The following is a 57,671-nucleotide window of genomic DNA, read 5'->3' as shown; positions in this document are numbered from 1 at the left end:
CGCCGAACTCGCCGAGTACACCGGGCTGGACCTGGGCTACCGGACCGAGGGGACGCTGACCGTCGCACTCACCTCCGACGATTTGGCCGAGGCGGAGCGGCTCTGGACGTACCAGCGGAATCTGGGACTGCCGGTGACCCCGCTGCGGCCGGCGGAGCTGCGGGACCGCGAACCGTTGCTGACCACCCGGCTGCGCGGCGGCGCGCTCGCCCCCGGCGACCACCAGGTCGACCCGCGCCGGCTGGTCGCCGCGCTGCGGGTCGCCGTCGAACGCGCCGGGGTGACGCTGGTGTCCCGGCCGGTCCGGCAGCTCGCGGAGCTGGACGCGGCGGTGACGGTCGTCGCGGCCGGCTGCGGCACGGCGGCGCTGACCGGCCTGCCGGTCCGGCCGGTGAAGGGGCAGATCCTGCGGCTGCGCGCGCCCCGGGGGGCGACACCCGGGTTCCGGCACGTGATCCGGGGCCACGCCGACGGTCGGCACGTCTACCTGGTGCCCCGGACCGACGGCGAGGTGGTGGTCGGGGCCACCGTCGAGGAGCGCGCCGACCTCGACGTCACCGCCGGGGCGGTACTCGACCTGCTCCGCTCCGCCACCGACGTGATCCCGGACCTCGCCGAGTACGAGCTGGTCGAGGCGCGCTCCGGGCTACGCCCCGGTACGCCGGACAACGTACCGCTGCTCGGCCCGCTGCCGGGCCGGCCCGAGGTGGTGGTCGCGACCGGGCACTTCCGGCATGGCATCGTGCTCACCCCGCTCACCGCCGACCTGGTCGCCGACCTGCTGGCCACCGGCGTACCGGATCCGGCGCTCGCGCCGCTGTCGCCGGCCCGGTTCGGCGCGCCGGTCCCGCTGTCGCCGGCCTGGTTCGGCGCGCCGGTCCCGCCGGGGCGGCCAGGGCGGCCAGGGGCGGTCGGGGGTGCGATGCCGGCGGCGCGGCCGGCGGGCGCGGGATCAGTTGGTGGGTCGGCGCCTGGCGGGGAGCCGGGGCCTGGCGGGGAGTCGGGGCCTGGCGGGGAGTCGGGGTCGGGTGTGGGAGCAGTTGGTGGGTCGGGGCCTGGCGGGGAGTCGGGGTCGGGTGTGGGAGCAGTTGGTGGGCCGGTGCCCGGCGGGGAGTCGGGGCCGGATGACGGGACGAGCAGGGTGGGGAGGACGCGGTGGAGCTGACCGTGAACGGAGTCGAGCAGCGGCTGCCCGGCGAGTTGACCGTGGCGGACCTGGTGCAGCGGATCACCAGCGCGCACCGGGGCGTGGCGGTGGCGGTGAACGGCGAGGTGGTGCCGCGCGGCGGCTGGCCGGCCCGGCTACTCCGGGACGGCGACCGGGTCGAGGTGCTGACCGCGGCGCAGGGCGGGTGACCGGGATGTCGACCGGACTGCCCGACCCCGAACCCGGGTTCGTACTCGCCGGTGAGAAGTTCAGCTCCCGGCTGATCCTCGGCACCGGTGGGGCGACCAGCCCGTACGCCCTGGAACAGGCGATCCGGGCCAGCGGGAGTGAGCTGGTCACCGTATCGCTGCGCCGGATCGACAGCAGCGCCACCATGGGCGGCGGAGTGCTGGAGGTGCTCTCACGGTGCGGCGTACGGCTGCTGCCGAACACCGCTGGATGTCGTACCGCCGCCGAGGCGATCACCACGGCCCGGCTTGCCCGGGAGGCGTTCGAGACACCGTGGATCAAGCTGGAGGTGACCGGTGACGACCGGACCCTGCTGCCGGACGCGGTCGAGCTGGTCACCGCCGCCGAGCGGCTGGTCGCCGAGGGGTTCACGGTGCTGCCGTACGTCACCGACGATCCCGTGCTGGCCCGCCGGATGGAGGATCTCGGCTGTGCCGCAGTGATGCCGGCGGGCGCGCCGATCGGCTCCGGGCTGGGCATCACCAACCCACACCACCTGCGACTGCTGCGGCAGAACGTGGACGTACCCGTGATCCTCGACGCGGGCGTCGGTACCGCCTCGGACGCGGCCCTGGCGATGGAACTCGGCTGCGACGCGGTGATGCTGGCCAGCGCGGTGACCCGGGCGGCCGACCCGGTACGGATGGCCACCGCCATGCGGTACGCGATCGAGGCGGGACGGCTGGCCGCCGGTGCGGGCCGGATTCCCCGGCGCTTCCACGCGCTGGCCTCCACTCCCGACGAGGGGCGGCCCGAGCTGTGACCGCGCCACCCGGGATCGTCCTGGTCACCGACCGGTGGCAGGCGAGCCGGCCGCTCGACGAGGTGGTTCGGGCAGCGGTCGACGGCGGGGTCCGGTGGGTGTTGCTGCGGGAGCGGGACCTGCCCCGGCCGGAGCGGCTCGACCTGGCCCGGCGGCTGCGCGTGATCCTCGCCCCGGTGCACGGCACCCTGCTGGTCGCCGGGCCGGACCCGCTGGACGGCGACGCGGTACACCTGCCGGCCGCCGGTCCCTATCCGCCGCCGACGCTGCCGCTGGTCGGCCGCTCCTGCCACGACCTGGCCGAGTTGGGCCGGATCTCCACGGAGGACTATGTGACGCTCTCGCCGGTCTACCCGAGCCCGTCCAAGCCCGGATACGGTCCGCCGCTCGGTCCCGCCGGCCTGGCCGGGCTGGTCGCCGACAGCCCGGTTCCGGTGGTCGCGCTCGGCGGCGTCGGTACCCCCGAGCAGGTAGACGCCTGCCTGGCGGCCGGTGCGGTCGGGGTGGCGGTGATGGGTGCGGTGATGCGATCGGACGCCCCGTCCGCACTGGTCCGCGACCTCTGCACGGCCGCCGAGGCGCGGCCTGCCGACGTGCGGGCTGTTGACGTGCGGGCCGCCGAGGCGCAGACCGTTGATGTGCGGGCCGCTGTGGTGCGGGCGGTTGAGCGGTGACGCCGCCGGTGGTGTTGACCGTGGCCGGCTCGGACTCCGGGGCGGGCGCGGGCATCCAGGCCGACCTGAAGGTCTTCGCCGCGCTCGGGGTCTACGGCACCTCGGTACTCACCGCGGTCACGGCGCAGAACACCCGCGAGGTACGGGCCGTCTTCGGAGTCCCCGCCGAGATGGTGACGGCACAACTCCGCACGTTGACCGAGGACCTGCCGCCGGTCGCGGTGAAGACCGGAATGCTCGGCGACGCGGAGGTGGCGGACGCGGTGGCCGGGGCGGCCCGGGCGGGTCTGCTGCCCAACCTGGTGGTCGACCCGGTGCTCGTCTCGACCAGCGGAGCCCGGCTCGGCGTGGTCGAGGCGATCGAGCGGCTGCTGCCGTACGCCCTGGTGGCGACGCCGAACCGGGCGGAGGCGGCGGCGATCCTCGGCCGGACGGTCTCCGGTACCGACGAGATGGCGGAGGCGGCCCGGCAGCTCGCCGCCGGCGGCCCCCGATACGTGGTGGTGACCGGCGGCGACGTCGACGGCTCGGGGCTGGCGACCGGTGGCGGCGAGGCGTTCGGCGGCGCGGTCGACGCGCTCTGCACCGGTACCGAGGTGCGGCTGTTGCGCCGGCCGTGGGTGCCGACCCGGAACAGCCACGGCACCGGCTGTTCGTTCTCGGCCGCGATCGCCGCCCGGCTGGCGCTCGGCGACCAGGTGCCGGACGCGGTGGCCTTCGCCAAGGAGTACGTCACCCGCGCGCTGCTCGGCGCCCGGACCTGGTCGTTGGGGAGCGGTCACGGGCCGCTGGACCACTTCCGCTGGTCCGATGCGGCGCCGGGCGGCGGCGGATCCGCTTCATCCAGCGGGTCCGGTTCATCCCGCGGGTCGGGTCCATCCAGCACAGGGAGGTAGGCATGAACGCTCGTCGCAAGGTGTACGTGACGGGGGCGCGTCCGGACGTCCGGGTGCCGTTCGCGGAGGTCGAGCTGACCGGCGACGAACCACCAGTACGGCTCTACGACACGTCCGGTCCCGGCTCCGACCCCGCCGAAGGGCTGCCTCCGCTGCGCGGGACGTGGATCGCGGAGCGCGGCGACGTGGCCCCGGTACGCGGCGCCGGAACCCCGCTGGCCGGTCGGGACGGCGTCCGGCCCACCCAACTGGAGTACGCCCGGGCCGGGATCGTCACCCCGGAGATGGAGTTCGTGGCGGTCCGGGAGGGCATGCCGGCCGAGGTGGTCCGGGAGGAGATCGCCACCGGCCGGGCGGTGTTGCCGCTGAACGTGAACCACCCGGAGTGCGAGCCGGCGATCATCGGCAGGCGCTTCCTGGTGAAGGTCAACGCCAACATCGGCACCTCGGCGGTCACCTCGTCGATCGCCGAGGAGGTGGAGAAACTCACCTGGGCGACCCGGTGGGGCGCGGACACCGTGATGGACCTCTCCACCGGCAAGCGGATCCACGAGACCCGGGAAGCGATCATCCGCAACTCCCCGGTGCCGATCGGTACCGTGCCGATCTACCAGGCGCTGGAGAAGGTCGGCGGCGACCCGGTGAAACTCTCCTGGGAGGTCTTCCGGGAGACGGTGGTCGAACAGGCCGAGCAGGGCGTCGACTACATGACGGTGCACGCCGGGGTACGCCTCGGCTACGTGCCGCTGGCGGTCGACCGGGTCACCGGGATCGTCTCCCGGGGCGGCTCGATCATGGCGGCCTGGTGCCTGGCACACCACCGAGAGAACTTCCTCTACACCAACTTCGCCGAACTCTGCGAGATCCTCGCCCGGTACGACGTCACGTTCTCGCTCGGTGACGGGCTCCGCCCCGGCTCGATCGCGGACGCGAACGACGAGGCGCAGTTCGCCGAGCTGCGTACCCTCGGGGAGTTGACCTCGGTGGCCTGGGAGCACGGCGTACAGGTGATGATCGAGGGGCCGGGGCACGTGCCGATGCACAAGATCAAGGAGAACGTGGACCTCCAGCAGGAGCTGTGCCACGAGGCCCCGTTCTACACCCTCGGGCCGCTGACCACGGACATCGCCCCGGCGTACGACCACATCACCTCGGCGATCGGCGCGGCGATGATCGGCATGTTCGGCACCGCCATGCTCTGCTACGTCACCCCGAAGGAGCACCTGGGGCTGCCGGACCGGGACGACGTCAAGGCGGGGGTCATCGCGTACAAGATCGCGGCACACGCGGCTGACCTGGCCAAGGGGCACCCCGGGGCGCAGGCGTGGGACGACGCGCTGTCGAAGGCGCGGTTCGAGTTCCGCTGGGAGGACCAGTTCAACCTGTCGCTGGATCCGGAGACCGCGCGGGCGTACCACGACGCCACCCTGCCGGCGACACCCGCCAAGACGGCCCACTTCTGTTCCATGTGCGGCCCGAAGTTCTGCTCCATGAAGATCACCCAGGAACTCAAGGAGTACGCGGCGCAGGGCATGCGGGAGAAGTCGACCGAGTTCCTGGCCTCCGGCGGCAAGGTGTACCTACCCCTGGCCTGACCAGCCCCGCCAGCGCCCTGAGTGCCGGAGACGCGTGACCTGGACACCGGAGGCGTTACCCGATCGCGGTAGCGCATCTGGCGTCCAGGTCGAGCGAGGGCCGTGCCCTGTTGACGGGTGCTGGTGCCCTGTTGACGGGTGATAGTGGTCAGTCTGCGGGTGCGGGTGGTCAGTTGACGGGTGCGGGTGGTCAGTCGGCGTGGTGGCGGCCGGTTGAGCGGAGTGAGCGTCGTAGGCTGCGGTCCGGGCCGAGGTCGTCGGCGGCCGGGTCGGGTTCGCTGAGCCCGCTCACCCAGTCGACGTACTCCTCGTCGCGGGCCGGCACCGGTTCCTCCGTACGGGTGCGGCCCTTCGCCTCCCGCTGCTTCGCCTCGCCCTTGTCCTGCTTCGGCTCACCCTTCTCCTGCTTCGACTGGCCGTTCTCCTGCTTCGACTGGCTCTTGCCGGTCTCGATGGTGCCGGTCTGCTCGGGGTCGGTGCTGCCCCGGTTGCGCCGGAACAGGCCGCGACGGATCCGCCCGGTCGGCGGCTCCGGGTCTCCGGTCCCGGACTCGGACCTGACCTCGGCGGTACTTGCCGGGTCGGTTTCAGCCGGGGGCGTGCCGCGGTCCGATGTCGCCTGGACCGGGGAGTCCCCGGAGACCACCGGGACGGGCGGAATCCGCTCGGTCCGGGTCGGGTCCGCTCCGCTCGGCTCCGTACGGCTCCGGCCCCATTCCGCCGAGTTCCCACTCGGGTACGACCGCTTGTCCCCGGCCCGCCCTGCGTCGTCCGACCCGGGGCCGGAACTGCCAGAACTCCCGGAACTGCCAGGACTGCCGGGGCTGCTCGTGCCGGGGCTGCTCGTGCCGGTGCTGGTGGTGCCGGCCCCGCTGCCCCCGGTCGGCCGCTGGGCCGGATCGGTCGACGGTTCACGAGGGTCGAGTCGAGGACGGCTGACCGGCGCGAAGGCGTCCCAGGCATCGTCGGTCCGGGTCGCCGTCGCAGGCGGCGCCGTGGGCATTGCCACTGGCGGCGTCCGAACCGCTGGCGGCGCCGCGACCCCTGGTGGTGCCGGGACCCCTGGCGGCGTCGAAACTGCTGGCGGCGCCGGGACCGCTGGTGGCATCGGAACCGCTGGTGGTGTCGCTGCGGCCGGCTGCTCCGGTGCTGCCGGCGTGGTCGCCGCCGATCCTGCCGGTGTTTCCGTCGGTGTCGTGGTCGGCCAGAAGTCCTCGGTACGCAGCCGACGGGCACCCGCCCAACCGGCCGGCGATCCGGCATCCCCCGAACCGGTGGTCGGCCCGTCGCTGGCCGGGCTGACCGGTTCCGTGCTGCTTCGCTGACCGCTCTCGGGCGTGGTCGGGGTCGGTGAACCGAACCGCTCGGTGGGCGCGGAGTACTCCGTCGAGACGCGCGGCGTCGGGATGCCTCCGGTGAGGTCGAACGACCAGTTCCCGGTATCCGGCGCCGGTGCCCGGGGCGGTTCCGTCGATTCGTTGCCCGGCTGCCCACCGGCCGCCGGACCGGGCGTCCAGGTGCCGGCCGCCGTCGTCCCGGCAACCCGGTCACCACCGGTGCCGGTACCGCCCGCCGGAGGTGCGCCGCCGGGGATGTCCAACCGCCAGGTCGAGTCGGCCGAGGCGCCGCCGGTCGTGGCGCCGCCCAGTGCCGCTCTGCCGGTGGAGATGCTGCCGGTGGAGATGCTGCCCGTGGCGGTGCTGCCAACGGTGGCGTTGCCGATCGTGGTGGCGCCGGTCGTGGCGTTGCCGGTGGAGATGCTGCCGGGCCAGGTCGAGTCGGTCGTGGCGCCGCCGCTCGGCGCGCTCACCGGCGGGATGACCGCGGTCGGCGCGTCGCTGGCATCGCTGCCGGCCGTCGTCGCGGCGGTGCCGCCGCCGACCGGCACCATGCCGGCGGTGCTGCCGGGCACTGCGCCGACGGTCACGCCGGCCGTCGTCGCGGCGGTGCCGCCGGGTGTCGTGCTGACGGACGAGGGGGCGGATTCGGCGGTCGAGTCGGCCGGGGCGGTCTCCGCCGGGGCGGTCAGCGGCCAGCGGGCCCAGGCCGCCAGCACCGAACCCAGTGCACCCGCGCCGACGGCGATCAGCGCTGCCCAGTACGGCGCCGCCTGGTGGGCGTCGGTCGAGTCGCCCCGGCCGGCGACCACGTACGCCAGGGCGAGCATCGCCGGGCCTGCCACGCCACAACTGGCGACCACCGGCGACGGCAGCTCGCGCCGCCGGGCCAGGGCACCGGCGAGTGCGCCCGCGACCAGGGCCAGCGCCGGCATGGTGACGACCGCAAGCCGCTGGCTGGCGCCGGCACCCAGCCAGCTCGGGTCGACACCGCCGAGCCGGACCGCCGGCATCGGGTCGGCGGGGCCGAGCGAGGGCAGCACGGACAGTACGGCGAGGAACCAGACCACGCCGGTCACCGCGCCGATGTTCCAGAGCACCGGACGATGGCTGAGCGCGGCCAGGGCGGCGACGAACCCGACCCCGGCACCGACCGCCGCCGCCACCCCGGTCAGGGCCACCGGGTCGGCCGAGGCGACCTGGGCCGCCCGGGCAGGCTGCATGGAGAGCGGGGCGACCGCGAGTGCGCCGAGGGCGGCCAACGCCGAGATGGCGGCCCGGTTGCCGAGCGTGGTGGGCAGGGTGTACCTGCGAACGAGCCGGTCGGCCACCATCGCGCCGAGTACGGCCGCCAGCATGGCGAACCAGCCGACCCAGACGAGCTGGGCGGGCCACTGGTTCGCCGTGGCGGCGTCGAAGCTGCGGTCGAAGCGGACGAGGCCGAGCCCGTACGCGATCCCCAGCTGGCCGGCGCCGCTGACGATCCCGACGAGGAGTGCGGCGAGCAGCACTCTGCCCCAGGTCCGGTAGGCCATGCCGGGCACGTTACGCACCCCTGACCGTGCCCGCCACCCTGGGCCGGAGGTCCGACACCGGCCAGGGTGGCCGACTGACTACTGAAAATTACTGACCGTCGGGTCAGTGCTGTTGGTCGACCTGACCACTGCCGCTCAGCGCCAGGCCGGGGCCGCCCTCGGGGTGGTCGAGCAGGAGTTCGTGCAGCTCCGCGCTGGCCCGGGCGACGTCCTCGAAGTGCGCGTTGCGGCCCAGGGAGCGGGGACGCGGGATGTCGATGTCGAGGACCTTGCGGATCCGACCGGGTCGAGGGCTGAGTACGACAACCCGGTCGGCGAGCAGCACCGCCTCGTCGATCGAGTGGGTGACGAAGAGGATCGTCGCCGAGTGCTCCATGTGGATCCGTTGGAGTTCGACCGACAACTCCTCCCGGGTCAGCGCGTCCAGCGCGGAGAACGGCTCGTCCATCAGCAGTACCTTCGGCTGCTGGATCAGGGCCCGGCAGAGCGACACCCGCTGCTGCATGCCGCCGGACAGCTCGTGCGGAAGCCGCTTCTCGAACTCGCTGAGCCCGACCATCGACAGCAGGTCGCGGGCCCGGTCGCGGTGCGCGGCCTTGCTCCAGCCGAAGATCTCGGTCGGCAGCAGCACGTTGTCGAGCACCGACCGCCAGGGCAGCAGCGCCGGGCGTTGGAAGACCATGGCGATGTCCCGCCGTGGCCGGGTGACGACCTCGTCCGCCACCCGGACCTCGCCCCCGGTCACCGGCAGCAGGCCGGCCACCAGGCGCAGCAGGGTGGACTTTCCGCAGCCGGAGCGGCCCACCACGGCGAGGAACTCGCCGTCGGCGACGTCGAGGTCGATGCCCCGCAGCGCCTCAACGGAACCGGACCGACCGCCGAAGGTCCGGGATACTCCGGAGAGTCGGATCATCGCTAGGCCACCCCATTCGACAGGTCGACAGTGTCGACAGGCTATCCCGGACGCCTCCCGGCGGCGAGGGCTCGTTCCGCACCGCCGGGCCGCGACGTCGATCGCCGGCTCAGCCGGCCAGCCGCCACCGGCCGCCACGGGCGACCAGCAGGCTCAGTGCCTGGGGCATCAGCCCCGAGTGGTTCTCCGGCGTCATCCGGATCGGGCCGGAGAGGCCGTCGGTCTCCGCGGTCTCCAGCAGGCTGCGGATCCGTGGGCGGTCCGGCGCCTCGCCGTCGCCGCCGGCCCGCACCGCCGCGTCCACGATGAGTTGTACCGCGTCGGCGGCGAACGAGGAGTATCCGTAGTAGCCGCCGAACCGGGCGGTGTAGTCCCGGAACCACTGCTTGCTCGCCGCCTTGGCCGGGGTGGTCGCGATCACGTCGTCGATCACCATGGTCTGGGTGAAGACCATCGTGGTGTCCTCCGCCGCGGTGCCGCTGTTGCCGATGAAGAGGTCGCCGGCGGCCACCGCGTCGAAGAAGACGTGTCCCCGGTAACGCTCCTTGCCCAGGCTCCCGATCGCCAGGTTGGCCTGGTCGGCCGGGGTCCACACGATGATCGCCTCGGGCTCCTCCGCCACCAGCGCGCCCACCGCCTGGCTGACGTCGGTGTCGGTCACCTTCACCGACCGCTTCGCCAGGATCGGGATGTCGGTCGGGTCCTCCTCGACGCCGACGAGTTCGTTCGTCAGCGTCGCCGCGCCCTCCTCGCCGTACTTGTCGGCGGTGTGCAGCACTGCCACCGTCTTGACCTTGCGGGCCCGGAGTTCGGCGGCGATGGCGGCGACATTGTCGCGGGCGTTCGGGCCGAGTTTGAACATGTACTCCCGGTCCGGCCCCGGGGCGGCCACGTCAGTGGCCGGAGCGAGCGCGATCGTCGGAACCTGCTTGCTCTTCACCGTCTTCGCCGCACCGATGGCGCACTCGTTGCAGCTGCCCATGATGATGCCGCTGATCGCCGGATCGGAGGTGAAATCGCCGATATTGGTCGCCGAGATGCTGGCATCGAACTTGTTGTCCCGGACCTCCAGGCGGACTCGGCGACCGCCCAGCGCACCGGACTCGTTCAGTTGCTCGACCTTGAGTTCCAGGGCCCGCTGGTAGGCCTTGCCCACCTGTGGGGCCGCGCCGGACAGTTCCAGGTCGGCGCCGATCACGATCTCTCCGGACGCCTCCTCCGGCGCGCCGAACTGGCAGCCGGTCAGCGAGGTTGCCAGGATGGCCGACGCGAGCAGCGCGGGTATCGCGGAGCGGATGGGCCTCAACTCAGTCCTCCAGGTATCCGGCGCGGGCGGGGGGCTTGCCCGGCCGCCGAGCTTGTCGTCCACAATGGATGGGCAACGATCTGCCGTACGGTTCACGCGAAGCCTTCAAACCCGCAAAACCTTGCCAATGCCGGCCGCCTGGGTCAAGCGCTCGATACCAGGCTGGTTTCGGGATGACGGGTCTCACATAGTGATAAGAGGGGGTACGGGTGCAGGATAACTTTCCAGATACGGACGACCACTCTAGAGATATACGTGCTGATCAGAGACTTGCCGATTCATCGATCCTCCGGCTTCGAGGGTAGTCGACGTCCCATGATGGACCTTTGCTGCCCTCCCGTCGCTTCCCAAAGCGGCCTTCTTCTGATGAAATCGCGGCCGTGCCGCGTGCGGCTCGATCCGCTGCAGCAGGCATCGGTCGACGGGTCACGTAATGAAACGACGGAGGCGATGTCGTGAGCACCGGACCTACGACCCTGCCCGCAAAAGGTATGCGGGGGGGCGCTGCACCGCGCCGCTGGCTTCCCCGGCTACGGGACACCCGAATCCGGTCGAAGCTCGCGCTGCTGCTCGTCGTCCCCGTCGCGGCGGTTCTGGCGCTCGCCACGATCCGACTGGTCGACATCGGGCAGGGCGCCTACCAGGCCGGCGTGCTCCGGTCGCTGACCGAACTCTCCGCCGACGTCTCAGCGCTCACCCAGGACGTGCACAAGGAGCGGATCGCCGCCGCCCGGCTGCTCGCCAAGTCGCCGGAGACGACGACCGAGACGTACGACGCGTACGTGCAGCGCACCGATTCCCGGATCGCCGCGTACAACGACCGGCGCGCGCAGGTGGGTGGCGTCCCCGCCTCGGTAGAGAACCGGCTCCGGGTCATCGACGACCGGCTGGCCGCGCTCAACAGCACCCGGCAGGAGGTACTGGAGCGCCGGGATATGCCGCCCGCCGAGGCCACCCTGCGGTACGAGATGATCATCGTCGAACTCGTGGCGTACGGCGAGGTGCTCGGGCAGATCTCGGGTGAGAGCGCGGTCGGTGACAGCCTGCGTACCCTCTCCGCTCTCGCCCAGGCCAAGGAGGCCGTGGCGAACCAGGAGGCGGTGGTCTACAGCGGCCTCGCCGGCGGTTCGGTGTTCGGCCAGGAGCAGTTCTCGGCCTTCATCGCCACCCAGACCAGCCAGCAGGAGGCGCTGCTGGCCTTCGGGGCCTCCGCCAACGTGCAGCAGCAGGCGGTGCTCGACGGCGCCGTCACCGGCGACGCGGTGATCCTGGCCGACAAGGTAGCCCGGGACCTGGGCCGGTCGGTCGGGCAGCGGGCACCGGTCAGCGCGAGTTCGGCGGCGATCGCGATCGGCTCGATCCACGACCTGATGCGCTGGGCGGAGACCCTGCTCGAATCCGACCTGCTGGACCAGGCCGAGGCGGCCCGGTCCGAGGTCGTCCAGCAGGCGATCGTCGAGTCGGTGATCGTGCTGATCACGCTGATCGTCGCGCTCGCCCTCGCCGTCGTACTGGCCCGGTCGCTGAACCAGTCGCTGCGCCGGCTCCGTGAGGGCGCGCTCTCGGTGGCCAACCACGATCTGCCGGAGGCGGTTCGCCGGCTGCGGGACGTCGGCACCATCGGCGACGGCGGCGTGGACGAGATCGTCCGGCAGGTCCGGGACCCGATCCGGCTCAACAACAAGGACGAGGTGGGCCAGGTCGCCCTGGCGTTCAACGTCGTACACAAGGAGGCGGTCCGGGTCGCGGCCGAGCAGGCCGCCCTGCGTACCAGCGTCTCGGCGATGTTCCTCAGCCTGGCCCGCCGAAGCCAGACCCTGGTCGACCGGATGATCGGTGAACTCGACGCGATCGAGCGGGGTGAGGAGGACCCGAAGCGGCTGGCCCAGCTCTTCGAGCTCGACCACCTGGCCACCCGAATGCGCCGCAACGACGAGAACCTGCTCGTGCTGGCCGGCGCCGACTCGACGGCGCCCCGCCGGGAAGACGCGCTGCTGATCGACGCGCTGCGGGCCGCGCAGTCCGAGGTGGAGCTCTACAACCGGATCGAGTTCGGCACCGTCGACCCGGACATCTCGGTCGCCGCGCACGCGGTCAACGACGTCGTCCGGCTGGTCGCCGAGCTGCTCGACAACGCGACCCGCTTCTCGCCGCCGCACACCACGGTTGTCGCCGACGCCCGCCGGATCCGCGACTACGTGTTGATCCAGGTGGAGGACCGGGGCCTCGGGCTCAGCGAAGAGCAGATGGACGCCCTGAACCGCCGGCTGGCCGCTCCGCCGGCCGTCGACGTGGCGGCCTTCCGGCTGATGGGTCTCGCGGTCGTCGGTCGGCTGGCGCACCGGCACGAGATCCGGGTCGACCTGCGCCGCAACGTGGAGGGCGGCACGGTCGCCCAGGTCACCCTGCCGGCCAGCACGGTGGTGCTGCCCACCCCGCGTGGTCGTGACCAGATCCTCGGCCGGCAGCGGCAGCCGCTCGCGGTCGAGCAGGGGCCGGCCACCAGCCGGCCGCCGTCCGGTGCGGCCTGGCAGGAGACGCTCTCTCCGGTCGGCGCGTCGCGTAACGGCGGCTCCCTGACCGAGCAGTGGCGCAGTGCGGCGGGCAACCAGTGGCAGACCGCCGGCGACCCGGCCGGGGGGATGCCGGCCAGCACCGGTGGCCCGGTCAACAGCCACCTGACGGCGAGCCAGTTGCCGGTCACACCGACGCCGACCTACCAGCAGGGCATGACGCCGACGTACCAGAGTCCGGCGCCGACGGCTCCGCCCGCCCACCCGGGGCTGGCCGGTTCGGGTGGCGTCACCTCGCCGACCGTGCAGTACCCGACGGTCGCGTCGTCGCTGCCGCAGCGCGGAGCGGCGGGTTCCGGCCCGGCCGCCACGCACGCGATGACGCCCGCGGTGGCGGCACCGTCCGGCCTGCCCTCCGGCCCGGTCGCGGGCGCTCCGGTCAGCGCCGCATCCGCGGTCGCGCCCCGGGTGGAGGACACCGGCGAAGCGCCGATCTTCCGCGAGATGGAGGCGGTCTGGTTCCGTTCCCACGGATCGGACTCGACCGCGATCTTCACCGTGCCGCCGGGCGGCTACCAATCGCCGCCGGCACCGAGCGCTCCGCCGTCGCCGAACGCGGCGACCCCGGGCCGGACCCCGCTGACCGCCCGCAGTCCGGGACGTTCCGCACCGCCGCCGGCCCCCTACGCACCACCGACACCAGCACCAGCACCGGTACCCGCCGCCGCACCGCCACCGGCTGCCGCGCCCGCGCCGGCCGCCGCCACCCCGGCGCAGGCCGGGACCGAGGGGTCCTGGCGGACGGCGGCCGACGAGGGCTGGGCCCGGGCCAGCCAGGCGGCGGAGCCGGCCAACGCCGGTACGACCCGGTCCGGCCTGCCCAAGCGGGTGCCCCAGGCGCAACTGGTGCCCGGTGGCGTCGAGCCCAAGAGCGCGCGCGAGCGGACCAGGCGTACCCCGGACGAGGTGCGCGGGCTGTTGTCGGCCTACCACCGCGGCGTACAGCGCGGTCGGACGGCCGGTTCCGAGCAGAACGGCATGATCTCAACCAAGGAGACGAGCGGATGAACAGGCCAGCAGCGATGCAGGACATGGGGTGGCTGCTCAGTAACTTCGCCGACAGCGTCGCCGGCATCGCACACGTCGTCGCGGTCTCGGCGGACGGCCTGCTCCTCGCCTCCTCGCGGGACCTGCCGGCGGACCGGGCCGACCAGCTCGCGGCGATCACGTCCGGCGTGGTCAGCCTGACCGACGGCGCCTCCCGGATGTTCAGCGCCGGCGGGGTGCTCCAGACGGTGATCGAGATGGACAGTGGCTACCTGTTCCTGATGTCGATCAGCGACGGTTCCTCGATGGCCGTGCTGGCCGCCCGGAGCTGTGACGTGGGCCAGGTCGGCTACGAGATGGCGCTGCTGGTGGAACGGGTCGGTGCGGCACTGGTGCCATTGCCGCGCGAGGCCGTCTCGCGGCCGTAACCCGGCAGACCAAGGATGACAACGGTGAAACCGCGACTCGACCCTGAGGAGGTGACCACGGTATGGAGGGACGACGCGATGACCCGCGTGGCGCGCTCGTCCGACCGTACGCGGTCACCCGCGGTCGTACCGAGGCTCGTCTGGAGATCGCGCTCGAGGCGGTACTCGTGGCGAGCCCGGCCGCGGTCGTGGAGTCCCGGTTCGCCGGCCATGACAAGCACCGCATCGCCACGATCTGCGAGGGCCGGGCGCAGTCACTGGCGGAGATCGCCGCGTACACCCGGCTGCCGTTGGGTGTCGCCCGGGTGCTGGTCGCCGACATGGTGGCGGACAGCCTGCTGACGCTGCACAATGCCGCTCCACCGGAGGCGTACGAGGAGCGGATGGAACTGCTTGAGAGGGTGCTAAGTGGACTTCGCAGGCTATGACCCGGCTAGGCCGCGTCGCGGCGGCGGTGGTGGTGGAGGCGGCGGTGGTGGTGGTGGGATCACCTCCGCGAAGATCGTTATTGCCGGCGGGTTCGGGGTCGGCAAGACGACGCTCGTGGGTGCGGTCTCGGAGATCACCCCGCTGACCACCGAGGCGGTGATGACCGCGGCCGGGGTCGGGATCGACGATCCGTCCAAGGTCCCGGGCAAGGAGACCACCACGGTCGCCATGGACTTCGGCCGGATCACGATGGCCCAGGACCTGATCCTCTATCTGTTCGGCACGCCCGGACAGACCCGGTTCTGGTTCATGTGGGACGAGATCATCCGTGGTGCGGTCGGCGCGGCGGTGCTGGTCGACACCCGGCGGATCACCGACGCGTTCGCCCCGCTGGACTACTTCGAGAACCGACACCTGCCGTACGTCGTGGCGTTGAACCGCTTCGACGGCGCACCGCAGTACGAGCCGGAGGAGGTACGCGAGGCGCTCGCGATCGCCCCGCACGTACCGCTGGTGATGTGCGACGCCCGACACCGCGAGTCGGTCAAGCACGTGCTGGTGAACGTGGTACAGCACGCGATGGAGACGCTGCGCGCGGAGCACGGTCGGGGCCAGCCCACCCCGGTCGGCTGACCCTCACGGTTGAACCTTTTTCAACCTGAACCGCGCGGCGTTCACACACCGCGTCCGACCTTGCGGTCGGACGAACCGCAAGGTGAGGTTGAAAAAGGGTTCGTTGAGCAGGCTTGCCGGGCCCGGGGAGGCTCCGCGGTTCAATCCTGCACAACGAGAGGGACAGATATGCCACAGCACGATGGCCCCGATGGCGGCTGCGTAGCCGTCATCGGGGGTACCTCCGGCCTCGGCCGGGACGTGGCCGAGCACTACGCGAAGCGGGGGCTCGCGGTCGTCATCACCGGGCGCGACGCGGCCCGGACCGCAGCGGTCGCCGCCGAGATCGGTGGCCGGACGACGGGGGTTGCCGTCGACCTCGCCAAGCCCGAGTCCATCGCCGCCGCGCTCGCCGGGATCGGCGAGATCAGGCACCTTGTCCTCTCCGCCTTCGTCCGCGACGTCAACAAGGTCTCGGACTACCAGATCGACCGCGCGGTCAGCCTGGTCACCGTCAAGCTGGTCGGGTACACCGAGGTGGCGCACACCCTCCAGTCCAGGCTCTCGCCGAACGGTTCCGTGCTGCTCTTCGGCGGCGGCTCGAAGGACCGGCCCTTCCCCGGTTCGGCGACGGTCTCCACGGTGAACGCCGGGGTGGTCGGCCTGGTGAACGTGCTCGCCGCCGAGCTGCGGCCGGTCCGGGTCAACGCCCTGCACCCGGGCATCGTCGCCGACAGCCCGTTCTGGGCCAAGCAGCCGGCCGAGGTGCACGAGACCTACACGGCGCGTACCCCGACGGGCCGGCTGACCACCATGGCGGACGTCACCGACGCCGCCGTTTTCCTGCTGGAGAACCCGGCCGTCAACGCGGTCAACCTCGACCTCAACGGCGGTGCCGGGCTGGCCTGACCCGGTGGGCGGATCACCGTCGGCCACGGCCGGGACGGTGATCCGCCCGATCGGTCGGGCGAGGTGCGGGGTGGTGGTGGCTCAGGCGGAGATCTTCCGGGCCCACGGCACGGCGAGCCGTTCCGCCACGACCACGGCGTAGAAGAGGGCGATGCCGAGTACCCCGGTCAGGGTGATCGCGGCGAACGCCAGCGGGGTGTCGAACGACTGCTGTGTGCTGTAGATGATCGCCCCCAGCCCTCCGTTCAGGGTCTGCAACTCGGCCACCACGGCGCCGATCAGGGAGAGCGTGATGCCGAGCTTCAGCCCCACGAAGACCTGGGGCAGCGCCCACGGCAGCCGTACCTTGAGATAGGTCTTCAGCCGGGACGCGGAGAGCGACCGGGTCAGTTCGTAGAGGTCGGCCGGGGTCGAGGTCAGGCCCGCCATGGTGGACACCATGATCGGGAAGAAGGCGATCAGGACGACCAGGGAGATTTTGGTCCGCGAGTCGTACCCGATCCAGAGGATCAGCAGCGGGACGAGGGAGACCTTCGGCACCGCGTTGAACGCGACGATCATCGGCAGGGTGGCCTGCTCGACCAGGCGTGAGCCGGTCAGCAGCAGGGCCGCGACCATCCCGCCGGCCGCCGCGATACCGAACCCGGCGAGCGTCCCCCAGAGCGTCGCCCAGGCCGCCTCGAAGAGGTAGGCGGGTTCCCGGTCGAAGGCGTCGACGACCTCCGGCGGGGACGGCAGGAAGAGGGTCTCGACCTCGAAGACGATGGTCACCAGCCACCAGAGGCCGATCGCGACGACGGTGCCGACGATCGGCAGCGCGGCCCGGGTGCCGGGGGACAGCTCCCGTCTAACGGTCATCGGGTCCGCCGGTACGGTGTCGGCGGTCGTCGGCCGGGCGCGTCGGCCGGTACGGCAGGTCGTGCGAGTCGCGGGCATCGCTGCCCGGAAGGGTCCAGACGCGCAACGTGTCTCTCCTCTGCGTCGCAAAGGGGACGGCGAGTGGCTGCCCACTCGCCGTCCCCGAGGTGTCACGCCGGCCGGTCAGGCCTTGGGCGCGATGGAGAAGTCGATGACCTTGTCGGGGGTGAGGCCGGCCGGGATCAGCTCGGCGCCCTGGAGGATGGCGATGGCCCGGGCGGCACGCTGCTCGTCGAGCGCACCGATCGTGTTGCCCGGCGCCGAGGTGACGTACGGCGTCATCAGCTTGATCTCCGCCGCGGCGCCCAGCTCGTTCACGTTCGGGTTGTTGGCCTTCATGATCTTCGCGGCCTCTTCGGGGTTCTCCACCGTGTACTTCAGGCCCTTCATCGCCGCGTGCTTGAACCGCTTGACGATGTCCGGGTTCTCCTGGGCGTACTTGGCGGTGGTGGTGAGGCCGGTGCCGAGCAGGTCACGCAGGTAGTCGGTGAGCGGCATGACCGTCATCGTCTGCTTGGTCACCGTCTCCACGGTGTTCCGGGTGATGACGAAGGTGCTGAGTACGTCGACCTTCTTGCCGACCAGCAGGCCGACCAGGGTCTGCGGGGTGGTCTCGACGAACTGGAGCTTGCTGGCGTCGAAGCCGGCCAGCTTGCCGTACGCCGGGAGCAGGGTCTTGGTGATCGAGCCCTGGGCGACACCGACCCGCTTGCCCTCCAGGTCCTTCGGCTTCGTGACGCCGGAGCCGGGCGGCGCGAAGATCGCGACCAGGGTGCTCTGGTGCACCGCGGCGATCACTCGCATCTCGGTGACCTGAGCCTTGCCGGTCTGGATCATCAGCTGGGTCACGTCGCTGTAGGTGAACTGCGCCTTGCCGGAGAGCAGGCCCTGGTTGTTGGTGGCCGGGGCGCCCTGCTGGACGGTGACGTCGAGCCCGGCCTCCTTGAAGAATCCCTTGTCCTTCGCGACCCATGCGAATGCGTCGTGGCCACCGGTGCCGAACCCGGTGAGGTACGTCACCTTGTCCGGAGCCTTGCTGCCGACGTCACCCCCGTCGGAGTCGTCCGAACCCGAGCAGCCGGCCGTGACCAGCATGGCCGTGGCCAACGCCGCGGCGGCCAGCACGCGTATACGCCTCGTCATTCCTACCTATCCTTTTGAGGAGAATCCATTGAGGATGTGAATCGGTCTGCCCGGTTCGGGGTCAGCCGCGTCCCGCTGACGGTGCCGGGGGTGCAGATGATTGCCGGGGACTCGCTGTGGCCGGTGCCCGCATGATCGTAATGCCTTGCCCGATGTCTCCGGCAGTCCTCCTGACGCGTTCGCGAGCAGGGTGTGACGCGACCCGAAATGGTTTCTACCAGGGAAACGAGGCGCCTCCACCTGTCCCCTGTGCACAGTCCCGGAGGGCAGTTTACGGGCGCTTCCCGGACGTTGCGGCCTTACCCTGCCAACCGCCTGTCCGCCCGTCAAGGGATCAAACCGAGCCGATACCCAAGCGTGAGCCGCCGTCCGTCCGGTCGATGAACCTGGTCCACCTTCCCTCGCGCTCCGTCGTGGACCAGGTGCGGAGCGCCGCGCCACCGCCACGCGACCCGGCCGCTCTCCCCGTCGACGCCGGAACCCGCCGAAGCGAGCCGGCCCGTTCCCTCGCGCTGCCCAGACGAGGCCGGGTCGAGGCGGACCGGATCGAGGCGGACCGGGTCGAGGCGGACCGGGTCGACGAGGACCGGGTCGACGAGGACCGGATCGACGGGGTTCAGTCGACCGGCAGTCGGTAACCGCGTTTGACCACGGTCTGCACCACCCCCGGGGTGCGCAGTCCGGCCCGCAGCCGGGCCACCGCCATCTCGACGGCGTGCTCGTCGGCGCCCCTCGGCAGGGTGCGCAGCAGGGCCGCCCGGGACATCACCCGGCCGGGCGTACTCGCCAGGGCCCGGAGTACCGCCATCGGGGCCGGTGCCAGCGGGCGCAGCTCACCGTCCAGGATGGCCGCGTGCCCGCGCAGGGTCAGCAGGTGACCGGCGACCTTGACGCTGATCGCCCGCTGTGGCAGCTCGTCGACGATGGTCCGGACCAGCGCACCGAGCCGGGCCCGGTTCGGCGCCACCACCGGTACGCCGTGCCGGCGCAGCGGAGCGGCGGTGACCGGCCCGACACAGGCGGCCAGTACGTCCGAGCGCATCGCGTCGAGTACCGCCTCGGTGCTAGGGCCGGCCGCCCTGAGCAGTGCGCCGACCGCCGGTGCTGAGGTGAAGGTGACCGCGTCCACCAGCCGGCCGGCGATCAGGTCGACCAGCCGGTGCAGCGGGGCCGGGTCGGTCGGCGCCGCCCAGCGGTAGACCGGTACCTCGAGCACGCTCGCCCCGGCCGCCTCCAGCGCGGCCGTGCACTCCGGCTGCCGCTCGCCGTGCAACTGCATCGCGATCAACTGGCCGCGTACGCCGCGCTGCCGGAGGTGGTCGATCACCTCGTCGCAGCTCTCCGAGGCGGGCGACCACTCGTCGTGCAGGCCGGCGGCCCGGATCGCGCCCCGGGCCTTCGGCCCCCGGCTGACGATGTAGGCCCGGGAGAGTACCGAGCGCAGCGGTTCGGCCAGCCCCCAGCCCTCGGCCGCCTCCAGCCAGCCGCGCATCCCGATCCCGGTGTTCGCCATCAGTACGTCGGGCGGGTTGTCCAGGCAGGCCCGGGTCGCCGCCCGCAGTTCGGTGTCGTCGGCCAGCGGCACGATCCGCAGCGCCGGGGCGAGCACCACCCGGGCGCCGCGCCGCTCCAGCATGGCGGTGAGTTCGTCGCGGCGCCGGTCGGCGGTGACCCCGACCGTGAAGCCGGACAGCTCGCCGGACATCAGGAGCCTCCGGTGGGCGGGGTCGCCACCTCGACCAGCCCGTCCCGGCACCGCACCCGGTAGGTCGGCACCGTCACGCCGGGCACGTCGAGGCAGTCCCCGGTGCGCAGGTCGTAGACCTGTTTGTGCAGCGGGGAGGCGACCGTCGGGATCTCGCCGCGACTGCCGACGATGCCCCGGGCCATCACGTACGCGCCGGCGATCGGGTCCCGCTGGCCGATCGCGAAGAGCCGGCCGTCGTGGGTGCGGAAGACCGCCACCTGCGCGCCGTCGACCAGCGCGGCCACTCCGCGCTCCGGCTCCAGTCGGGGGTACGGGCAGACGGCCGTCCAGCGCGCGTCGTCGCCACCCGGCTCGCCGCCATCCGGCTCGGCCCCGCCCGGCTCGGCGCGACTCGGCTCGGCGACGTCTGCGAATCCCTCGTTGATCGTGGCGTCCAGAGTCAACTTGGTACCCCCATGGTCGTCGGGAGGCCGAGCGTCACCGGTCGGCGGTCTCCCAGGGCCGGAACGGGCTGTCCCCGTTCCACCTCGAACGTGATCGACGGGTCCGGTACGTCCGGCGCGTTGACGAAGGAGGTGAACCGGCGCAACCGCTCCGGGTCCGCCAGCGTGTCGCGCCACTCGTCGGAGTACGCCCCGACGTGCCGGGCCATCGCGGCGTCGAGTTCGGCGCAGAGCCCGAGCGAGTCGTCGACGATGACCGCCCGCAGGTGCTCCAGGCCGCCCTCCAGCGCCTCGATCCAGGCGGCCGTCCGCTGTAGCCGGTCGGCGGTGCGGATGTAGAACATCAGGAACCGGTCGACATACCGGACCAGCTCCTCGGTCGATAGGTCCTGGCCGAAGAGTTCGGCGTGCCGGGGGCGGAACCCACCGTTGCCACCGAGGTAGAGGTTCCAGCCGCCCTCGGTGGCGATGATCCCGAAGTCCTTGCTGCGGGCCTCGGCACACTCCCGGGCACAGCCGGAGACGGCGGACTTGAGCTTGTGTGGGGCACGCAGTCCCCGGTAGCGCAGCTCCAGGGCGATCGCCAGCCCGACCGAGTCCTGCACCCCGTACCGGCACCAGGTGGAGCCGACGCAGGACTTGACCGTACGCAGCGCCTTGCCGTACGCGTGCCCGGACTCGAACCCGGCGTCGACCAGCCGGCGCCAGATCTGCGGCAACTGCTCCACCCGGGCACCGAAGAGGTCGATCCGCTGCCCACCGGTGATCTTCGTGTAGAGCTGGAAGTCCCGGGCCACCTCGCCGATCACGATCAGCTTCTCCGGGGTGATTTCGCCACCCGGGATCCGCGGCACCACCGAGTACGTCCCGTCCCGCTGGATGTTGGCCAGGAAGTGGTCGTTGGTGTCCTGCAACGACGCCTGCTCGCCGTCGAGTACGTAGCCGTTGCCGAGCGAGGCGAGGATCGAGGCGACCGCCGGCTTGCAGATGTCGCAGCCCCGGCCCCGGCCGTGCTCGGCGACGAGTCGGGAGAAGGTGCGGATCCCGCGTACCCGGACGATCTCGAAAAGCTCCTGCCGGCTGTGGTCGAAGTGCTCGCAGAGTGCCTTGCTCAGGCTCACCCCGGAGACCGCCAGCAACTGCTTCAGCATCGGTACGCAGGACCCGCAGCTCGTACCGGCCCGGGTGCACGCCTTCAGCCCCGGTACGTCGGTGCAGCCCTCGACGATGGCGCCGACGAGCTGGTCCTTGGTCACCCCGTTGCAGGAGCAGACCTGGGCCGAGCCGGGCAGCGCGGCGATCCCGGCCCCGGTCCCGGTACCGTCGCCGGCCGGGGCGAGCAGGGCCAGCGGCGGGCCGGGCAGCGCGCCGCCGACGCTGGCCCGCAACGTCGGGTACGCCGTCACGTCGCCGACCAGTACCCCGCCGAGCAGGGTCTTCGCGTCGTCCGAGAGGACCAGCTTGGCGTAGACCCGGGTGGCCGGGTCGGTGAAGGTCACGTCGAGACAGCCCGGGGTCCGGCCGTGTGCGTCACCGAACGAGGCGACGTCCACCCCGAGCAGCTTCAGCTTGGTCGACAGGTCCGCGCCCGGGAAGGTCGCCGTACCGCCGACCAGCCGGTCGGCCACCACCTCCGCCATCGCGTAGCCGGGGGCGACCAGGCCGTAACAGGTGCCGTCGACGGCGGCGCACTCGCCGATCGCCCAGATCCGCTCGTCGGCGCTGCGGCAGCTCTCGTCGACCCGGACCCCACCGCGCTCGCCCAGCTCCAGGCCGGCGGCCCGGGCCAGCTCGTCCCGGGGCCGGATGCCGGCGGCCACCACCACCAGGTCGGTGGGGAGCCAACCGCCGTCCGAGAGGGTCAGCCCGGCCAGCTCGCCGTCCGGGCGGGACCGGATCGCGGTGGTGGCCACCCCGAGGTGCGGCACCACACCCAGCTCCTCGACGTACCGGCGCAGCATCGCGCCGCCGGCCTCGTCGACCTGCACCGGCATCAGCCGGGGGGCGAACTCCACCACCGAGGTGGTCAGGCCGAGCAGTCGCAGCGCGTTCGCCGCCTCCAGGCCGAGCAGCCCGCCGCCGATCACCGCGCCGCTGCGCCGGCCCTTGGCGAAGTCGCGGATCGCGGTCAGGTCGTCCAGGGTGCGGTAGACGAAGACTCCGGAGCGCAGCGCCGGGGTGGGTCCGAGCGCATCCGGGCCCTCTGCCACGTACGCGCCGTCGATCGGCGGCACGAACGGGTACGACCCGGTCGCCAGCACCAGCGCGTCGTAGGAGTATTCCCCGTCCCCGGTGACCACCCGTCGACCGGTCCGGTCGATCTCCAGCACCGGCTCGCCCAGCCGCAGCTCCACCCCGTCGTCCGGCCGGTGCAGGCTCAGCTCGTCCGCGTCCACTCCGTCGAAGAACGCCGAGAGCCGCACCCGGTCGTACGCCGGCCGCCCCTCCTCGGCGAGCACGGTGACCTGCCAGCGGCCCTCGGTGTCCCGGGAGCGCAGCGCCTCGACGAAGCGCTGCCCCACCATGCCGTTGCCGACCACCACGAGTCGCTGCCGCTCGGCATATCCGGTCACGCTGCCACCTCTGCTTCCACCGGGTCGGGAGTGTCGATCGAGGAGAGCCAGCCGAGGATCCCCTCGACGGCGTCCCGGCAACTGCCGCAGCCGGTGGTGGCCCGGGTCGCGGCGACGACGTCGTCCATGGACCTCGCCCCGGCCCGCCAGCAGCGCACCAGCGCGCCCTTGCGCACCGTGTTGCACTGGCAGACCGTCGCCGCGTCCGGCATCAGTGCCGGTGACTCGACCGGTGCCGCGCTCGCGGTGTCGCGGCTGCGGCCGAGCAGCAGGGTGCGGCGGTCGATCGGCACCGGCGTACCCCGGTCGAAGAGCTGGATCACCGTGCCGACCGCCGGGTTGTCGCCGAGCATGATCGCCCCGGTGAGCCGTTCGCCGACGATCCGCAGCCGGGCGTAGGTGCCCCGGACCGGGTCGGAGAAGCTGAGTTCCTCGACGTCCGGCGCGGGGCCGGCGGCGGCGTCGCCCATCGCGGCGAGGTCGATGCCGGCGGCCTTGAGCCGGGTGACCGCCGGCTGCGGCCGGTAGCGCGCCCGGGGGTCCTGCCCGGCCAGCACCTGGGCCAGCACCCGGGCCTGCTCCCAGGCCGGGGCGACCAGGCCGGTGACCACGCCCGCGTGCTGGGCGCAGTCGCCGATCGCCGAGATGTGCGGGTCGCTGCTGCGCAGCCGGTCGTCCACCACCACGCCCCGGTCGACGGTGAGCCCGGCGGCGCGGGCCAGTTCCACGTCGGGGCGTACCCCGCAGGAGAGCACCAGCAGGTCGGCGTCGAGTTCGCGGCCGTCGGAGAGGGTCAGGGTGAGGCCGTCGGGCCGGGCGTCGACGGCGCTGGCGGCCACGTCCAGGTGGGTGGTGACGCCGAGCCCGGCCAGGGTACGCGCCAGCACCGCGCCGGCCGCCGGATCGAGCTGCCGTTCCATCAGGTGCCCGACCGGGTGTACCACGTGCACGTCGAGCCCTCGGGCGGCCAGCCCCCGGGCCGCCTCCAGGCCGAGCAGCCCGCCACCGAGCACCAGGGCCCGGCGTGCCCCGGCGGCGGCGGTCAGGATGCGCCGGCAGTCGTCGAGGGTACGGAACACGGCCACCCGGTCCGGTAGCCTCTCCCGGTCCAGCCCGGCCAGCGGCGGTACGAGGGCACGCCCGCCGGTGGCCAGCACCAGGTGGTCGTACCCGATCAGGTCGCCCCGGCCGGTCGTCACCGTGCGGCGCGCCGGGTCGACGGCGGTGGCCTGCACCCCGGGGCGTACGTCGATGCCGTGCCCGGCCGCCTCGGCCAGCTCCACACCGGACTCGTCGACCTTGCCGGCCAGCAGGCTCGACAGCATGATCCGGTTGTACGCCCGATGCAGCTCGGCCCCGAGTACCGTGATCTTCGCGTCGCCGAGCCGGGCCGAGAGTTCGGCCGCCAACCGGGCCCCGGCCATGCCGTGACCGACGATCACGATCCGGTTCCGTGACCCGTCCACCATCTCCTCTGTGCTCATGCCGTCCCCTCGCCAGCGCTCGCTACTGCCTTCTCGACCCGGACCGCGCAGACCTTGAACTCGGGCATCCTGGAGACCGGATCGAGGGCGTCGCTGGTCACCGAGTTGATCCGGGCCGCGCCGGCCCAGTGGAACGGCGCGAAGACGGTGTCCGGCCGGATGGTCGGGGTCAGCCGGGCCGGCGCCCGCATCTCGCCCCGGCGGCTGGTCACCCGCACCTCGTCGCCGTCGGCCACCCCGAGCCGGGCCGCCAGGTCGGGATGGAGTTCCAGGAAGGCGTTCGGGGCGACCCGGCGCAGTGCCTCGACCCGCCGGGTCTGCGCGCCGGACTGGTACTGCGTCAGCACCCGGCCGGTGGTGAGGTAGACCGGATAGTCCGGGCAGACCTCCTCGGCGACCGGGCGGTGCTCGACCGGCACGAACCGGGCCCGCCCGTCCGGGGTCGGGAACCCGTCGGCGAAGAGTCGCGGCATGCCCGGCCCGTCCTCGTCCGGACAGGGCCAGAAGACGCCGTCCTCGGCGTCGATCCGCTCCCAGGTGATCCCCGCGTAGTCGGCGGCACCGCCGGCCGAGGCGCGGCGCAACTCCGCGAAGACCTGCTCGGGAGCGGCCGGAAAGCGGGACCGGCCCTGTCCGGCCGACCCGTCGACGTGGTCGAGCCGGTCGGCGAGGTCGGCCAGCAGCGCCAGATCTGTGCGTACGCCGGGCGGTGGCGGGCCGAGCGCGCGGCGGCGCAACACCCGACCCTCCAGATTGGTCATCGTGCCGTCCTCCTCGGCCCACTGGGCGGTCGGCAGCACCACGTCGGCGATCTCGGCCGTCTCCGAGCGGACGAAGTCGGCCACCACCAGCAGGTCGAGGTCGCGCAGCCGGCCCTCGATCCGGCCCGCCCGGGGCGCCGAGACGACCGGGTTGGAGCCGAACACCAGCAGCCCCTTCGGACCACCGTCGGTGCCCAGCGCACTGAGCAGCTCGTACGCCGACACTCCCGGCCCGGGCAGCGCGTCCGGGTCCACCCCCCAGACCCCGGCGACGTGTGCCCGGGCGGCCGGGTCGTCGATCCGGCGGTAGCCGGGGAGCTGGTCGGCCTTCTGCCCGTGCTCGCGCCCACCCTGGCCGTTGCCCTGCCCGGTGAGGCAGCCGTACCCGGAGCCGGGCCGGCCGGGCAGGCCGAGCGCGAGGGCCAGGTTGACGAAGGCGGTCACCGTGTCCACGCCCTTGGCGTGCTGTTCGGCGCCGCGGGCGGTGAGGATGATCGCCCGTTCGGCGGTGCCGAGCGCCCGGGCCGCCGCCTCCAGGTCGGCCACCGGTACCCCGGAGAGCCGCTCCGCCCGAGCCGGCCAGTAGCCGGCGGTGACCCGGCGTACCTGGTCGAACCCGGTGGTCCGGGCGGCCACGTAGTCCTTGTCGACCAGTCCCTCGGCCAGCGCGATGTGCAGCAGCGCGTTCGCCACCGCGAGGTCGGTGCCGGGGGTCGGTTGCAGGTGCAGGGTGGCCTGCCGGGCGGTCGCGGTGACCCGGGGGTCGATCACGATCAGGGTGCCGCCGCGCTGTCGCTGCTCGACCAGGTAGCGGACCAGCGGCGGCATCGTCTCGGCGACGTTCGCGCCGACCAGCAGCAGGGTGTCGGCGGTGCTGAGGTCGGCCAGTGGAAACGGCAGTCCCCGGTCGACCCCGAAGGCGCGCATCCCGGCGGCGGCGGCCGAGGACATGCAGAACCGTCCGTTGTAGTCGATGTTCCGGGTGCCGAGCGCGACCCGGGCGAACTTGCCGAGGGCGTACGCCTTCTCGTTGGTCAGCCCGCCGCCGCCGAAGACGGCCACCGCGTCCCGGCCGTACGCCGACTGGATGCGGCGGATGCCGGCCACCACCCGGTCCAGCGCCTCCGGCCAGCTCGCCGGGCGCAGTTGCCCGCCGGGGCGGTCCCGGAGCAGCGGGGTGGTCAGCCGGTCGGGGTGGTCGAGCAGTTCGGCGGCGGTCCAGCCCTTCTGGCAGAGCCCGCCGCGGTTGGTGGGGAACTGCCGGGGCAGCACCTCCACCCGCTCGGCGGTGCGGCGCAGCGTCATCCCGCACTGTAGGGCGCAGTATGGGCAGTGCGTGACGACGTCCTGGGACACATCCTCCGAATGCGTCGCAGTGCGTGCACCGTCTGTCATGTCCGAAGCGTGCCGGCGCCCGGTTTCACGGCCGGGTCCCTCTTGTTTCGGGCCTGTCAAGAGCCGCTCACACGGACCTCGCTCAGCGGGTCGGCCCGGCCTTGCCGGCGGCCAGAGATTACCTACAATCCTGGACCAAGGCCCGAAAGTTCCCTGCGACCGGCGGCCCCGGCGGGAGCGGTTCGGGGGAGTTCGTGACGGTACTGCTCCGAGCGGTGGATCTATGATGTGGAAGGTCGTTCCACATCTTAGGAGGCACTTCGATGGCCGTGGTGTCGCTTTTCGACGCGGTGGCCGGGTCGTACGACGAGTCCCGTCGCCGGCTCGTGCCGTGCTTCGACGACTTCTACGGCACGGCGGTCGAGGTGGCCGCTCCGCCGCTGCGCCGGGCACTGGCCTCCGGGCGGGTACCGGCCGTACTCGACCTCGGCGCCGGGACCGGGCTGCTCTCGATCCTGCTCAGCGCCGCCGTACCGGGGGTGCGGAGCACGCTGCTCGACGCCGCCCCGGCGATGCTCGCGGTCGCCGGGGGACACCTGACCCGGCGCGGGGTACCGCACGAGACGGTGATCGCCGACCTGACCGCGCCGCTGCCCGGCGGCCCGTACGACGCCGTCGTCTCCGCGCTGGCCATCCACCACCTGCCGGACGCCGACAAGCGTGACCTCTACCGTCGGGTCCGGCAGGTGCTGGTCCCCGGCGGGGTCTTCGTGAACGCCGAGCAGGTGGCCGGCGGCACCCCCGACCTGGACTCCCGGTACGACGAGGTGTGGCTGGCCCAGGTCATCGCGCTCGGCGCCACCGAGGCGGAGATCGCCGGAGCCCGGGAGCGGATGGTGCACGACCGCCCGGCGCCGGTGCCGGACCAGTGCCGCTGGCTGGTCGAGGCCGGTTTCGTCGGCGTCGACTGTTTCTACAAGTCGTGGCGGTTCGCCGTCTTCGGCGGCCGGCGCGAACTCCAGTGACGGGTGACGGCGGGCTGGGATGACGACTGGGATGACGGCCGGTCACACCATCGGTAGGCTGGGCGGCATGACCGCCAAGGTGACTCTCTCGTTTTCGGACGAGACGATCGAAGAGGCGCGGGCCTTCGCGAAACGGGACGGCATGTCGCTTTCCGCCTGGATCGACCAGGCCGCCCGGGAGAAGGCGCTCCGTGAGGTCTTCGCCGCGCACGCCGCGGCGGTCGGCCGGGCCCGCCTGGACATCGAGGCCGCCGCCATCGCCGACGCCCAGGAGGCCGCGCTGGTCGACGCGGCTCTCGGCAGGCGTGCGAGTGCCCCTTCCACCACCTCCCCTCGCGGTCCGGCGGACCGCGAGGTCGGACGCGGTGCCTGAGAACTGCGCGATTCGGGTCGAAGAAGGTTCCAGTGCTACGTAGGGGCGAGATCTGGCGGATCGACGGGGCCCGGTCCCGGCTCGGCCTGGTGATCAGCTCCGACGTCTACAACTCCACCGACGTGCCGATCGTGATCGTCGCCGAGGTGGTCGACTCCGAACTGCTCCGGGACTCCCCGCTCGCCGTGACCATGGGCGAATACGTGGTGATGCCCGACCGGCTCTCGTCGCCGATGAAGAAGTGGTTCACCGAGTGCGTCGGAGCCGCGGACGCCGACACCATGTTCCGGGTCAGCCGGGCGCTGCGTATCCTCCAGGGCATCTGAGCGCCCGACCGCGGGGCGGCGACACGCACATCTCACCATCCGCCGGGGCCCGCCGTGCGCCGACCGTTGCCGGCCCGACTCGGAGCGCGAACCGCCGGGAAACCCCGCGCTCCTACTTTCGGGCGGCATGACTAGTACTGCCGCCGCTACCGGCCCGACGGCCGATCCCGGGACCGACAGCACGGCCACCGCCCCGGCGGCGGCCGGTCTCGGCACCCTTCCACCACCGGAGACCGCCACCGCGCCGGTCGCCGCCCGCCGACACCACCTCGACGACTGGCGCCCCGAGGACCCGGACTTCTGGCGTACCACCGGAGCGCCGATCGCCCGGCGCAACCTGATCGTCTCGATCGCCTCCGAGCACATCGGCTTCTCGGTGTGGACCCTCTGGTCCGTGCTGGTGCTCTTCCTCGGCCCGGAGTACGGGATCGACCCGGCCGGGAAGTTCCTGCTGACCGCCGTACCGGCCGCGCTGGGTGCGGTGCTGCGGCTGCCGTACACCCTGGCGGTGGCGAGGTTCGGCGGGCGGAACTGGACGATCGTCAGCGCCCTGCTGCTGCTGGTGCCGGCGGTGCCGATGGCGATCCTGATCGAGCCCGGGGTGTCGTACGGCACCCTGATGGTGCTGGCCTGCCTGGCCGGGGTCGGCGGCGGGAACTTCGCCTCCTCGATGGCGAACATCAACCTCTTCTACCCGCAGCGGCTCAAGGGCTGGGCGCTGGGCCTGAACGCCGGCGGCGGCAACATCGGGGTGGCCGCCGTCCAGCTCGTCGGGCTGGCGGTGCTGGCCACGGCCGGTGCCGCGTACCCGCGCCTGGTGCCGGCGGTCTATCTCCCGCTGATCGTGCTCGCCGCGCTGGCCTCGGCCCGCTACATGGACAACATCACCGGGGCCCGCAACGAGCGCGGGGCGCTGCGCGAGGCGGCCCGGGAACCGCACACCTGGGTGATGTCGCTGCTCTACATCGGCACCTTCGGCTCGTTCATCGGCTTCGGCTTCGCCTTCGGGCAGGTACTGCTGGTGCAGTTCGGCGACCGGTTCGGCACCCCGCTCGACGCGGCGTACCTGACCTTCCTCGGGCCGCTGGTCGGCTCGCTGATCCGGCCGGTCGGCGGCCACCTCGCCGACCGGTACGGCGGAGCCCGGGTGACCCTGGCGACCTTCGCCGGCATGGCGGCCGGCGCCGGACTGGTCTATTACGCCTCCCGGGAGCGCTCGCTGACCCTCTACCTGATCGGGTTCATCGGGCTCTTCGTGCTCTCCGGGGTGGGCAACGGATCGACGTACAAGATGATCCCGGCGATCTTCCGGGCCAGGGCGGCCCAGGCGGTGTCGGCCGGCGAGCTGGACCCGGGCGCCGCCGATCGCCGGGCGTGGCGGCTCTCCGGTGCCCTGATCGGGATCGCCGGGGCGGTCGGCGCGTTCGGGGGCGTACTGGTCAACATCGCCTTCCGGCAGTCGTTCCTGGCGTACTCCTCGGCCGACGCCGCCTACCTCGCCTTCATCGCCTGGTACGCCCTCTGCCTCGTGGTGACCTGGGTGGTCTACCTCCGCCCGTCGCCGCGCCGCCTCTCCGGGGTGTGACACCCCCGGGCGGGCCGCGGCGGGACCTCCGGCTATCGTCTCGGAGTGGAGGCGGAGGTCCTGCCGTCGCCCCAGCCCGCCGGGGGGTGTCCCGTTTTGACCCCGGCACCGGCGACCGGGTATCGTTGCCTGCTGTTGTGTGACACCCAAGTTTTCACGTGACATCCGCGGGCGTGCCTTTCCCGGTGCGCTTGGTCGTTTGTGCGTGCCTGGCGACCGGTGCGCGACCCCAGACCGACGACGAGACAAGGTAGACCTGTGCGTACGTACAGCCCGAAGCCGGGTGAGATCGAGCGTCAGTGGCACGTCATCGACGCGTCAGACGTCGTGCTGGGCCGTCTGGCAACCCACGTTGCCACGCTGCTGCGCGGCAAGCACAAGCCGACTTTCGCGCCGCACGTCGACACCGGTGACTTCGTCGTCGTCGTGAACGCGGGCAAGGTGGCGCTGACCGGCAACAAGCGGCACACCAAGGTCGCCTACCGGCACTCCGGCTACCCGGGCGGTCTGAAGCAGGTCGGCTACGACGAGCTGCTGACCAAGCGTCCCGACCGGGCCATCGAGCTGGCCGTCAAGGGCATGCTCCCGCACAACAAGCTCGGCCGTAAGCTGATCAAGAAGCTGAAGGTCTACGCCGGTGCCGAGCACCCGCACGCCGCGCAGCAGCCGGTGCCGTTCGAGATCAAGCAGATCGCGCAGTGAGCGCGGGCGAAGGAAACAGCATGACCGACACCATCGCGACCACCGAAGCCCCGGTGCCCGCCCCGGTGGCCCGCGCTCCCCGTGGCGACCGCCCGATCCAGACCGTTGGTCGCCGCAAGGAGGCGATCGTCCGGGTCCGGATCATCCCGGGCAGCGGCAAGATCACCTGCAACGGTCGTGACCTGGAGGCATACTTCCCGAGCAAGGTGCACCAGCAGCTCATCAAGGAGCCGCTGGTGACCGCCGAGAAGGCCGAGGCGTTCGACATCATCGCCAACCTGCGGGGCGGCGGCACCACCGGCCAGGCCGGCGGGCTGCGGCTGGCCATCGCCCGGGCGCTGATCGCCAACGACCCCGACGACCGTCCGGCGCTCAAGAAGGCCGGCTTCCTCACCCGGGACGCCCGGGAGAAGGAAAGCAAGAAGTACGGTCTCAAGAAGGCTCGCAAGGCGCCCCAGTACTCCAAGCGCTGATCAGCGACAACACCTTGTACGTCTGACGTACGGCCGGAAACCGCCCCCTTCCGCGGTGGCGGTGTCCGGCCGTTTCGTTGTTTTCCACTGGTGCGCTTCCCGGAGGTTTCGCGCATGGGGCGGCTGTTCGGCACTGACGGCGTACGCGGACGCGCGAACGCCGACCTCACCCCCGAGTTGTCACTCGCGGTCGCGGTCGCGGCCGCGCACACCCTCGCCGAGCAGGATCGGAGCCATCCGCCGCTCGCGGTGGTGGGCCGGGACACCCGGGCCAGCGGCGAGATGCTGGAGGCGGCGGTGGTGGCCGGGCTGACCAGCGCCGGCGCCAACGTGGTCCGGGTCGGGGTGCTGCCGACGCCGGGGGTGGCGTTCCTGGTCGGCGAGGCGAAGGCCGACTTCGGGGTGATGCTCTCCGCCTCGCACAACCCGATGCCGGACAACGGGATCAAACTCTTCGCGGCCGGCGGGCACAAGCTGCCCGACGACGTCGAGATGAAGATCGAGGCGGCCGTCGAGGCGAACGGCTCGGCCGGCTGGCAGCGGCCGACCGGTGCCGGCGTCGGCCGGGTGCACGACCTGCTCGACGGTGCCGAGCACTACATCCAGCACCTGGTCAGTACGATCCCGCACCGGCTCGACGGGCTGAAGGTCGTGGTCGACTGCGCCAACGGTGCCGCCTCGGAGGTCGCCCCGGTGGCGTACCGGGAGGCCGGGGCCGAGGTGATCGCCATCCACGCCGAGCCGGACGGGCTCAACATCAACGACGACTGCGGTTCGCAGCACCTCGACAACCTGCGGGCCGCAGTGTTGGAGCACGGTGCCCACCTCGGCATCGCGCACGACGGCGACGCCGACCGCTGCCTGGCGATCTCCGCCGACGGCAGCGAGGTGGACGGCGACCAGATCATGGCGATCCTGGCGCTGGCCATGCGAGAGTCCGGGACGCTGACCCAGGACACCCTGGTCGCGACCGTGATGAGCAACCTCGGGCTGCGGCTCGCCATGTCCGCCGCCGGCATCCGGCTGCTCGAGACCAAGGTCGGCGACCGGTACGTACTGGAGGAGCTGCGCGGCTCCGGGTTGGCGCTGGGCGGCGAGCAGAGCGGGCACGTGGTGCTGCCCGCGTACGCGACCACCGGCGACGGCGTCCTCACCGGGCTGCACCTGATGGCCCGGGTCGCGGCCACCGGCCGTACCCTCGCCGAGCTGGCCTCGGTGGTGACCAAGCTGCCGCAGGTGCTGATCAACGTGCCGGTGGCGGACCGGACCGTCGGAGCCGGCGCGCCGGCCGTACTCGGCGCGGTGCAGCGGGCCGAGGCCGAGCTGGGCGAGACCGGCCGGGTACTGCTCCGCCCCTCCGGCACCGAGCCGCTGGTCCGGGTGATGGTCGAGGCGCCCACGCTGGAGCTGGCCCAGGAGGTCGCCGAGCGGATCGCCACCGAGGTACGCGCCGCCAGCCCGGTGCCGGCGTAACACCGTCGGCGCCCGCCCCGCCGCCCCCTGCGGACCGGGTCGGCGGAGCGGGCCGGAGCCGTCGGCCCGCGCGTCACGGGACCGAGAGCGCGGGCGGGCGGAGGTCCTACAGCCGGAGTTGACTTGCCCGGGCCAGGGTCTGGTCCGGGCCGTCGTCGCCACCGGTGAGGTCGAGGTCCTCGGTGACCCGGCCGTCCCGGAGTCGGACCAGCCGGTCGCACCGGGCGGCGATGTGCTGCTCGTGGGTGGCCAGCAGGATGGTGACGCCCCGCTCGTCGCGCAACCGCAGCAGCAGGTCGAGGATCTCCCCGCCACTGGCCGAGTCCAGGTTGCCGGTCGGCTCGTCCGCCAGCAGCAGCGCCGGCTCGCCCATCAGGGCCCGGGCCACCGCGACCCGCTGCTGCTGGCCGCCGGAGAGCTGCGCCGGCAGCGCCCGCTCCCGGTCGCCGAGCCCGACCGCGTCGAGCAGTTCCCGGGCCCGGGCCGTCCGGTCGTAGCCGACCCGGTAGGGCAGCACCGGTGCCAGTACGTTGTCCAGCGCGGTCAGTGCGGGCAGCAGGTGGTAGCGCTGGAACACGAAGCCCACGCTCCGGCGGTATCCGGCCAGGGCCCGCCGGCCGAGCCGGGTGATCTCCTGCCCGCCGACGACGACCGAGCCGGAGTCGGCCGATTCGATCGCCCCGACCAGATGCAGCAGGGTCGACTTGCCGGAGCCGCTCGGCCCGGTCAGCGCCAGCACCGAGCCGGCGGCGACGTCGAGCGACAGGTCGTGCACCGCGACGATCGGAGGTTCACCGTCGGAGAACCGCTTGGTCAGCGCGGTGACGGTGACCCTGACCCCGGTGGCCGTCATGGCTGCTCCTTGTCGCTGCGGTCGAAGGGGGCCGGTCTTTCGGGGAGCGAGTGTCCCCGCGTGGCGGCCGTAGCCGCGTCGGCGACGCCGCCGAGGGTGCGAACCCGCTCGTACTGAGCCATGCTGATGCCGCCGAAGAGTCCGGAGAGGTGGTCGGGGCGGACGACACCCCGCGCCGTCTCGGGATCGGGCTGTGTCCGGTTCGGACGGACCAAAATGTCGTACGCGGCGCGGGTCTCGCGGCGTACCTGACCGTTCGGGTGCAACTGGGAGGTGGTGACGGCGATGGTGCCGCTCGGCGCGACGAGGCCGGTGGCCGCGACGGGGCCGTCGGCCAGCAGGGCAGGCGGTCGCCCGGGCCGGGCCTGCGGTTGCCGTCCGATGAATCCGACCACCGGCCCCCTCCTCGTCCCCCCAGGACACTCTGCGCTATACATTGTCACAATGCAAGAGGCCGGGGACACGGCCGGAAGGTGGGACAGGCATGGCCATCCAGCACGCGGTGCTCGCGCTGCTCGCCGACGGCCCGAGTTACGGCTACGAACTGAAGGGTGCCTTCGAAACGGCCATCGGTCCACAGTGGGGGCCGCTGAACATCGGGCACCTCTACCAGATCCTCGACCGCCTGGCCCGAGACGAACTGGTCCGGGCCGAACGGCAGGCGCAACCGGTCAAGCCGGACCGGGTGGTCTACGAGATCACTCCCGCCGGCCGGACCGAACTGGCCAGGTGGCTGGCCGAGCCGAGCCCGCGCAGCGGCGGGTTCCGGGACGACTTCTTCCTGAAGGTCACCGCCGCCGCCCGCTCCGGCTCGGCCGAGGTGGTGCGTACGGTGCTCGCCAACCAGCGCGGCTATCTGCTGCGCGAACTGCGCAACCTCGGCACGCTGCGCCGGGAGTCGACCGATCCGGTGGTCGGCCTGCTACTCTCCGCCGCGAGCCGGCACGTCGAGGCCGATCTCGCCTTCCTCGACGACGCCGAGACGGCCCTGCTCGACGGCGCCCGGGTCCGCATCCCCGCCTCGCGCCTGGCCGGCACCGACCCGTCGTCCACGTCTCTGTCCGACGGCCGTGCCCAGGGGTTGGCCGAGGGCGCCTGAGCGCCGGTCACTCCTCGGCCAGCAGATGGATGGCGGGGAGTCGGTGGAACAGGGCTCGGGTGTTGGCCGAGGGCGCCTGAGCGCCGGTCACTCCTCGGCCAGCAGGTGGGGCGGTCGTGCCACCAGGTCGGGGTCGGGTGGTGTCGGCGCGGACGCGGGGAGTCGGTGGAGCAGGGCCCGGGGGCTGGCGGAGGGCGCGTGAGCGTGGGTCACTCCTCGGCCAGCAGGTGGGCGGCGGGGAGCCGGTGGAGCAGGGCCGCTGCGGCGAGCGCCGCGAGGGCGGCGACCAGTGCACCGGCCACGGCGGTCAGCGTGGCGGTCAGCACCAGCCGGGCGGTGAGGTCGCCGACCACCAGGGCGGTCCCGGCCAGTCCCAGCCCGGCCCCGGCGGTCGCGCCGAGCAGGCCGATCCCGACACCCTCGTAGACGGCCAGCCGGCTCAGCGCGGCGTCGGTCCAGCCGATCGCCCGCAGCGTGGCCAGCTCGGCGGCCCGGTCCCGGAGGTTGAGATAGAGCACGTCGGCGACGGCTGCCGCGCCGAGCAGCACGGTGGCGAGCGCGGCGGTGGTGTCGACGGCCCGGACAGTCAGCGAGACGGTGTCGCCGAGCAGGTTGCCGACCACCGCGCCGTGGAACGCGTAGTTCACCCCGGCGAGCAGGGTGAGCGCGGCCACGCCGATGCCGAGGGCGAGCGCGCCGAGCGCGGTCCGGCCCGGTACCCGGGCGAGGTTGACCAGGGCGAGCCCGAGGATTCCCCGTGGTTGGCGGGCCCGGCGGACCGCCCTGACAGCCGGCCGGACCGTGGCGGTGGGACGGGTGCGCGCGGCCCGCAGCGCGGGAGCCGCTCCCGCGGTCAGGGCCAGCAGCAGGGCGACCGGTACGGCGAGCGCCGCCTGCCGCCAGCCGACGTCGATGTCGAGCAGGGCGGCCACCGGGGCGGCGAGGCCGAGCGCCAGCAGCCCGGCCACGAGGCCGAGTACGGCCACCTCGCCGAGGACGGTCGCGCCGATCCGCCGGGCTGGCCAGCCCAGGCAGGCGAGTACGGCCAGTTCGGATCTTCGGTCCCGGACCGCGGCGGAGACGGCGTTGCCGAGGAACAGCCCGCAGACGACGAGGACGAGTAGGAACAGCACGCTGCTCTTGCGGTCCACCGCCTGGACGACGACCGAGGCCACGCCGAGCGCCGACCACCCCTCGTCGAGTCGCAGGTCGGGCCGGCCGAACGCCCCGGCCGCCAGCGCCACGGTCTGCGGGGCGGGCGAGGAGCCGAAGGTGACGTCGACGTCGAGCCCGGTACGGGTGTGGATCTGCTCGGCGGTCAGCCGGACCCGTTCGGCGGACTCGTCGGTGTATCCGTCGACCCCGCCGACCCTGATCCGGATCGCGCTGATCGGGGCGGCGGCGAACTGCCGGGCGTCCCGGCCGTCCAGGAGTTTCGGCAGCGCGGTGAGGCTGGTCAATAGCAGCGGTGGGGTGGAGAGGTAGCCGCCGGGGTTGCCGCTGGGCAGCAGCGGCCGGTCGCCGAGCGCGACTCGGCTGCGCTCGTCGGCGCCGGTCGCGACCGGCGGCTGGTAGGTCTCCAGCGGGACCTCGGAGAGCCCGGTGAACGCGGTCAGCCGTTCCGGGTCGAACATCCCGACCGGGCGCCAGCCCCGGCTCGGCCGCTCGTCGGGGGCCTGTAGCACCTGCTGCCGCAGCGGTCGGAAGGACGGATCGCCGGCCAGCCAGGGCGCCGGCCAGCCGGACACTCCGGGGAGGCCATACACCGCCGGGTCGGCCGGACCGGTACGCGGGCGCAGGTCGTCCTGCGGCTGCGCCGGCGCGTACTCCGTCGGGCCGGCCTGGACCACGCTGATCAGGGTGTCTGCCCGGTGCTCGGCCCCGATGGCGGACCGGATCCGTGCCTGGTACGTGTCGGTGAGGTCCGCACTGCCGGTGCCGGCCGCCGTGCCGGGGCTGCCCCGCAGCGTCTCGGCGAGTTCCGCCGGTCGGACCCCGGCGACCCGGGCCGGCCGCAGCCGGGTGTAGGCGGCGGTGACCGTGCCGTCGACGTACGGGCGGGTGGTGGCCAGTACCGGGATGTCCCGGCCGGCGGTGCCGCCGAGGTCGAAGTCGATCGCCGGCTCGTCGGCGCGCAGCGGCCGACCCTCGACGAGGGCGCCGGTCAGCCCGAGCAGCCGGTCCTCGGCGGCGGGGTCGACGGCGGCGAGCAGGAACGGGACGTGCCAGTCGACCGGCAGCACCAGTCGATCGCCCACGCCCCGGGCATCGGCCGGGCCGCCGACCAGGTGGTGCGGCGAGTTCTCGAACCGGCCGTCGGGCAGCAGCCGGGCGGCGAGTATCTCGGTGTGGTCCACGTCCGTCACCGTGCTGCCCGGGGTGGTCGACCCGACGAGCACGTTGCAGACCGGCTCGGTGCGCCCGCCGGGGAAGACCTCCCGGGGCGCCGGCCGTCCGTCGCCGCACGCGTCCAGCGGGTACCGGTTGCCGTCGGTGTACGGCGCCGGATCCGGCGGGCTGCTGCTCCCGTCGAACGCCGGGTAGACCAGTGGGTTCCTGGTCAGGTAGACGTGTCGAGGCCCGGCCGAGGCCCGGGACAGACCCCGTTCGGCCAGGAACGTCGGGTCGACCCGGATCACCTGTCGCGCGGCCGACCGGTCCACCGCGGCGGTGAGGTCGAACTCCGCCCGCATGCCGAACATGGAGTATCCGACCATCGCCACCGGCGCCGCGATCTCGACCCCGGGGATCGCCGACACCTGGGCGTACTCCGCCTGGCTGATGCCGCCGAAGAGGCCGGAGAGGTAGTTCGGGCGGACCAGCCCGCGTTCGGCCTCCAGCCCGGTACGGCTGCCCTTCGGGCGGACCAGGATGTCGTACGCGGCGCGGGTCTCGCGCTCCACCCGCTCGCTCAGCCGGAGCTGGGAGGTGGTGGTGGCACCGGTCAGTACGACGAAGCCGGTGGTCGCCACCAGCATCCCGGTCAGCAGGGCCGTCGATCGGCCGACCCGACCCCGCAGCTGTCGCCAGATGAACCGGAACACCCGCTGGCCTCCCCGTCGTCCGTTTCGGACACTCTGCGCCATGCATTGTGACAATTCAAGAGGGCCGCGCTGACGAATGCACCGGTCGACGGTGGGCCGCGGCGCGGGGGTGCTCAGCCGGGTGTGCCGCCGAGCGCGCTTAGCCGGTTCACCGCCTCGGCCAGTACCTCCGGGCGCTTGCAGAAGGCGAACCGGACCAGCCGCCGGCCCGCCTCGACGTGGTCGTAGAAGACCTGGGTCGGCACGGCGACCACCCCGCAGCGCTCCGGCAGCGAGCGGCAGAACTCCACCCCGTCCCGCCCGCCCAGCGCGGTGATGTCGGCGGTGACGAAGTAGGTCCCCTCCGGGACCAGTACCTCGAAGCCGGCCTCGACCAGCCCGGCGGAGAGCTGGTCCCGCCGGGCCTGGAGGCCGGACCGGTAGCCGTCGTAGTAGTCGTCCGGCAGGGCCAGCGCCACCGCGACCGCCGGTTGCAACGGTGCGCCGTTCACGAAGGTGAGGAACTGCTTGACCCGCATCGTCGCCGCGACCAGCGGGGCCGGGCCACTGGCCCAGCCGACCTTCCAGCCGGTGCAGGAGAACGTCTTGCCCGCCGAGGAGACCCGCAGGGTGCGCTCCCACATCCCCGGCAGGGTGGCCAGCGGGATGTGCGGACTGCCGGCGTCGGTGAAGACCAGGTGTTCGTAGACCTCGTCGGTCACCGCGAGGGTGTCGAATTCCTGGCACAGCCGGGCGATCAGCGCCAGCTCGTCGGCGTCGAAGACCTTGCCGGTCGGGTTGTGCGGCGAGTTGAGCAACACCAGTCGGGTCCGTGGCCCGAAGGCGGCGCGCAGCTCCGCCGGGTCGAAGGCGTACCGGCCGCCGTCGCCCGGGCGGAGCGTGACCGGCCGCCGGACCGCGCCGGCCAGCGCGATCGAGGCGGCGTACGAGTCGTAGTACGGCTCGAAGCAGACCACCTCGTCGCCGGCCTCGCAGAGCCCGAGGATCGCCGCCGCGATCGCCTCGGTCGCCCCGGCGGTGACCAGCACCTGCCCGTCCGGGTCGTAGTCCAGTCCCCAGAACCGGCGCTGATGTGCGGCGACCGCGGCACGCAGCGCCGGGATGCCCGGGCCGGGCGGGTACTGGTTCTGCCCGCCGCGCAGCGCCTCCGCCGCCGCGGCCAGCATCTCGGGCGGCCCGTCCGTGTCCGGGAAGCCCTGACCCAGGTTGACCGCGCCGGTCCGCACCGCCAGCGCCGACATCTCCGCGAAGATGGTGGTGCCGAACGGGCGCATCCGGCGGACCAGGGGATCGGAGTCCGTTGTCGTCGTCACCCCGTCACCCTAGAGCCGCGCTACGCCGTTTCGTCAGATCCCGAAGTCCGAGCAGGTGACGGTCGCGTAGTTGCCGCTGGAGCTCTTGGAGGCGGTGGACTCGCCATCGACCGTGATCTTGCAGGAGATGTCCCCGGAGCCACCGCCGGTGCGGATCGCCACCACCGTCTTCAGCTCGTCCTCGGGGATCTTGACCTCCTTCTTCCACGGCAGCTCGACCGAGGGCGAGTGCACCTGCTTGCCGGCACCGTCGATGTAGGAGAGTGCGACCTTGCCCTCCCCGGTCACCTCGTAGACCACCGTCTGGCCACTGCTGCCGGGGTCGCCGCCGTCCGACTGGTCGGAGGCGCCCGAGGTCGAGGTGGTGTCGATGCTGGTCTCCAGCGAGTCCCGCACCCGGTCCATCATGGCCAGCGGGCCGAGGCAGATGCCGACGCAGGCGACCAGTACGACCACCACCACGGCCACGATCACGATGATCATGGTCTTGTTGCTCTTCTTCGGGGGTGCCGGCGGGAACGGGCCGCCCGGGTAGCCCGGCTGTCCAGGCTGTCCCGGCTGCCCTGGTTGTCCCGGCTGCCCTGGTTGCCCGTAACCGGGGTAGCCGCCGGCGCCGGCCGCCGCGTACGGGTCGGGGCCGGGCGGGCTGGACTGCGGCGGGTAGACGCCGTAACCGGCGTCCTGCGGGTTCGGCGCCCCGCTGGTCGGGTAAGGCGTGGCTGGTGGGCCGGACTGCGGCGGGTACGCCGGGCCGGCACCCTGGGCCGGGGTCGGCGGCTGGCCCGGGCCGGGCTGCTGTGGCGGGGCGTACGGGTTCGGCTGCTGCGGCTGGCCGTACGGGCTGGGCTGCTGTGGCTGGGCGTACGGGTTGGGCTGTTGGGGTTGGCCGTACGGGTTCGGCTGTTGGGGCTGGCCGTACCCGGCTGCCTGCGGGGGCTGGCCCCAGGCCGGCTGCCCGTACGGGGTGGCCTGCGGCGGCTGGCCGTATCCGCCCGGTTGGGCCGGCGGCTGCCCGTACGTCGTCGGCTGGGCCGGCTGGCCGTAGCCGGACGGCTGCCCGGGCTGGGGCGGCTGCGGCGGGGCGTACCTCGTCGTCGGGGCGTCGTCCTCGTCGGCCGGGTTCTCCGGCTGGGGCTGCTGCGGCGGGCCGAACTTCGTCGTCGGCGGCTCGTATTCCGCGGCGGGGTCGTACGGGTTGTGCGGGGGCGGCGAGTCGGTCATCGGGTCTGGCTCCAGATATGGCGGACAGCAGGGGCGCGGCGACGCGGAGAGGGAGGCGTCGGAGGAGATGGCAGCGAATGCGCCAGTCACGGTACCCCGTCGTCGCTGGTCGCGATGTACCGGTGAAGGGTGGGCGAGCGGGCGGAGCCACCGTTCGTCCGGTTCTGCCGACGGCACAGGATACCGAGCAGCAGTAGTGATCGAATGAGCACCTTTCGAGCAGGCCAGATGAGCGAACTTAGGTTAGGCTGCGGGCCATGTGCGGAATCGTGGGTTACGCCGGCGCCAGGCCGGCGCTGGGCATCGTGCTGGACGGGTTGCGGCGGCTGGAATACCGCGGCTACGACTCGGCAGGGGTGGCGGTCGTCTGCGACGGCGACCTGCTGACCGAGAAGAAGGCCGGCAAGCTGGCCAACCTGGAGAAGGCGCTGGCCGAGCGGTCGACCGCCGATGACGACGCGGTACCCGGCATCGGCGCCGGGACCACCGGGATCGGGCACACCCGGTGGGCCACCCACGGCGGGCCCACCGACCGCAACGCCCACCCGCACCGGGCCCGGGACGGCCGGGTGGCCGTGATCCACAACGGCATCATCGAGAACTTCGCCAAGCTCCGCGCCGAGCTGGAGGCCGAGGGCGTCGAGTTCACCAGCGACACCGACACCGAGTGCGCCGCGCACCTGCTCGCCGGTGAGCTTTCCCGGCTGCGCGCCGCCGGCGAGCCCGACGGGCCGACCCTGCTGGCCACCGCGATGCGCCAGGTCTGCCAGCGGCTGGAGGGCGCCTTCACGCTGCTCGCGGTGGACGCCGCGATCCCCGGCGCGGTGGTCGGGGCCCGGCGCAACTCGCCGCTGGTGGTCGGGCGCGGGGTCGGGGAGAACTACCTGGCCAGCGACGTCTCCGCGTTCATCGAGCACACCCGGGACGCGGTCGAACTGGGCCAGGACCAGGTGGTACTCATCACCGGGGAGGCCATCGAGGTCACCGACTTCACCGGTGCGCCGGCCACCGGCAAGGACTTCCACATCGACTGGGACGCCTCGGCCGCCGAGAAGGGCGGCTACGACTACTTCATGCTGAAGGAGATCGCCGAGCAGCCGCAGGCGATCGCCGACACCCTGCTCGGCCGGCTCAAGGAGAACGGCGAGATCGTCCTCGACGAGGTACGCCTCTCCGACCAGGACCTGCGGGACGCCGACAAGATCTTCATCGTCGCCTGCGGCACCTCGTACCACGCCGGGATGGTGGCGAAGTACGCCATCGAGCACTGGACCCGGATCCCCTGCGAGGTCGAGCTGGCCAGCGAGTTCCGCTACCGCGACCCGGTACTCGACCGGTCCACCCTGGTGGTGGCGATCTCCCAGTCCGGCGAGACCATGGACACCCTGATGGCGCTGCGGCACGCCAAGGAGCAGAAGGCCCGGGTGCTGGCGATCTGCAACACCAACGGCTCCACCATCCCGCGCGAGTCCGACGCCGTGCTCTACACCCACGGCGGGCCCGAGGTGGCGGTCGCCTCCACCAAGGCGTTCCTCACCCAGGTGGTGGCCTGCTATCTGATCGGCCTGCACCTGGCCCAGGTACGCGGAATCAAGTACGCCGACGAGGTGGCCGCGGTGGTGGACCAGCTCCAGGAGATGCCGGACAAGCTGCGCGAGCTGCTCGCCGGGATCGAGCCGGTCCGGGAACTGGCCCGGGAGCTCAAGGCGGCGCCGACGGTGCTCTTCATCGGCCGGCACGTCGGCTTCCCGGTCGCCCTGGAGGGCGCGCTCAAGCTCAAGGAACTCGCCTACATGCACGCCGAGGGGTTCGCGGCCGGCGAGCTGAAGCACGGGCCGATCTCGCTGATCGACCAGGGCACCCCGGTGGTCTGCATCGTGCCGTCCCCGGCCGGGCGGGGGATGCTGCACGACAAGATCGTCTCCAACATCCAGGAGATCCGGGCCCGGGGCGCCCGCACCATCGTGATCGCCGAGCAGGGCGACGAGGCGGTGACCCCGTACGCCGACCACCTGATCTACGTGCCGCGTACCCCGACCCTGCTGGCCCCGCTGGTGACCACGGTGCCGTTGCAGGTGCTCGCCTGCGAGATCGCCGCCGCCCGGGGACACGACGTCGACCAGCCGCGCAACCTGGCCAAGTCGGTCACCGTGGAGTGAACCTTTTCAACCTGAATCGCGCGGCGCGCACGCACCGCGTCCGACCTTGCGGTCCACCGGACCGCAAGGGGAGGTTGACGAAGGTTCAGTGAGCCGGTCACCGTGAGCGTGCGCACCGGCCCCGCCGGTAGGGTGAGGCGGTGATCGTCGCGGTCGGCATCGACGTCGTACTGGTGGATCGGTTCGCCCGGGCGCTCGCCCGTACCCCGCTGCTGGCCGATCGACTCTTCACCGAGGCGGAACGCGTCACCGGGTCGGGCAATCCGCGCTCGGCCGAGTCGCTCGCCGCCCGGTTCGCCGCGAAGGAGGCGGTGGCCAAGGCGCTGGGCGCACCGGCCGGGCTGCGCTGGCACGACTGCGAGGTGGTCTCCGACCCGGACGGGCGGCCGTGGCTGACGGTCTCCGGCACGGTCGCGACCGCCGCCACCGAACGCGGGGTACAACGGTGGCACCTGTCGCTGTCGCACGACGGCGGGATCGCCTCGGCGATGGTGGTGGCGGAGCGATGAGGCGGTGCGGCGATGGGGGCGGTGCGGCGATGAGGACCTTGCGGCGATGAAGGCGGTGCGGCGATGAGGACCTTGCAGCGATGAGGGCCGCGTGGCGGGTGGCGGACGTACGCGCCGCCGAGCGGGCCCTGATGGCCACCCTGCCGGCCGGCACCCTGATGCGGCGTGCCGCCGGTGGGCTGGCCGGGCACTGCGCCCGGCTGCTCGCCGAGCGGGACGGCGGAGTCTACGGCGCCCGGGTGCTGCTGCTCGTCGGCTCCGGCGACAACGGCGGCGACACCCTCTATGCCGGTGCCCGGCTCGCCGGCCGGGGCGCGGCGGTGAGTGCGGTGCTGCTGGCGCCCGAGCGGGTGCACCAGGGCGGCCTGGCCGAGTTCCGAGCGTCGGGCGGGCGGGTGGTCGACGGGCTGCCGGACCGGGCCGACCTGGTGCTGGACGGGATCGTCGGGATCGGCGGCTCCGGCGGGCTGCGCGAGCCGGCGGCCCGGCTGGTGGCCGAGCTGCCCGGCCTGACCGGCCGGACCGGGGACCGGCCGCCGGTCGTGGCGGTGGACGTGCCGAGCGGCGTCGAGGTCGACACCGGCGACGTGCCCCGCTCGGTCGGCCTGCCCGGCACGGTCACCGCCGACCTGACGGTCACCTTCGGCTGTCTCAAGCCCGCCCACGTGGTCGGGCCGGCCGCACCCCGGGCCGGGCAGGTCGAGCTGGTCGACATCGGGCTCGGCCCGTGGCTGCGGGCCACTCCGGCGGTACGGGTCACCGAGTGGTCGGACGTGCGTGACTGGTGGCCCCGGCTCGGTCCCGAGGAGGAGAAGTACAGCCGGGGCGTGGTCGGGCTGGCCACCGGTTCGGCGACGTACCCGGGCGCGGCGGTGCTCTCGGCCGGTGGCGCGGTCGCCGGACCGACCGGCATGATCCGGTACGCCGGTGGTGCCCGGGCCGAGGTGCTGCGCCGCTATCCGTCCGTGGTCGCCGCCGAGCGGGTCAACGAGGCCGGCCGGGTGCAGGCGTGGGTCTGCGGCTCGGGGCTCGGCACCGATTCCACGGCCGCTACCGAGCTGCGCTGCGTACTCGCCGCACCGGTGCCGGTGGTGCTGGACGCGGACGCGCTCACCCTGCTGGTGGACGGCTCGATGGCGGAGCGGCTGCGGGAGCGGGACGCGCCGATCGTGGTCACCCCGCACGACCGCGAGTACGCCCGGCTCTGCGGCGAGCCGCCCGGCGGGGACCGGGTCGGGGCGGCGCTGCGACTGGCCACCTGGATGAACGCGGTGGTGCTGCTCAAGGGCGACCGGACGGTGGTGGCCACCCCGGACGGGCGGGCCTTCGCCAACCCGACCGGTACCCCGGCCCTCGCCACCGGCGGCACCGGCGACGTGCTGGCCGGGTTGCTGGGCTCGCTGCTCGCCGCCGGCGTACCGGCCGAGCGGGCGGCGGCTTCGGCGGCGTACCTGCACGGGCTGGCCGGGCAGGAGGCGGCCCGGCGCGGGCCGGTGATCGCCGCCGACGTGGCCGCCGCGCTGCGACCGGTGATCGCCAGACTGCCCCGTTGAGCGCGGAACTGTCCGGGTTGAGCGCGGAACTGTCCTGGTCACGGCACCCGGGGCCATTTCGATCTACGCTTCAGTAGGCTGAACGCATGTGGCAGGCCGAGGTACGCGTCGACCTTGACGCGATCCGCGACAACGTGTCCCGACTGCGGTCCGGGACGAGCGCCGAGCTGATGGCCGTGGTCAAGGGTGACGGATACGGCCACGGCATGCTCCCGGTCGCCGGGGCGGCGCTCGACGCCGGGGCGGACTGGCTGGGCGTCTGCACCCTGGACGAGGCGTTGACGCTGCGCCGGGGCGGGATCACCGCGCCGGTACTGGCCTGGCTGCTGGCGCCCGGGCTGCCGCTGCACGACGGGGTGACCGCCGGGATCGACCTGGCCGCCGCCAGCCTCGGCCAGCTCGCCGAGCTGGTCGCCGCCGCCGAACGGGCCGGCCGGCCGGCCCGGGCCCACCTCAAGATCGACACTGGGCTGTCCCGGGGCGGCGCGACCCTGGACGACTGGCCCGAACTGCTCGACGCGGCGGCGAAGGCCCAGGCCGACGGGCTGGTCGAGGTGGTCGGGCTGTGGAGCCACCTGGTCTACGCCGACGCGCCCACGCACGCCACCACCGACCGGCAGCTCGCGGTCTTCACCGAAGGGCTGGCCCTGGCCGAGCGGGCCGGGCTGCGCCCCCGCTACCGGCACCTGGCAAACTCGGCGGCCACGCTGACCCGGCCCGACACCCACTTCGACCTGGTCCGCCCCGGCATCGCCATGTACGGGCTGTCGCCGGTGGCCGGGGAGCAGTTCGGGCTGCGGCCGGCGATGACCGCCCGGGCCCGGGTGACGCTGACCAAGCGGGTACCGGCCGGCACCGGGGTCTCCTACGGGCACACCTACCACACCGAGCGGGAGACGACACTCGCCGTCGTTCCGCTCGGCTACGCCGACGGGGTGCCCCGGCACGCCTCCAACGTCGGTCCAGTCCAGCTCGCCGGTGCCCGGCGACGGATCGCCGGCCGGGTCTGCATGGACCAGATCATGCTGGACTGCGGCGACGACCCGGTCGCCCCGGGCGAGGTGGCGACGCTCTTCGGCGACGGGGCGGACGGGGTACCCACCGCCGACGACTGGGCCGAGGCGGTCGGCACCATCAACTACGAGATCGTCACCCGGTTCGGCGGGGTCCGGGTGCCCCGGGTGTACGACGGAGCGCGGTCGTGAGTGCGAGGAGTGAGCCGGGTTTGCGAGCCCCGCAGTCGCGAACGGAAGGCGAGTTCCGGAGTGCGAGGAGTGAGCCGGGTTTGCGAGCCCCGCAGTCGCGAACGGAAGGCGAGTTCCGGTGAGCCCCGCCAAGCGGGCCGTCGCCTCGCGGGTACCGGTGCAGCGGCAGGTCGCCCGGCGTACCCCGACCCGGACCGGGCTGTTCCGGGTGGCCGGCATCATCGGCGCGGCGGCCGGGGTCGCGGCGGCCGGCATCGCCGCCGGGGTGGCTGCCGAGCGGGCGGTGGTACGCCGTTCCAAGATCGCACCCGGCGACCGGTACGCGACCGAGCCGTTCGGCGCACTGCCCCACGACGAGTCCTGCACCGTCTCCACCGCCGACGGCACCGACATCCACGTCGAGCTGGTCGGGCCGCAGCCCGGACCGGGGCGGCCGACCCTGGTCTTCGTGCACGGTTTCTGCCTGGACATGGGGACCTTCCACTTCCAGCGCAAGATCCTGACCGAGCTGGGCGAGGACCGGATGGTCTTCTACGACCAGCCGGGGCACGGCCGGTCCGGCCGGCTGGAGTCCGGCGAATACCAGCTCCAGGTGCTTGGCGAGACGCTTCGCTCGGTGATCGACCGGACGGCGCCGACCGGGCCGCTGGTGCTGGTCGGGCACTCGATGGGCGGCATGACCATCATGGCGTTCGCCGAGCGCTATCCGGAGCTGTTCGCCGAGCGGGTGGTCGGTACCGTGCTGATGGCCACCTCCGGCGGGCTGGTGGCGGAGACGAAGTTCGGACTGCCGGCGATCATCGCCCGGGCCGGCGCACCGCTGCTGCCGGTGGTCGACAACGCCACCCGGCTGACCGGCAGCGTGATCGACCGGGCCCGGCGCGCCTCGGCCAACCTGGCCTGGCTGCTCACCCGCCGGTACGGCTTCGGCACCCCCACTCCCAGCCCGGCGCTGGTCTCCTACGTGGAGAAGATGAACTCCCGGACCTCCACCGAGACGGTGGCCCGCTATCTGCGCACCATCTACACCCATGCCCGCTATCCGGTACTGGCCGCACTGCGGGAGAGTCCGACCCTGGTCATCGTGGGTGAGCGCGACATGATCACCCCGGTCACCCACTCCGAGGAGATCGTCCGCTGGCTGCCGGACGCCGAATACCGCAAGGTGCCCGACAGCGGGCACGTGGTGATGCTGGAACACGCCGACGAGGTCAACACGGCACTGCTGGACTTCCTCGACCGGCTGCCCGGCCGAGGAAGGGACTGAGCCGTCCGGATGAGCGACGCGTTGCGCGGTAGGGAACTGGTCCGCGAGCTGCCGACGGTGGCGGACACCCACGAGTTCGGGCGGCAGATCGGCGAGCTGCTCCGCACCGGAGACCTGCTGGTGCTCACCGGCCCGCTGGGCGCCGGCAAGACCGCTCTGGTGCAGGGGATCGCCGCCGGGCTGGGCGTACTCGGCGAGATCACCTCGCCGACCTTCGTGATCGCCCGGGTACACCGGCCCGATCCGGCTCGGGGTGGCCGGGCCACGCTGGTGCACGCCGACGCGTACCGGCTGGGCGACGCGGTCGACCCCCGGGCCGAGATCGACGACCTCGACCTGGACGCCTCGGTGGACGAGGCGGTCACCGTGGTCGAGTGGGGCGAGGGCATGGTCGAGCACCTGGTCGACGCGCATCTGCGGGTACTCATCGACCGGCGGGACGACGACACCCGGCGCGTCGAGCTGGTGCCACTCGGTGGCGACTGGGCCGAGCGACTCGCCGTGCTGCGCTGAACGAACCCGCCGAGCCGCGCTGAACAGGCGCGCCGCATCGCGCCGGGAACGGGCCGTCGTACCGGAATTTCCGGTGTCGTACCGGACTTCTAGAGTGCGGGAAACGACCGTGGCGCTCGAGAGGTTACCGATGACCCTGGATCTTCCGGCCCTGCTGCCGCCGGCCTGGCAGGCGGCGCTGGACCCGCACCTCGACCCGGCCCAGACCGCCGAGTTGAGCGGGTTCGTCGCCGGGGAATACGCGACCCAGACCGTCTTCCCGCCGGTGGAGGACCTCTTCGCGGCCTACCGGCTCTGCGCGCCGGAGGACTGCCGGGTGCTGATCCTCGGTCAGGATCCCTACCACAAGGCGGGGCAGGCGCACGGGCTCAGCTTCAGCGTCCGTGACGGCGTCTCGGTGCCACCGTCGCTGCGCAACGTCTTCAAGGAGCTGGCCGACGACCTCGGGGTGCCGGTGTCGCGTGGCGGCAACCTGACCCGTTGGGCGAGCCAGGGCGTGCTGCTGCTCAACGCGGTGTTGACCGTCCGGCAGGCGACCCCGGGCTCGCACGGCAACAAGGGCTGGGAGGCGTTCACCGACGCCACCATCAAGGCCCTCGACGCCCGCCCGGAGCGGATCGTCTTCCTGCTCTGGGGCGGATACGCGCGCAAGAAGGCCGCACTGGTCGGCAATCCGTCGCACGTGGTGCTGGAGGCCGGTCACCCGAGTCCGATGAACCCTCGCGGTTTCCTCGGCAGCCGCCCGTTCAGCGCCTGCAACAAGGCGCTCGCCGACGCCGGTCGGCCCACCGTCGACTGGGACCTGTCAGTCCGCTGACGCAGGTGATCTCAGCCCGCTGACCTGAGCCGACCTCAGTCGGTTGACGTGTGCCGGGCCCGCCACCGCCGGATCAGCTCGGCGGTGGCGGGCCCGGTCACCTGGCGCCGTCGTTGTCGATCTGGCGGGCGGAGGTGACCGGCCGCCCACGCCGCCCCGGGTCGTGCCCGGCGTCGGCGACCGCCCGGTTAGGGTGCCTATGTGCTCGTACTCGTGCTGGACTCCTCGACCCCAGCGGTGACCGCCGCGCTGGCGGAGATCACCGCCCACGCGGTGGCGCCGCGCGGCGAGCGCAGCGTCGTCGACGCCCGCGCCCACGGCGAACTGCTCGCGCCGCAGGTGTCCGAGGTGCTCGCCGAGGCCGGTGCCCGGCCGGCCGACCTGGCCGCCGTGGTGGCCGGGGTCGGGCCCGGGCCGTTCACCGGGCTGCGGGTCGGCCTGGTCACCGCGGCGAGCATGGGTCAGGTGCTGGGCATACCCACCTACGGCGTGCCCTCGCTCGACGCCATCGGGCACGCCGCGACCCATCCCCGGTCGGGGGCGGCTCCGGAGGCGGGGCCGGTGCTGGCCGCCACCGACGCCCGGCGCCGGGAGATCTACTGGGCCGTCTACGACCTGGCCGGGGAGCGGCTGGCCGGGCCCGAGGTCGACACCCCGGCCGCCGTCGCCGAGCGGGCCCGGGAGTTGGGCGTCCGGGTCGCGGTCGGCGAGGGAGCCCGCCGGTACGCCGACATCCTCGAACTGCCACTACGAGCCGGACTGGACTACCCCCCGCCGTACGCCCTGGCGGAGCTGGCGGCCGAGCGGGTCCGGGCCGGCGCCCCCGGTGACCAGCTCACGCCGCTCTACCTGCGCCGGCCGGACGCCGTGGCGGCGGCCGGGCGGAAGCCGGTCCTACAGTGAACCTTTTCCCACCTGAGCCGCGCGGCGCTCACACACCGCGTCCGACCCTACGGTCCGTCGGACCGCAAGGGGAGGTTGAAGAAGGTTCGGTGAGGTCGGTGTCGGTGCGGGAACGGGTGGCATGACCAGGCTGGGCCCGTTCCGCTGGTGGCACATCTCGGAGGCGCTGTCGATCGAGGCGGACCTGTTCGGCGCCGAGCAGTGGTCGGCGGCGATGTTCTGGAACGAGCTGGCGAACCAGCACCACTACCTGGCGGCGCTGGACGCCACCGACGCGCTCGTCGGCTATGCCGGGCTCGCCGTCGCGCCACCCGACGAGGCCTGGGTGCAGAACGTGGCGGTACGCCGGGACGCCCAGCGCGCCGGCATCGGCCGGATGCTGCTGGTCGAGCTGCTGGCCGAGGCCACCCGGCGGGGCGTACGCCGGGTACTGCTGGAGGTGGCGGTGGACAACGCACCGGCCCAGCGCCTCTACGCGACGTACGGCTTCGAGCCGGTCGGGGTGCGACGCGGCTACTACCAACCGAGCAACACCGACGCGCTGGTGATGCAGGTCGAACTGGAACGGGCGAACAATGGCTGACGAACCCCTGATCCTCGGGATCGAGACGTCCTGCGACGAGACCGGCGTCGGCGTCGTACGCGGACACACCCTGCTCGCCGACGCGCTGGCGTCCAGTGTGGACGAGCACGCCCGCTTCGGCGGGGTGGTGCCGGAGGTGGCCAGCCGGGCGCACCTGGAGGCGATCGTGCCGACCATGCGGCGGGCACTCGACGACGCCGGGGTGACCCTGGCCGACATCGACGCGATCGCCGTCACCGCCGGCCCCGGGCTGGCCGGTGCGCTGCTGGTCGGAGTGGCCGCCGCCAAGGGCTACGCGCTGGCCGCCGAAAAGCCGGTGTACGGCGTCAACCACCTGGCCGCGCACGTCGCCGTGGACACCCTGGAACACGGCCCGCTGCCCGAGCCGGCGATCGCGCTGCTGGTCTCCGGTGGACACTCCTCGCTGCTGCTGGTGGACGACCTGGCCACCGGGGTCACCCCGCTCGGCGCCACCATCGACGACGCCGCCGGAGAGGCGTTCGACAAGGTGGCCCGGCTGCTCGGGCTGCCGTTCCCGGGCGGCCCGCCGATCGACCGGGAGGCCCGGGCCGGTTCGCCGGACGCGATCACCTTCCCGCGCGGGCTGACCGCGCCGAAGGACCTCGCCGCGCACCGCTTCGACTTCTCGTTCTCCGGACTGAAGACGGCGGTCGCCCGCTGGGTGGAGGCGAAGCAGCGGGCCGGCGAGCCGGTACCGGTGCCGGACGTGGCCGCCTCGTTCCAGGAGGCGGTCTGCGACGTACTGACCGGCAAGGCGATCGCGGCCTGCCGGGACCGGGGTGTCGATACCCTGGTACTCGGCGGTGGGGTCGCGGCGAACTCCCGGCTGCGGGCGCTGGCCGAGGAGCGGGCGGCGAAGCAGGGTATCCGGGTCCGGGTACCCCGGCCGAAGCTCTGCACCGACAACGGTGCGATGGTCGCGGCGCTCGGGTCGCACCTGGTGGCCGCCGGGGTGGCGCCCAGTCGGCTGGACCTGCCCGCCGATTCCGCGATGCCGCTCACGATCGTCAGCGTGTAGTGTTCCGGCGGCGTAGAGGGCGGTGGGGAGCGTGACGGCCGACGTGATCGTACGGATGTGGGAGGTACGCGCGGAGCGGGCCGGCTTCGCCGACCTGCTCACCTGGGTCTGCGACACCGCCCTACCCGAACTGGAGCACAATCCGCTGCACATCTCCAGTGAGGTCTTCTCCTCCACCGACAACCGGCTGGTCGTGATCTCGAAGTGGCGGGCCAACCCGGTCTCGCTGCCCGACCCGCCGGCCCGGATGCTCGCCCGTACCCCACACGTCTGGGACTTCACCCAGGTCGACCGCTGACGATCAGTCAGCGTGGTCGGGCGCGGGCGGAGACGGCGGCCCGGCTGCGGAACGCGGCACACGCCGGAGGCCGCATCGGCGAGTGAGAAGGACCAGCGTCCACGATGGTCTTGGCTGGCGGGGCTGGCCTAAGGTGATGGCGTGGGAGTCGACGGGGTGCGGGTCGGCGTCGACTTTGGCACGTCCAGCACGGCTGCCGTGCTCGCCGGTCCTGGAGCGCAGCCCCGCCCGCTGTTGTTCGACGGCTCGCCACTGCTGCCGTCGGCCGTCTTCGCGGACGCCGACGGCGGCCTGCTGACCGGCCGCGACGCGCTGCACTCGGCGCGTACCCAGCCGGAGCGGTTCGAGCCGGCGCCGAAGCGGTGCGTCGACCACGGTACGGTGCTGCTCGGCGACCGGGCCGTACCAGTGGTCGAGCTGATCGCCGCCGTGCTGCGCCGGGTCGCGGCCGAGGCGGACCAGGTCGCCGGAGAGCCGGTCCGGCAGGCGGTGCTGACCCATCCGGCCTCCTGGGGACCCGTACGCCGGCAGACCCTGCACGCCGCCGCGACCGCCGTCTTCGCCGAACCGGCCCTGGTCACCGAGCCGGTCGCGGCGGCCAGCTACTTCCTCACCGTCGCCGGCCGCCGGCTCCCGGTCGGCTCCACCGCCATGGTGTACGACCTGGGCGCCGGCACCTTCGACGCCACCGTGGTACGCCGAGACGCCGACGGTTTCGAGGTGCTGGCAACCGACGGGCTGGACGACGTCGGCGGGTTGGACATCGACGCCGCGCTCGTCGCCAGCCTCGGCGAGGTCTACCGCGCCCGGGACGAGACGGCCTGGTCCCGACTGCTCCAGCCGAGCACGGCAGCGGACCGGCGGGCGTCCCGGACCTTCTGGGACGACGTACGGGTCGGCAAGGAACTGCTCTCGCGGGCTCCGACCGCCCTGCTGCACGTACCGATCGTCGACGACGAGGCACTGCTCGGGCGGGAGCAGCTCGAACGGCTCGCCGGACCGATCCTGGACCGTACCGTCGACGTGGCGGCCCGGGTGCTGGAGGCGGCCGGTAGGGCACCGGGCGAGCTGGCCGGGTTGTTCCTGGTCGGCGGCGCGAGCCGGATGCCGCTGGTCGGCACGCTGCTGCACCGGCGGCTCGGCGTACCGCCGGTGCTGGTGGACCAGCCGGAGCTGGTGGTCGCCAGCGGCAGCGTGCACGCCCCGCGTTCGGCGCGGACCGAACTCCCGCCGCCGCCCGGGGTCTCCACCGCAGCCACGTCCGACCCACTGCCGAAGCCTGGCCACGCCTCCTCGCCGGCGCCCACCGACGCTCCGGAATCCGCCGGAGTCTCCGCTCCGGAGTACGCCAACGCGGTACCGCCGCAGGCCGCCGACCCGGCGCCGTCCGGGTCCGCCGACCCGGCGCCGCCGGAGCCTGCCGATGTGGCGCCGTCGCAGCCTGTGGCGCCGTCGCAACCCCCCGACGTGTCCGTCATGGAACCGGTCGACGCACTGCCGTTGGAGCCCGTCGACGCACTCCCGCTGGACGCGGTCGCCGCCGTGCCGCCGGCCGCCGAGCCAGCTCTGGAGCAGGAACCCCCGCCGGAAGAGGTCAGGGCGGTACCGTCCACCGGACAGGACTCCGTCCCAAGGCGGCAACTCTTTTTCGCTGTCGGCGTCGTGGCCGTGCTCGCGCTGCTCGGCTATTCGGTGTGGAGCATCGTGCCGGGGGATCGGGGGACGGCCGATCGCTCTGACGGTCCGACTCCGACCGCCACCCCGAGTGTCTCGACCACGCCGGTCGCGCCCGCACCGCCCGAGCCGATCGTGCTGAAGATGCCGGCGGCTGCCGAGGCGCACAGCGTAGTACTGAGTACGGACGGGACGCGGGTGGCGGCCGTCGGTGAGTACACGATCAGGACGTACACGGTGCCGGATCTGCGTCCGGTCGGGAAGCAGTTGACGGTGGGCAAGGAGACCTATCGGGTCCCCAGCAGCCAGAGCACGGTATATCGGGAGGACTTCGAGGCGGCGGCGTTCAGCGCGGACGGCCGGCTGCTGGCCACGAACGACGGCGGGATATTCGGCTACGTCCAGGTCTGGGACGTGGCGAGCGGCAAGCGGCTACGCCGGCTCAGCGACGCGTGGTGGGCCTCCTGCCTCGCTTTCAGTCCCAGGAACGACCAGTTCATCGCCTGCGCCGGTCCGGACGAGTCGGTGCGGTTCTGGAACGTCTCCGGTTGGAGCCGGCGTGGCCGGGTCAGCAGCGACGACCCGGCCGCGATCCGGCACGTCGCGTTCAGCCCGGACGGTCGGCTGCTGGCCACCGACGGTGGTAAGGGCCGGACCCTGCTCTGGGACGCGCGTTCCCTGAAGCGGCTGGCCGTGTTGGGCGCCAGCACCGTGCCGAGCGGGATGGTGCCGATCGCGGACCCGGGCATCCCGGTGGCGTTCAGCCCGGACGGCAGGACCCTGGCGACCGGCGGAATCGACGGCACCGTACGGCTGTGGAACGTCGCCACCCGCAAGCAGACGGCCGTGCTCGGCACGCACGGCAGCGGCGTACTCGACGTGGCCTTCGCCAAGGACGGCACGCTGGCCAGCGCAGACGCCGGCACCGTACGGCTGTGGGACGTCGCCGCCCGTCGGCAGGTCGGCGCGATGCCGTCGAACCAGAGTCTGACGAACCCGAGTGTGCAGCTCTCCTTCACCCCGGACAGCCGTACCCTCTCCGTCTGCGTCGGCGACACCATCTGGCGCTGGGATGTCGCAGCGGTCCGGACCCACGCCACCGCCGAGTCGTAGCTCGTCAAGATTCTTGGCGAATTCTGGTTCGAGGCGAACCAGAACTTGCCAAGATCTCAACTTGCGTCGGTGGGGGTCGGAAGTCGCCATTCGACGTTGCTGCCCATGGTCGGAGGGGTGGGCGGAAAACCTGTGGCGATCGTGGCGATTGGTTCCATAGCGTCACCGCGATGCACCCGTTACCCGCCCCCGATCCCGGCCGCGCCGACAACCGCTCGGCGACCAGGTTCCTGCTCTGGCTCGCCGCGCGGATCTGGCCGACCCTCGTCTGGGGGATGGTGCTGGCCGTGATCTCCTTCGTCGGCCAGGCGCTGATGCCGGCCGCGCTGGGCAGGGCGATCGACGCCGGCCTCATCGCCCGGGACGCGGACGCGCTGCTGCGCTGGGGACTGGTGCTGTTCTCCCTCGGCATCGTGCAGGCGATCGTCGGGATCGTCCGGCACCGGTTCGCCACCTACAACTATCTGGCCGGGGCGTACCGGACGGTGCAGCTCACCGTCGACCACGCCAACCGGCTCGGCGCGGCCCTGCCCAGGCGACTCGCCACCGGTGAGGTGGTCAGCATCGGCACCGCCGACATCAACCACATCGGCGGGGCGCTCGACATCGTCTCCCGGGGTACCGGCTCGATCTTCGCGGTGCTCACCATCACCGCGATCCTGCTCGCCACCTCGGTGCCGCTCGGCCTGGTGGTGGTGCTCGGCGTACCGCTGCTGATGGCGGTCGTCGCGCTGCTGATCCGACCCCTGCACCGGCGCCAGGAGGCGTACCGGGACCAGCAGGCGACCCTGACCACCCGGGCCAGCGACATCGTCGCCGGGCTGCGGGTGCTGCGCGGCGTGGGCGGGGAGTCGGTCTTCTCGGCACGGTACCGGGCGGAGTCGCAGGCGCTGCGGCACGGCGGCGTACGGGTGGCCCGGGTGGAGGCGCTGCTGGAGGCGACCCAGATCCTGATGCCCGGCATCTTCCTGGTACTGGTGACCTGGCTCGGTGCCCGGTTCGCGCTCCGGGGCGAGATCAGCGTCGGGCAGCTCGTCTCCTTCTACGGCTACACCGTCTTCCTGATCGGTCCACTGCGGATGCTGACCGAGGTGATCGACCGGATCACCCGGGGGCACGTCTCGGCCCGCCGGGTGGTGTCGATGCTCGACCTGCGGCCGGAGATCAGCGATCCCGAGCACCCCGTCGAGCTGCCCGACGGCCCCGGTGAGCTGGTCGACGTCGAGTCGGGCGTGACGGTCCGGCCGGGCCGGCTGACCGCGCTCGCCGCCGCCGTACCCGAGGACGCGGTCGCCATCGCGGACCGGCTCGGCCGGTACGTCGACAGCGAGGCGACGCTGCGCGGCTTACCCCTGCGGAAGCTGGCGCTGGCCACGATCCGGCGCCGGATCCTGGTGGCCGACAACGACGCGCGGCTCTTCTCCGGCCCGCTCCGGGTGGAGCTGGACCCGCACGACCGGGCCGACGACGCGACCATCGCGGCGGCGCTGGACGCGGCCAGCGCCACCGACATCGTGGCGGCGCTGCCGGCCGGGCTCGCCGGCCGGGTCGCCGAGCGGGGCCGGGAGTTCTCCGGCGGCCAGCAGCAGCGGTTGCGGCTGGTCCGGGCCCTGGTCGCAGACCCGGAGATCCTGGTCCTGGTCGAGCCGACCAGTGCGGTGGACGCGCACACCGAGGCCCGGATCGCCGCCCGGCTCGGCCCGGCCCGGCGTGGCCGGACCACCCTGGTCTGCACCACCAGCCCGCTGGTGCTGGACCGGGCCGACCACGTGGTCTTCGTCTCCGACGGCAAGGCGGTGGCCGAGGGCGGGCACCGCGAGCTGCTCGACAGCGAGCCGCGCTACGCCGCCGTGGTGACCCGCGCCGAGGAGGAGGACTGAGATGAGCGAGCGCAACGCGCTGCCGGTCGCCGACGCGGCGCAGGTGCGACGGTACGCGCGCAGCCTGCTCCGCCGGCACCCCCGGGCGCTGGCCGGCGCGCTCGTGCTGCACGCGCTGGCCGCGATCACCGGGCTGGCCGCGCCACGGCTGCTCGGTGACCTGGTCGAGGCGATCTCCGAGGGCACCAGCACGGTGACGGTGGACCGGGTGGCACTGGCGATCGCCGGGTTCGTGGTGGCGCAGGCGGTGCTGATCCGGTTCGCCCACTTCGCCTCGGCCCGGCTCGGTGAGCGGGTACTCGCCGAGCTGCGGGAGGAGTTCGTCGACCGGATCCTGGCCATCCCACTCTCTACTGTGGAGCGCGCCGGCACCGGTGACCTGCTGACCCGGAGCAGTCGGGACGTCGGCGCGCTGTCCCGATCGGTCCGGTTCGCCGTGCCGGAGACGCTGATCGCCGTCGTGACGGCGGTCGCGGTGGTCGGCGCGGTGCTGCTGACCGACCCGCTGCTGATCCTGCCCGCGCTGGTCGCGGTGCCGATCCTGGCGCTCGCCAGCCGCTGGTATCTGCGTCGGGCCACGCCCGGCTATCTCGCCGAGAACGCCGCCTATTCCGACATCACCGACGGGATCAGCGAGACGGTGGAGGGGTCGCGGACCACCGAGGCGCTCCGGCAGCAGGCCCGGCGCCGGGCCCGCACCGACGCCGACATCGGCCGGTCGTACGCGGCCGAGCGCTACACCCTCTTCCTGCGTACCGTCTTCTTCCCGCTGGCCGAGACCGGTTACGTGCTGCCGGTCGTCGCGACCCTGGTCTTCGGCGGCTGGTTCTACATCGAGGGCTGGGTGACGCTCGGCGAGGTCACCGCCGCCACCCTCTACGTCCAGCAGTTGATGGACCCGATCGACCGGCTGCTCTCCTGGCTGGACGAGGTGCAGGTCGGCGGCGCCTCGCTGGCCCGGCTGCTCGGGGTGGCCCGACGCCCCGACGCTCCGGCCGCCGATGCCCCGGCCGCCGATGCCCCGGCCGCCGATGCCCCGGCCGGCGAGGCCCCGGCCGACGAGCCGACGGCCCGACCGGCCGACCAGCGGCTGGCCGCCGAGGACGTGCGGTACGCCTATCAGGAGGGGCGGGACGTGCTGCACGGCGTCACCCTCACCCTGGCCCCGGGCGAGCGGCTGGCGATGGTGGGCCCGTCCGGGGCCGGCAAGTCGACCCTGGGCCGGCTGCTCGCCGGGATCCACCGGCCACGACACGGCACGGTCACCGTCGGCGGCATCCCGCTCGCAGACCTGCCGCTGGCCGACCTCCGCACCGAAGTCGCGCTGGTCACCCAGGAACACCACGTCTTCATCGGTACGCTGCGCGACAACCTCACCATGGTCCGGCCGGACGCGACCGACGACCGGGTACGCGCCGCGCTCGCCGCCGTCGACGCGCTGGACTGGGCCGAGCAGCTCCCCGCCGGGCTGGACACCGAGGTCGGCTCGGGCAACCATTCGCTCTCCGCCGCCCAGTCCCAGCAGCTCGCCCTCGCCCGGCTGGTACTCGCCGACCCACACACCCTGGTACTCGACGAGGCCACCTCGCTGCTCGACCCCCGGGCGGCCCGGCACCTGGAACGCTCGCTGGCCGCCGTGCTGCGTGGCCGTACGGTGATCGCGATCGCGCACCGGCTGCACTCCGCGCATGACGCCGACCGGGTCGCCGTGGTAGAGGACGGCCGGATCACCGAGCTGGGCCCGCACGCCGAGCTGGTCGCCGCCGACGGCTCGTACGCCGCACTCTGGCGCTCCTGGCACGGCGACCACACCTGACCCGCACCCCGTACCCCGTACCCCGTGCCTGACCTCCGCGCCCCCGCAGCTCGCCTTGCCCCCCGGGCAGCCCGCAGCCCAGCAGCTCTCGCCCGCAGCCCAGCAGCTCTTGCCCGCAGCCCCAGCAGCTCTTGCCC

Annotated in this window: 48 protein-coding genes and 1 pseudogene (1 of these 49 running past the window's edge); 34 read left to right on the top strand and 15 right to left on the bottom strand. The window is 72.9% G+C overall.

Annotated features, from left to right (window positions below):
• The 6 genes and pseudogenes from thiO to thiC all read left to right on the top strand — a co-directional run.
• A pseudogene (thiO, locus tag Pma05_RS28860) lies at nt 1-886 on the top strand (glycine oxidase ThiO); its annotated part reaches 236 nt to the left of the window's first position; the annotation flags it as partial.
• Between the two features lie 269 nt (nt 887-1,155).
• Nucleotides 1,156-1,356, top strand: coding sequence for a sulfur carrier protein ThiS (gene thiS, locus Pma05_RS28855; protein ID WP_203860643.1), 201 nt, complete (start codon nt 1,156-1,158; stop codon nt 1,354-1,356).
• A 5-nt stretch (nt 1,357-1,361) separates the two neighbouring features.
• Nucleotides 1,362-2,159, top strand: coding sequence for a thiazole synthase (locus Pma05_RS28850; protein WP_203860642.1), 798 nt, complete (start codon nt 1,362-1,364; stop codon nt 2,157-2,159).
• Nucleotides 2,156-2,833 carry a thiamine phosphate synthase gene (locus Pma05_RS28845; protein ID WP_203860641.1) on the top strand — a complete coding sequence of 226 codons (678 nt, stop codon included), beginning with the start codon at nt 2,156-2,158 and terminating at the stop codon, nt 2,831-2,833. The genes Pma05_RS28850 and Pma05_RS28845 overlap by 4 nt, the downstream gene beginning before the upstream one ends.
• The gene (thiD, locus tag Pma05_RS28840) at nt 2,830-3,729 is read left to right on the top strand and encodes a bifunctional hydroxymethylpyrimidine kinase/phosphomethylpyrimidine kinase (RefSeq protein WP_203860640.1); all 900 of its coding nucleotides are present in this window, start codon (nt 2,830-2,832) and stop codon (nt 3,727-3,729) included. The genes Pma05_RS28845 and thiD overlap by 4 nt, the downstream gene beginning before the upstream one ends.
• Before the next feature lie 2 nt (nt 3,730-3,731).
• The gene (thiC, locus tag Pma05_RS28835) at nt 3,732-5,324 is read left to right on the top strand and encodes a phosphomethylpyrimidine synthase ThiC (RefSeq protein WP_203860639.1); all 1,593 of its coding nucleotides are present in this window, start codon (nt 3,732-3,734) and stop codon (nt 5,322-5,324) included.
• A gap of 190 nt (nt 5,325-5,514) precedes the next feature.
• Here thiC and Pma05_RS28830 read toward each other — a convergent pair whose 3' ends face one another.
• From Pma05_RS28830 to Pma05_RS28820, 3 genes are all read right to left on the bottom strand, one after another.
• Nucleotides 5,515-8,196 (bottom strand): hypothetical protein, encoded by a 2,682-nt coding sequence (locus Pma05_RS28830; RefSeq protein WP_203860638.1) that lies wholly within the window; start codon nt 8,194-8,196, stop codon nt 5,515-5,517.
• Between the two features lie 103 nt (nt 8,197-8,299).
• Entirely contained in the window at nt 8,300-9,109 is an 810-nt protein-coding gene (locus Pma05_RS28825; RefSeq protein WP_203860637.1) for an ABC transporter ATP-binding protein, read from the bottom strand.
• 109 nt (nt 9,110-9,218) lie between these two features.
• Nucleotides 9,219-10,415, bottom strand: coding sequence for an ABC transporter substrate-binding protein (locus Pma05_RS28820; RefSeq protein ID WP_203860636.1), 1,197 nt, complete (start codon nt 10,413-10,415; stop codon nt 9,219-9,221).
• A gap of 455 nt (nt 10,416-10,870) precedes the next feature.
• Here Pma05_RS28820 and Pma05_RS28815 point away from each other — a divergent pair, with 455 nt between their 5' ends.
• From Pma05_RS28815 to Pma05_RS28795, 5 genes are all read left to right on the top strand, one after another.
• A complete protein-coding gene (locus Pma05_RS28815) occupies nt 10,871-13,996 on the top strand; it encodes a sensor histidine kinase (protein ID WP_203860635.1) in 3,126 nt (1,041 codons plus the stop codon).
• Nucleotides 13,993-14,403, top strand: coding sequence for a roadblock/LC7 domain-containing protein (locus Pma05_RS28810; RefSeq protein ID WP_203860634.1), 411 nt, complete (start codon nt 13,993-13,995; stop codon nt 14,401-14,403). The genes Pma05_RS28815 and Pma05_RS28810 overlap by 4 nt, the downstream gene beginning before the upstream one ends.
• 62 nt (nt 14,404-14,465) lie before the next feature.
• Complete coding sequence (locus tag Pma05_RS28805) at nt 14,466-14,831, top strand: DUF742 domain-containing protein (protein ID WP_203860633.1); 366 nt, start codon at nt 14,466-14,468, stop codon at nt 14,829-14,831.
• Nucleotides 14,812-15,465 carry a GTP-binding protein gene (locus Pma05_RS28800; RefSeq protein ID WP_372441571.1) on the top strand — a complete coding sequence of 218 codons (654 nt, stop codon included), beginning with the start codon at nt 14,812-14,814 and terminating at the stop codon, nt 15,463-15,465. Before Pma05_RS28805 ends, Pma05_RS28800 begins: the two co-directional genes overlap by 20 nt.
• 168 nt (nt 15,466-15,633) lie before the next feature.
• A complete protein-coding gene (locus tag Pma05_RS28795) occupies nt 15,634-16,353 on the top strand; it encodes an SDR family NAD(P)-dependent oxidoreductase (RefSeq protein WP_203860632.1) in 720 nt (239 codons plus the stop codon).
• Nucleotides 16,354-16,434: 81 nt separating this feature from the next.
• On the opposite strand, the gene Pma05_RS28790 is transcribed toward Pma05_RS28795, so the two are convergent.
• Nucleotides 16,435-17,211, bottom strand: coding sequence for an ABC transporter permease (locus Pma05_RS28790; protein WP_203860631.1), 777 nt, complete (start codon nt 17,209-17,211; stop codon nt 16,435-16,437).
• Between the two features lie 183 nt (nt 17,212-17,394).
• Nucleotides 17,395-18,414 (bottom strand): ABC transporter substrate-binding protein, encoded by a 1,020-nt coding sequence (locus Pma05_RS28785; RefSeq protein WP_203860630.1) that lies wholly within the window; start codon nt 18,412-18,414, stop codon nt 17,395-17,397.
• Between the two features lie 380 nt (nt 18,415-18,794).
• On the opposite strand from Pma05_RS28785, the gene Pma05_RS28780 reads away from it, so the two are divergent.
• Nucleotides 18,795-19,052, top strand: coding sequence for a hypothetical protein (locus tag Pma05_RS28780; RefSeq protein ID WP_203860629.1), 258 nt, complete (start codon nt 18,795-18,797; stop codon nt 19,050-19,052).
• Here Pma05_RS28780 and Pma05_RS28775 read toward each other — a convergent pair.
• The 5 genes from Pma05_RS28775 to Pma05_RS28755 are packed head-to-tail and all read right to left on the bottom strand — an operon-like array spanning nt 19,031 to nt 26,778.
• A complete protein-coding gene (locus Pma05_RS28775; RefSeq protein WP_203860628.1) occupies nt 19,031-20,119 on the bottom strand; it encodes a uroporphyrinogen-III synthase in 1,089 nt (362 codons plus the stop codon). The two genes, Pma05_RS28780 and Pma05_RS28775, sit on opposite strands and share 22 nt — an antisense overlap.
• Complete coding sequence (gene nirD, locus Pma05_RS28770) at nt 20,119-20,565, bottom strand: nitrite reductase small subunit NirD (RefSeq protein ID WP_275414768.1); 447 nt, start codon at nt 20,563-20,565, stop codon at nt 20,119-20,121. The genes Pma05_RS28775 and nirD overlap by 1 nt, the downstream gene beginning before the upstream one ends.
• Complete coding sequence (gene nirB / locus Pma05_RS28765; RefSeq protein WP_275414767.1) at nt 20,562-23,138, bottom strand: nitrite reductase large subunit NirB; 2,577 nt, start codon at nt 23,136-23,138, stop codon at nt 20,562-20,564. Before nirB ends, nirD begins: the two co-directional genes overlap by 4 nt.
• A complete protein-coding gene (locus Pma05_RS28760; protein ID WP_239313298.1) occupies nt 23,135-24,622 on the bottom strand; it encodes an FAD-dependent oxidoreductase in 1,488 nt (495 codons plus the stop codon). Before Pma05_RS28760 ends, nirB begins: the two co-directional genes overlap by 4 nt.
• On the bottom strand, nt 24,619-26,778 hold the full coding sequence (locus Pma05_RS28755) for a molybdopterin oxidoreductase family protein (protein ID WP_203860627.1): 2,160 nt from the start codon (nt 26,776-26,778) through the stop codon (nt 24,619-24,621). The genes Pma05_RS28760 and Pma05_RS28755 overlap by 4 nt, the downstream gene beginning before the upstream one ends.
• Before the next feature lie 263 nt (nt 26,779-27,041).
• On the opposite strand from Pma05_RS28755, the gene Pma05_RS28750 reads away from it, so the two are divergent.
• From Pma05_RS28750 to glmM, 7 genes are all read left to right on the top strand, one after another.
• On the top strand, nt 27,042-27,743 hold the full coding sequence (locus Pma05_RS28750; RefSeq protein ID WP_203860626.1) for a class I SAM-dependent methyltransferase: 702 nt from the start codon (nt 27,042-27,044) through the stop codon (nt 27,741-27,743).
• 67 nt (nt 27,744-27,810) lie between these two features.
• Nucleotides 27,811-28,116 carry a DUF6364 family protein gene (locus Pma05_RS28745; protein ID WP_203860625.1) on the top strand — a complete coding sequence of 102 codons (306 nt, stop codon included), beginning with the start codon at nt 27,811-27,813 and terminating at the stop codon, nt 28,114-28,116.
• A 32-nt stretch (nt 28,117-28,148) separates the two neighbouring features.
• On the top strand, nt 28,149-28,442 hold the full coding sequence (locus Pma05_RS28740) for a type II toxin-antitoxin system PemK/MazF family toxin (protein WP_203860624.1): 294 nt from the start codon (nt 28,149-28,151) through the stop codon (nt 28,440-28,442).
• A 127-nt stretch (nt 28,443-28,569) separates the two neighbouring features.
• Complete coding sequence (locus Pma05_RS28735; RefSeq protein WP_203860623.1) at nt 28,570-30,027, top strand: MFS transporter; 1,458 nt, start codon at nt 28,570-28,572, stop codon at nt 30,025-30,027.
• A gap of 258 nt (nt 30,028-30,285) precedes the next feature.
• Nucleotides 30,286-30,729, top strand: a complete 444-nt coding sequence (gene rplM, locus Pma05_RS28730; RefSeq protein WP_107260811.1) for a 50S ribosomal protein L13 — start codon at nt 30,286-30,288, stop codon at nt 30,727-30,729.
• 20 nt (nt 30,730-30,749) lie between these two features.
• Nucleotides 30,750-31,202, top strand: a complete 453-nt coding sequence (rpsI, locus tag Pma05_RS28725; protein WP_203860622.1) for a 30S ribosomal protein S9 — start codon at nt 30,750-30,752, stop codon at nt 31,200-31,202.
• Between the two features lie 114 nt (nt 31,203-31,316).
• Nucleotides 31,317-32,675 carry a phosphoglucosamine mutase gene (glmM, locus tag Pma05_RS28720; RefSeq protein ID WP_203860621.1) on the top strand — a complete coding sequence of 453 codons (1,359 nt, stop codon included), beginning with the start codon at nt 31,317-31,319 and terminating at the stop codon, nt 32,673-32,675.
• Between the two features lie 106 nt (nt 32,676-32,781).
• Here glmM and Pma05_RS28715 read toward each other — a convergent pair whose 3' ends face one another.
• On the bottom strand, nt 32,782-33,528 hold the full coding sequence (locus tag Pma05_RS28715; RefSeq protein WP_203860620.1) for an ABC transporter ATP-binding protein: 747 nt from the start codon (nt 33,526-33,528) through the stop codon (nt 32,782-32,784).
• Complete coding sequence (locus Pma05_RS28710) at nt 33,525-33,923, bottom strand: hypothetical protein (protein ID WP_203860619.1); 399 nt, start codon at nt 33,921-33,923, stop codon at nt 33,525-33,527. The genes Pma05_RS28715 and Pma05_RS28710 overlap by 4 nt, the downstream gene beginning before the upstream one ends.
• Nucleotides 33,924-34,012: 89 nt before the next feature.
• On the opposite strand from Pma05_RS28710, the gene Pma05_RS28705 reads away from it, so the two are divergent.
• A complete protein-coding gene (locus Pma05_RS28705) occupies nt 34,013-34,627 on the top strand; it encodes a PadR family transcriptional regulator (RefSeq protein ID WP_203860618.1) in 615 nt (204 codons plus the stop codon).
• A gap of 209 nt (nt 34,628-34,836) precedes the next feature.
• Here the strand turns inward: Pma05_RS28705 and Pma05_RS28700 are convergent, their stop codons facing one another.
• From Pma05_RS28700 to Pma05_RS28690, 3 genes are all read right to left on the bottom strand, one after another.
• On the bottom strand, nt 34,837-37,671 hold the full coding sequence (locus tag Pma05_RS28700; protein ID WP_203860617.1) for an FtsX-like permease family protein: 2,835 nt from the start codon (nt 37,669-37,671) through the stop codon (nt 34,837-34,839).
• 113 nt (nt 37,672-37,784) lie between these two features.
• Nucleotides 37,785-38,984, bottom strand: coding sequence for a pyridoxal phosphate-dependent aminotransferase (locus Pma05_RS28695; protein WP_203860616.1), 1,200 nt, complete (start codon nt 38,982-38,984; stop codon nt 37,785-37,787).
• Between the two features lie 33 nt (nt 38,985-39,017).
• Nucleotides 39,018-40,205: an MmpS family transport accessory protein gene (locus Pma05_RS28690; RefSeq protein WP_203860615.1), complete on the bottom strand. Its 1,188-nt coding sequence runs from the start codon at nt 40,203-40,205 to the stop codon at nt 39,018-39,020.
• Nucleotides 40,206-40,462: 257 nt separating this feature from the next.
• Here Pma05_RS28690 and glmS point away from each other — a divergent pair, with 257 nt between their 5' ends.
• The 14 genes from glmS to Pma05_RS28620 all read left to right on the top strand — a co-directional run bounded on the left by glmS (nt 40,463) and on the right by Pma05_RS28620 (nt 57,534).
• Entirely contained in the window at nt 40,463-42,364 is a 1,902-nt protein-coding gene (glmS, locus tag Pma05_RS28685; protein WP_203860614.1) for a glutamine--fructose-6-phosphate transaminase (isomerizing), read from the top strand.
• Nucleotides 42,365-42,504: 140 nt separating this feature from the next.
• Nucleotides 42,505-42,873 (top strand): holo-ACP synthase, encoded by a 369-nt coding sequence (locus tag Pma05_RS28680; protein ID WP_203860613.1) that lies wholly within the window; start codon nt 42,505-42,507, stop codon nt 42,871-42,873.
• Nucleotides 42,874-42,953: 80 nt separating this feature from the next.
• Complete coding sequence (locus Pma05_RS28675) at nt 42,954-44,426, top strand: NAD(P)H-hydrate dehydratase (RefSeq protein WP_203860612.1); 1,473 nt, start codon at nt 42,954-42,956, stop codon at nt 44,424-44,426.
• 86 nt (nt 44,427-44,512) lie between these two features.
• Nucleotides 44,513-45,631: an alanine racemase gene (alr, locus tag Pma05_RS28670; RefSeq protein WP_203860611.1), complete on the top strand. Its 1,119-nt coding sequence runs from the start codon at nt 44,513-44,515 to the stop codon at nt 45,629-45,631.
• 199 nt (nt 45,632-45,830) lie between these two features.
• On the top strand, nt 45,831-46,898 hold the full coding sequence (locus Pma05_RS28665; RefSeq protein WP_203860794.1) for an alpha/beta fold hydrolase: 1,068 nt from the start codon (nt 45,831-45,833) through the stop codon (nt 46,896-46,898).
• A 9-nt stretch (nt 46,899-46,907) separates the two neighbouring features.
• Nucleotides 46,908-47,411 carry a tRNA (adenosine(37)-N6)-threonylcarbamoyltransferase complex ATPase subunit type 1 TsaE gene (gene tsaE / locus Pma05_RS28660; RefSeq protein ID WP_203860610.1) on the top strand — a complete coding sequence of 168 codons (504 nt, stop codon included), beginning with the start codon at nt 46,908-46,910 and terminating at the stop codon, nt 47,409-47,411.
• Between the two features lie 130 nt (nt 47,412-47,541).
• On the top strand, nt 47,542-48,228 hold the full coding sequence (locus tag Pma05_RS28655) for a uracil-DNA glycosylase (RefSeq protein WP_203860609.1): 687 nt from the start codon (nt 47,542-47,544) through the stop codon (nt 48,226-48,228).
• Between the two features lie 201 nt (nt 48,229-48,429).
• Complete coding sequence (tsaB, locus tag Pma05_RS28650) at nt 48,430-49,131, top strand: tRNA (adenosine(37)-N6)-threonylcarbamoyltransferase complex dimerization subunit type 1 TsaB (RefSeq protein ID WP_203860608.1); 702 nt, start codon at nt 48,430-48,432, stop codon at nt 49,129-49,131.
• Nucleotides 49,132-49,252: 121 nt separating this feature from the next.
• Nucleotides 49,253-49,714, top strand: a complete 462-nt coding sequence (rimI, locus tag Pma05_RS28645; protein ID WP_203860607.1) for a ribosomal protein S18-alanine N-acetyltransferase — start codon at nt 49,253-49,255, stop codon at nt 49,712-49,714.
• Nucleotides 49,707-50,753 (top strand): tRNA (adenosine(37)-N6)-threonylcarbamoyltransferase complex transferase subunit TsaD, encoded by a 1,047-nt coding sequence (gene tsaD / locus Pma05_RS28640; protein ID WP_203860606.1) that lies wholly within the window; start codon nt 49,707-49,709, stop codon nt 50,751-50,753. The genes rimI and tsaD overlap by 8 nt, the downstream gene beginning before the upstream one ends.
• 43 nt (nt 50,754-50,796) lie before the next feature.
• Nucleotides 50,797-51,051 (top strand): hypothetical protein, encoded by a 255-nt coding sequence (locus Pma05_RS28635; protein WP_203860793.1) that lies wholly within the window; start codon nt 50,797-50,799, stop codon nt 51,049-51,051.
• 141 nt (nt 51,052-51,192) lie between these two features.
• Nucleotides 51,193-53,838 (top strand): Hsp70 family protein, encoded by a 2,646-nt coding sequence (locus Pma05_RS28630; RefSeq protein ID WP_203860605.1) that lies wholly within the window; start codon nt 51,193-51,195, stop codon nt 53,836-53,838.
• Nucleotides 53,839-54,008: 170 nt separating this feature from the next.
• Entirely contained in the window at nt 54,009-55,718 is a 1,710-nt protein-coding gene (locus Pma05_RS28625; RefSeq protein WP_203860604.1) for an ABC transporter ATP-binding protein, read from the top strand.
• A gap of 1 nt (nt 55,719) precedes the next feature.
• Complete coding sequence (locus tag Pma05_RS28620) at nt 55,720-57,534, top strand: ABC transporter ATP-binding protein (protein ID WP_203860603.1); 1,815 nt, start codon at nt 55,720-55,722, stop codon at nt 57,532-57,534.
• Nucleotides 57,535-57,671 lie beyond the last annotated feature (137 nt).

The sequence above is a fragment of the Plantactinospora mayteni genome, assembly GCF_016862935.1.
Lineage (GTDB): Bacteria > Actinomycetota > Actinomycetes > Mycobacteriales > Micromonosporaceae > Plantactinospora > Plantactinospora mayteni.
Note: the sequence above shows the minus strand (reverse complement) of the source record. Positions and strands in the feature narration are given on the sequence as shown.

Bases quoted from the DNA above. Each gene is read 5' to 3' on its own strand.
- Pma05_RS28620 (WP_203860603.1), top strand. From the start codon at position 55,720: ATGAGCGAGCGCAACGCGCTGCCGGTCGCCGACGCGGCGCAGGTGCGA.
- Pma05_RS28850 (WP_203860642.1), top strand. From the start codon at position 1,362: ATGTCGACCGGACTGCCCGACCCCGAACCCGGGTTCGTACTCGCCGGT.
- Pma05_RS28745 (WP_203860625.1), top strand. From the start codon at position 27,811: ATGACCGCCAAGGTGACTCTCTCGTTTTCGGACGAGACGATCGAAGAG.
- rimI (WP_203860607.1), top strand. From the start codon at position 49,253: ATGACCAGGCTGGGCCCGTTCCGCTGGTGGCACATCTCGGAGGCGCTG.
- Pma05_RS28785 (WP_203860630.1), bottom strand. From the start codon at position 18,414: ATGACGAGGCGTATACGCGTGCTGGCCGCCGCGGCGTTGGCCACGGCC.
- Pma05_RS28735 (WP_203860623.1), top strand. From the start codon at position 28,570: ATGACTAGTACTGCCGCCGCTACCGGCCCGACGGCCGATCCCGGGACC.
- Pma05_RS28675 (WP_203860612.1), top strand. From the start codon at position 42,954: ATGAGGGCCGCGTGGCGGGTGGCGGACGTACGCGCCGCCGAGCGGGCC.
- Pma05_RS28755 (WP_203860627.1), bottom strand. From the start codon at position 26,778: ATGACAGACGGTGCACGCACTGCGACGCATTCGGAGGATGTGTCCCAG.
- Pma05_RS28810 (WP_203860634.1), top strand. From the start codon at position 13,993: ATGAACAGGCCAGCAGCGATGCAGGACATGGGGTGGCTGCTCAGTAAC.
- tsaD (WP_203860606.1), top strand. From the start codon at position 49,707: ATGGCTGACGAACCCCTGATCCTCGGGATCGAGACGTCCTGCGACGAG.
- thiC (WP_203860639.1), top strand. From the start codon at position 3,732: ATGAACGCTCGTCGCAAGGTGTACGTGACGGGGGCGCGTCCGGACGTC.
- Pma05_RS28830 (WP_203860638.1), bottom strand. From the start codon at position 8,196: ATGGCCTACCGGACCTGGGGCAGAGTGCTGCTCGCCGCACTCCTCGTC.
- Pma05_RS28795 (WP_203860632.1), top strand. From the start codon at position 15,634: ATGCCACAGCACGATGGCCCCGATGGCGGCTGCGTAGCCGTCATCGGG.
- Pma05_RS28690 (WP_203860615.1), bottom strand. From the start codon at position 40,205: ATGACCGACTCGCCGCCCCCGCACAACCCGTACGACCCCGCCGCGGAA.
- glmS (WP_203860614.1), top strand. From the start codon at position 40,463: ATGTGCGGAATCGTGGGTTACGCCGGCGCCAGGCCGGCGCTGGGCATC.
- Pma05_RS28655 (WP_203860609.1), top strand. From the start codon at position 47,542: ATGACCCTGGATCTTCCGGCCCTGCTGCCGCCGGCCTGGCAGGCGGCG.
- Pma05_RS28775 (WP_203860628.1), bottom strand. From the start codon at position 20,119: ATGTCCGGCGAGCTGTCCGGCTTCACGGTCGGGGTCACCGCCGACCGG.
- Pma05_RS28625 (WP_203860604.1), top strand. From the start codon at position 54,009: ATGCACCCGTTACCCGCCCCCGATCCCGGCCGCGCCGACAACCGCTCG.
- Pma05_RS28705 (WP_203860618.1), top strand. From the start codon at position 34,013: ATGGCCATCCAGCACGCGGTGCTCGCGCTGCTCGCCGACGGCCCGAGT.
- Pma05_RS28805 (WP_203860633.1), top strand. From the start codon at position 14,466: ATGGAGGGACGACGCGATGACCCGCGTGGCGCGCTCGTCCGACCGTAC.
- Pma05_RS28825 (WP_203860637.1), bottom strand. From the start codon at position 9,109: ATGATCCGACTCTCCGGAGTATCCCGGACCTTCGGCGGTCGGTCCGGT.
- tsaE (WP_203860610.1), top strand. From the start codon at position 46,908: ATGAGCGACGCGTTGCGCGGTAGGGAACTGGTCCGCGAGCTGCCGACG.
- rpsI (WP_203860622.1), top strand. From the start codon at position 30,750: ATGACCGACACCATCGCGACCACCGAAGCCCCGGTGCCCGCCCCGGTG.
- alr (WP_203860611.1), top strand. From the start codon at position 44,513: ATGTGGCAGGCCGAGGTACGCGTCGACCTTGACGCGATCCGCGACAAC.
- Pma05_RS28780 (WP_203860629.1), top strand. From the start codon at position 18,795: ATGAACCTGGTCCACCTTCCCTCGCGCTCCGTCGTGGACCAGGTGCGG.
- Pma05_RS28715 (WP_203860620.1), bottom strand. From the start codon at position 33,528: ATGACGGCCACCGGGGTCAGGGTCACCGTCACCGCGCTGACCAAGCGG.
- Pma05_RS28790 (WP_203860631.1), bottom strand. From the start codon at position 17,211: ATGACCGTTAGACGGGAGCTGTCCCCCGGCACCCGGGCCGCGCTGCCG.
- Pma05_RS28760 (WP_239313298.1), bottom strand. From the start codon at position 24,622: ATGAGCACAGAGGAGATGGTGGACGGGTCACGGAACCGGATCGTGATC.
- glmM (WP_203860621.1), top strand. From the start codon at position 31,317: ATGGGGCGGCTGTTCGGCACTGACGGCGTACGCGGACGCGCGAACGCC.
- Pma05_RS28750 (WP_203860626.1), top strand. From the start codon at position 27,042: ATGGCCGTGGTGTCGCTTTTCGACGCGGTGGCCGGGTCGTACGACGAG.